This window comes from Spirabiliibacterium mucosae (genome assembly GCF_014884965.1).
Lineage (GTDB): Bacteria > Pseudomonadota > Gammaproteobacteria > Enterobacterales > Pasteurellaceae > Spirabiliibacterium > Spirabiliibacterium mucosae.
Window position 1 is genome coordinate 1 of the sequence record NZ_JABTBO010000011.1, and the last position, 54,618, is coordinate 54,618.

At 52.8% G+C, this 54,618-nt stretch carries 60 protein-coding genes and 3 pseudogenes (1 of these 63 only partly in view); 21 read left to right on the top strand and 42 right to left on the bottom strand.

All coding sequences use genetic code 11. The features are described from left to right. On the top strand, positions 1 to 295 hold a 295-nt coding region (locus tag HPC37_RS05455), incomplete at its 5' end, for a DUF308 domain-containing protein (RefSeq protein ID WP_208122172.1). 33 nt (positions 296 to 328) lie between these two features. Here the strand turns inward: HPC37_RS05455 and plsY are convergent. Further along, on the bottom strand, positions 329 to 937 hold the full coding sequence (gene plsY / locus HPC37_RS05460; protein WP_208122173.1) for a glycerol-3-phosphate 1-O-acyltransferase PlsY: 609 nt from the start codon (positions 935 to 937) through the stop codon (positions 329 to 331). A 96-nt stretch (positions 938 to 1,033) separates the two neighbouring features. On the opposite strand from plsY, the gene folB reads away from it, so the two are divergent. Continuing rightward, the gene (gene folB, locus HPC37_RS05465; protein ID WP_208122174.1) at positions 1,034 to 1,390 is read left to right on the top strand and encodes a dihydroneopterin aldolase; all 357 of its coding nucleotides are present in this window, start codon (positions 1,034 to 1,036) and stop codon (positions 1,388 to 1,390) included. On the opposite strand, the gene HPC37_RS05470 is transcribed toward folB, so the two are convergent. Next, complete coding sequence (locus tag HPC37_RS05470) at positions 1,385 to 2,095, bottom strand: HAD-IA family hydrolase (protein WP_208122175.1); 711 nt, start codon at positions 2,093 to 2,095, stop codon at positions 1,385 to 1,387. The two genes, folB and HPC37_RS05470, sit on opposite strands and share 6 nt — an antisense overlap. A 121-nt stretch (positions 2,096 to 2,216) precedes the next feature. Here HPC37_RS05470 and HPC37_RS05475 point away from each other — a divergent pair, with 121 nt between their 5' ends. Next, positions 2,217 to 3,050, top strand: a complete 834-nt coding sequence (locus HPC37_RS05475; RefSeq protein ID WP_208122176.1) for a class I SAM-dependent methyltransferase — start codon at positions 2,217 to 2,219, stop codon at positions 3,048 to 3,050. Positions 3,051 to 3,106: 56 nt separating this feature from the next. Here the strand turns inward: HPC37_RS05475 and aspA are convergent, their stop codons facing one another. After that, a complete protein-coding gene (aspA, locus tag HPC37_RS05480; protein ID WP_208122177.1) occupies positions 3,107 to 4,525 on the bottom strand; it encodes an aspartate ammonia-lyase in 1,419 nt (472 codons plus the stop codon). Between the two features lie 173 nt (positions 4,526 to 4,698). Here aspA and HPC37_RS05485 point away from each other — a divergent pair, with 173 nt between their 5' ends. From HPC37_RS05485 to HPC37_RS05500, 4 genes are all read left to right on the top strand, one after another. Next, on the top strand, positions 4,699 to 5,178 hold the full coding sequence (locus HPC37_RS05485; RefSeq protein WP_208122178.1) for an FxsA family protein: 480 nt from the start codon (positions 4,699 to 4,701) through the stop codon (positions 5,176 to 5,178). 104 nt (positions 5,179 to 5,282) lie between these two features. Continuing rightward, a complete protein-coding gene (locus HPC37_RS05490; protein ID WP_208122179.1) occupies positions 5,283 to 5,573 on the top strand; it encodes a co-chaperone GroES in 291 nt (96 codons plus the stop codon). Positions 5,574 to 5,603: 30 nt separating this feature from the next. Continuing rightward, positions 5,604 to 7,247: a chaperonin GroEL gene (gene groL, locus HPC37_RS05495; protein WP_208122180.1), complete on the top strand. Its 1,644-nt coding sequence runs from the start codon at positions 5,604 to 5,606 to the stop codon at positions 7,245 to 7,247. A 71-nt stretch (positions 7,248 to 7,318) separates the two neighbouring features. Next, positions 7,319 to 7,906, top strand: a complete 588-nt coding sequence (locus HPC37_RS05500) for an FMN-dependent NADH-azoreductase (protein WP_208122181.1) — start codon at positions 7,319 to 7,321, stop codon at positions 7,904 to 7,906. A gap of 87 nt (positions 7,907 to 7,993) precedes the next feature. Here the strand turns inward: HPC37_RS05500 and HPC37_RS05505 are convergent. From HPC37_RS05505 to mprA, 3 genes and pseudogenes are all read right to left on the bottom strand, one after another. Further along, positions 7,994 to 9,502: pseudogene (locus tag HPC37_RS05505) on the bottom strand (DHA2 family efflux MFS transporter permease subunit); the annotation flags it as partial. Between the two features lie 8 nt (positions 9,503 to 9,510). Next, a pseudogene (locus tag HPC37_RS05510) lies at positions 9,511 to 10,703 on the bottom strand (EmrA/EmrK family multidrug efflux transporter periplasmic adaptor subunit). 25 nt (positions 10,704 to 10,728) lie between these two features. Next, a complete protein-coding gene (gene mprA, locus HPC37_RS05515; protein WP_208122183.1) occupies positions 10,729 to 11,223 on the bottom strand; it encodes a transcriptional repressor MprA in 495 nt (164 codons plus the stop codon). Between the two features lie 276 nt (positions 11,224 to 11,499). On the opposite strand from mprA, the gene HPC37_RS05520 reads away from it, so the two are divergent. From HPC37_RS05520 to dctM, 3 genes are read left to right on the top strand one after another with little or no spacing between them, the layout of a single operon-like run. Next, on the top strand, positions 11,500 to 12,504 hold the full coding sequence (locus tag HPC37_RS05520) for a TRAP transporter substrate-binding protein (RefSeq protein WP_208122184.1): 1,005 nt from the start codon (positions 11,500 to 11,502) through the stop codon (positions 12,502 to 12,504). A gap of 57 nt (positions 12,505 to 12,561) precedes the next feature. Further along, positions 12,562 to 13,185 carry a TRAP transporter small permease gene (locus tag HPC37_RS05525; RefSeq protein WP_208122185.1) on the top strand — a complete coding sequence of 208 codons (624 nt, stop codon included), beginning with the start codon at positions 12,562 to 12,564 and terminating at the stop codon, positions 13,183 to 13,185. Positions 13,186 to 13,232: 47 nt separating this feature from the next. Further along, the gene (gene dctM / locus HPC37_RS05530; protein WP_208122186.1) at positions 13,233 to 14,477 is read left to right on the top strand and encodes a C4-dicarboxylate TRAP transporter large permease protein DctM; all 1,245 of its coding nucleotides are present in this window, start codon (positions 13,233 to 13,235) and stop codon (positions 14,475 to 14,477) included. Positions 14,478 to 14,503: 26 nt separating this feature from the next. Here dctM and HPC37_RS05535 read toward each other — a convergent pair whose 3' ends face one another. Further along, the gene (locus HPC37_RS05535; RefSeq protein ID WP_208122187.1) at positions 14,504 to 14,839 is read right to left on the bottom strand and encodes a winged helix-turn-helix transcriptional regulator; all 336 of its coding nucleotides are present in this window, start codon (positions 14,837 to 14,839) and stop codon (positions 14,504 to 14,506) included. 138 nt (positions 14,840 to 14,977) lie between these two features. Here HPC37_RS05535 and HPC37_RS05540 point away from each other — a divergent pair, with 138 nt between their 5' ends. Next, entirely contained in the window at positions 14,978 to 15,613 is a 636-nt protein-coding gene (locus tag HPC37_RS05540; RefSeq protein WP_235961458.1) for an NAD(P)-dependent oxidoreductase, read from the top strand. A gap of 28 nt (positions 15,614 to 15,641) precedes the next feature. Here HPC37_RS05540 and HPC37_RS05545 read toward each other — a convergent pair whose 3' ends face one another. The 4 genes from HPC37_RS05545 to rsmC are packed head-to-tail and all read right to left on the bottom strand — an operon-like array spanning position 15,642 to position 19,213. Continuing rightward, entirely contained in the window at positions 15,642 to 16,925 is a 1,284-nt protein-coding gene (locus HPC37_RS05545; RefSeq protein WP_208122188.1) for a hypothetical protein, read from the bottom strand. After that, positions 16,922 to 17,509, bottom strand: coding sequence for a dCTP deaminase (gene dcd, locus HPC37_RS05550; RefSeq protein WP_208122189.1), 588 nt, complete (start codon positions 17,507 to 17,509; stop codon positions 16,922 to 16,924). The genes HPC37_RS05545 and dcd overlap by 4 nt, the downstream gene beginning before the upstream one ends. 9 nt (positions 17,510 to 17,518) lie before the next feature. Further along, a complete protein-coding gene (gene udk, locus HPC37_RS05555) occupies positions 17,519 to 18,169 on the bottom strand; it encodes a uridine kinase (RefSeq protein WP_208122190.1) in 651 nt (216 codons plus the stop codon). 45 nt (positions 18,170 to 18,214) lie between these two features. Next, positions 18,215 to 19,213 carry a 16S rRNA (guanine(1207)-N(2))-methyltransferase RsmC gene (rsmC, locus tag HPC37_RS05560; RefSeq protein WP_208122191.1) on the bottom strand — a complete coding sequence of 333 codons (999 nt, stop codon included), beginning with the start codon at positions 19,211 to 19,213 and terminating at the stop codon, positions 18,215 to 18,217. A gap of 76 nt (positions 19,214 to 19,289) precedes the next feature. Here rsmC and HPC37_RS05565 point away from each other — a divergent pair, with 76 nt between their 5' ends. Beyond that, positions 19,290 to 19,715: a DNA polymerase III subunit psi gene (locus HPC37_RS05565; RefSeq protein WP_208122192.1), complete on the top strand. Its 426-nt coding sequence runs from the start codon at positions 19,290 to 19,292 to the stop codon at positions 19,713 to 19,715. Further along, positions 19,705 to 20,145, top strand: coding sequence for a ribosomal protein S18-alanine N-acetyltransferase (rimI, locus tag HPC37_RS05570; protein WP_208122193.1), 441 nt, complete (start codon positions 19,705 to 19,707; stop codon positions 20,143 to 20,145). Before HPC37_RS05565 ends, rimI begins: the two co-directional genes overlap by 11 nt. A 30-nt stretch (positions 20,146 to 20,175) precedes the next feature. Here rimI and HPC37_RS05575 read toward each other — a convergent pair whose 3' ends face one another. Both HPC37_RS05575 and HPC37_RS05580 read right to left on the bottom strand, forming a co-directional pair. Then, positions 20,176 to 20,514 (bottom strand): zinc ribbon domain-containing protein YjdM, encoded by a 339-nt coding sequence (locus HPC37_RS05575; RefSeq protein ID WP_208122194.1) that lies wholly within the window; start codon positions 20,512 to 20,514, stop codon positions 20,176 to 20,178. Positions 20,515 to 20,522: 8 nt separating this feature from the next. Further along, on the bottom strand, positions 20,523 to 20,834 hold the full coding sequence (locus tag HPC37_RS05580; RefSeq protein WP_208122195.1) for a GrxA family glutaredoxin: 312 nt from the start codon (positions 20,832 to 20,834) through the stop codon (positions 20,523 to 20,525). Positions 20,835 to 20,962: 128 nt separating this feature from the next. Here HPC37_RS05580 and HPC37_RS05585 point away from each other — a divergent pair, with 128 nt between their 5' ends. Both HPC37_RS05585 and ycfP read left to right on the top strand, forming a co-directional pair. Continuing rightward, positions 20,963 to 21,865, top strand: a complete 903-nt coding sequence (locus HPC37_RS05585) for an ATP-grasp domain-containing protein (protein ID WP_208122196.1) — start codon at positions 20,963 to 20,965, stop codon at positions 21,863 to 21,865. Between the two features lie 74 nt (positions 21,866 to 21,939). Continuing rightward, entirely contained in the window at positions 21,940 to 22,485 is a 546-nt protein-coding gene (ycfP, locus tag HPC37_RS05590; protein WP_208122197.1) for an alpha/beta hydrolase YcfP, read from the top strand. A 27-nt stretch (positions 22,486 to 22,512) separates the two neighbouring features. Here ycfP and gloA2 read toward each other — a convergent pair whose 3' ends face one another. From gloA2 to nfo, 3 genes are all read right to left on the bottom strand, one after another. Continuing rightward, positions 22,513 to 22,902, bottom strand: a complete 390-nt coding sequence (gene gloA2, locus HPC37_RS05595; RefSeq protein ID WP_208122198.1) for an SMU1112c/YaeR family gloxylase I-like metalloprotein — start codon at positions 22,900 to 22,902, stop codon at positions 22,513 to 22,515. Further along, a complete protein-coding gene (locus tag HPC37_RS05600; protein WP_208122199.1) occupies positions 22,902 to 23,393 on the bottom strand; it encodes an NlpC/P60 family protein in 492 nt (163 codons plus the stop codon). The genes gloA2 and HPC37_RS05600 overlap by 1 nt, the downstream gene beginning before the upstream one ends. A gap of 84 nt (positions 23,394 to 23,477) precedes the next feature. Further along, positions 23,478 to 24,320: a deoxyribonuclease IV gene (nfo, locus tag HPC37_RS05605; RefSeq protein ID WP_208122200.1), complete on the bottom strand. Its 843-nt coding sequence runs from the start codon at positions 24,318 to 24,320 to the stop codon at positions 23,478 to 23,480. 75 nt (positions 24,321 to 24,395) lie between these two features. Between nfo and HPC37_RS05610 the strand changes: the two genes are divergently transcribed. Next, positions 24,396 to 24,944, top strand: coding sequence for a TorD/DmsD family molecular chaperone (locus HPC37_RS05610; RefSeq protein WP_208122201.1), 549 nt, complete (start codon positions 24,396 to 24,398; stop codon positions 24,942 to 24,944). On the opposite strand, the gene yccS is transcribed toward HPC37_RS05610, so the two are convergent. From yccS to HPC37_RS05630, 4 genes are read right to left on the bottom strand one after another with little or no spacing between them, the layout of a single operon-like run. Next, complete coding sequence (gene yccS, locus HPC37_RS05615; protein ID WP_208122202.1) at positions 24,941 to 27,097, bottom strand: YccS family putative transporter; 2,157 nt, start codon at positions 27,095 to 27,097, stop codon at positions 24,941 to 24,943. The two genes, HPC37_RS05610 and yccS, sit on opposite strands and share 4 nt — an antisense overlap. 12 nt (positions 27,098 to 27,109) lie before the next feature. Next, the gene (locus HPC37_RS05620) at positions 27,110 to 27,559 is read right to left on the bottom strand and encodes a YccF domain-containing protein (protein ID WP_208122203.1); all 450 of its coding nucleotides are present in this window, start codon (positions 27,557 to 27,559) and stop codon (positions 27,110 to 27,112) included. Between the two features lie 10 nt (positions 27,560 to 27,569). After that, the gene (locus HPC37_RS05625) at positions 27,570 to 28,031 is read right to left on the bottom strand and encodes a methylglyoxal synthase (RefSeq protein ID WP_208122204.1); all 462 of its coding nucleotides are present in this window, start codon (positions 28,029 to 28,031) and stop codon (positions 27,570 to 27,572) included. Between the two features lie 56 nt (positions 28,032 to 28,087). Continuing rightward, positions 28,088 to 28,747 carry a curli polymerization inhibitor CsgI-related protein gene (locus HPC37_RS05630; RefSeq protein ID WP_208122205.1) on the bottom strand — a complete coding sequence of 220 codons (660 nt, stop codon included), beginning with the start codon at positions 28,745 to 28,747 and terminating at the stop codon, positions 28,088 to 28,090. A 224-nt stretch (positions 28,748 to 28,971) separates the two neighbouring features. On the opposite strand from HPC37_RS05630, the gene HPC37_RS11185 reads away from it, so the two are divergent. Then, positions 28,972 to 29,145, top strand: coding sequence for an acylphosphatase (locus HPC37_RS11185; RefSeq protein ID WP_345790012.1), 174 nt, complete (start codon positions 28,972 to 28,974; stop codon positions 29,143 to 29,145). Here HPC37_RS11185 and HPC37_RS05640 read toward each other — a convergent pair. From HPC37_RS05640 to rluD, 8 genes are all read right to left on the bottom strand, one after another. Further along, positions 29,132 to 29,998, bottom strand: a complete 867-nt coding sequence (locus HPC37_RS05640; RefSeq protein WP_208122206.1) for a metal ABC transporter permease — start codon at positions 29,996 to 29,998, stop codon at positions 29,132 to 29,134. The two genes, HPC37_RS11185 and HPC37_RS05640, sit on opposite strands and share 14 nt — an antisense overlap. Then, entirely contained in the window at positions 29,991 to 30,842 is an 852-nt protein-coding gene (locus HPC37_RS05645) for a metal ABC transporter permease (protein ID WP_208122207.1), read from the bottom strand. Before HPC37_RS05645 ends, HPC37_RS05640 begins: the two co-directional genes overlap by 8 nt. Before the next feature lie 2 nt (positions 30,843 to 30,844). Next, the gene (locus HPC37_RS05650; RefSeq protein ID WP_208122208.1) at positions 30,845 to 31,729 is read right to left on the bottom strand and encodes an ATP-binding cassette domain-containing protein; all 885 of its coding nucleotides are present in this window, start codon (positions 31,727 to 31,729) and stop codon (positions 30,845 to 30,847) included. Then, positions 31,730 to 32,614, bottom strand: coding sequence for a metal ABC transporter substrate-binding protein (locus HPC37_RS05655; protein WP_208122209.1), 885 nt, complete (start codon positions 32,612 to 32,614; stop codon positions 31,730 to 31,732). 85 nt (positions 32,615 to 32,699) lie between these two features. Next, positions 32,700 to 33,011 carry a TusE/DsrC/DsvC family sulfur relay protein gene (locus HPC37_RS05660; RefSeq protein WP_427915958.1) on the bottom strand — a complete coding sequence of 104 codons (312 nt, stop codon included), beginning with the start codon at positions 33,009 to 33,011 and terminating at the stop codon, positions 32,700 to 32,702. An 83-nt stretch (positions 33,012 to 33,094) separates the two neighbouring features. Further along, complete coding sequence (locus tag HPC37_RS05665) at positions 33,095 to 33,754, bottom strand: Bax inhibitor-1 family protein (RefSeq protein WP_208122211.1); 660 nt, start codon at positions 33,752 to 33,754, stop codon at positions 33,095 to 33,097. Between the two features lie 62 nt (positions 33,755 to 33,816). After that, positions 33,817 to 34,545, bottom strand: coding sequence for a peptidoglycan editing factor PgeF (gene pgeF, locus HPC37_RS05670; RefSeq protein ID WP_208122212.1), 729 nt, complete (start codon positions 34,543 to 34,545; stop codon positions 33,817 to 33,819). A gap of 1 nt (position 34,546) precedes the next feature. Further along, positions 34,547 to 35,524, bottom strand: coding sequence for a 23S rRNA pseudouridine(1911/1915/1917) synthase RluD (rluD, locus tag HPC37_RS05675; protein ID WP_208122213.1), 978 nt, complete (start codon positions 35,522 to 35,524; stop codon positions 34,547 to 34,549). Positions 35,525 to 35,688: 164 nt separating this feature from the next. Here rluD and HPC37_RS05680 point away from each other — a divergent pair, with 164 nt between their 5' ends. Continuing rightward, the gene (locus HPC37_RS05680; protein WP_208122214.1) at positions 35,689 to 36,501 is read left to right on the top strand and encodes an outer membrane protein assembly factor BamD; all 813 of its coding nucleotides are present in this window, start codon (positions 35,689 to 35,691) and stop codon (positions 36,499 to 36,501) included. 84 nt (positions 36,502 to 36,585) lie between these two features. On the opposite strand, the gene secF is transcribed toward HPC37_RS05680, so the two are convergent. From secF to murQ, 13 genes are all read right to left on the bottom strand, one after another. Then, entirely contained in the window at positions 36,586 to 37,554 is a 969-nt protein-coding gene (gene secF, locus HPC37_RS05685; RefSeq protein ID WP_208122215.1) for a protein translocase subunit SecF, read from the bottom strand. A 9-nt stretch (positions 37,555 to 37,563) separates the two neighbouring features. Then, positions 37,564 to 39,411, bottom strand: coding sequence for a protein translocase subunit SecD (gene secD / locus HPC37_RS05690; protein ID WP_208122216.1), 1,848 nt, complete (start codon positions 39,409 to 39,411; stop codon positions 37,564 to 37,566). 24 nt (positions 39,412 to 39,435) lie between these two features. Further along, positions 39,436 to 39,735, bottom strand: a complete 300-nt coding sequence (gene yajC / locus HPC37_RS05695; RefSeq protein ID WP_208120255.1) for a preprotein translocase subunit YajC — start codon at positions 39,733 to 39,735, stop codon at positions 39,436 to 39,438. 127 nt (positions 39,736 to 39,862) lie between these two features. Then, a complete protein-coding gene (tgt, locus tag HPC37_RS05700) occupies positions 39,863 to 41,008 on the bottom strand; it encodes a tRNA guanosine(34) transglycosylase Tgt (protein WP_208122217.1) in 1,146 nt (381 codons plus the stop codon). A 42-nt stretch (positions 41,009 to 41,050) separates the two neighbouring features. Beyond that, entirely contained in the window at positions 41,051 to 42,133 is a 1,083-nt protein-coding gene (queA, locus tag HPC37_RS05705; RefSeq protein ID WP_208122218.1) for a tRNA preQ1(34) S-adenosylmethionine ribosyltransferase-isomerase QueA, read from the bottom strand. Positions 42,134 to 42,191: 58 nt separating this feature from the next. After that, the gene (gene recC / locus HPC37_RS05710) at positions 42,192 to 45,452 is read right to left on the bottom strand and encodes an exodeoxyribonuclease V subunit gamma (protein WP_208122219.1); all 3,261 of its coding nucleotides are present in this window, start codon (positions 45,450 to 45,452) and stop codon (positions 42,192 to 42,194) included. A 54-nt stretch (positions 45,453 to 45,506) separates the two neighbouring features. Beyond that, positions 45,507 to 45,809, bottom strand: coding sequence for a DUF5374 domain-containing protein (locus HPC37_RS05715; protein ID WP_208122220.1), 303 nt, complete (start codon positions 45,807 to 45,809; stop codon positions 45,507 to 45,509). After that, positions 45,790 to 45,972, bottom strand: a complete 183-nt coding sequence (locus tag HPC37_RS05720; RefSeq protein ID WP_208122221.1) for a DUF2572 family protein — start codon at positions 45,970 to 45,972, stop codon at positions 45,790 to 45,792. The genes HPC37_RS05715 and HPC37_RS05720 overlap by 20 nt, the downstream gene beginning before the upstream one ends. Beyond that, positions 45,911 to 46,441, bottom strand: a complete 531-nt coding sequence (locus HPC37_RS05725) for a DUF2572 family protein (RefSeq protein WP_208122222.1) — start codon at positions 46,439 to 46,441, stop codon at positions 45,911 to 45,913. Before HPC37_RS05725 ends, HPC37_RS05720 begins: the two co-directional genes overlap by 62 nt. Then, entirely contained in the window at positions 46,438 to 47,166 is a 729-nt protein-coding gene (locus HPC37_RS05730) for a prepilin-type N-terminal cleavage/methylation domain-containing protein (RefSeq protein WP_208122223.1), read from the bottom strand. The genes HPC37_RS05725 and HPC37_RS05730 overlap by 4 nt, the downstream gene beginning before the upstream one ends. Next, positions 47,156 to 47,674 carry a type II secretion system protein gene (locus HPC37_RS05735; protein ID WP_208122224.1) on the bottom strand — a complete coding sequence of 173 codons (519 nt, stop codon included), beginning with the start codon at positions 47,672 to 47,674 and terminating at the stop codon, positions 47,156 to 47,158. Before HPC37_RS05735 ends, HPC37_RS05730 begins: the two co-directional genes overlap by 11 nt. 120 nt (positions 47,675 to 47,794) lie before the next feature. Then, positions 47,795 to 49,222: a PTS N-acetylmuramic acid transporter subunit IIBC gene (murP, locus tag HPC37_RS05740; protein ID WP_208122225.1), complete on the bottom strand. Its 1,428-nt coding sequence runs from the start codon at positions 49,220 to 49,222 to the stop codon at positions 47,795 to 47,797. A 10-nt stretch (positions 49,223 to 49,232) separates the two neighbouring features. Continuing rightward, complete coding sequence (murQ, locus tag HPC37_RS05745) at positions 49,233 to 50,144, bottom strand: N-acetylmuramic acid 6-phosphate etherase (RefSeq protein ID WP_208122226.1); 912 nt, start codon at positions 50,142 to 50,144, stop codon at positions 49,233 to 49,235. 182 nt (positions 50,145 to 50,326) lie between these two features. Between murQ and HPC37_RS05750 the strand changes: the two genes are divergently transcribed. Continuing rightward, positions 50,327 to 51,676, top strand: a complete 1,350-nt coding sequence (locus tag HPC37_RS05750) for a GntP family permease (RefSeq protein WP_208122227.1) — start codon at positions 50,327 to 50,329, stop codon at positions 51,674 to 51,676. A gap of 25 nt (positions 51,677 to 51,701) precedes the next feature. On the opposite strand, the gene rsmI is transcribed toward HPC37_RS05750, so the two are convergent. Then, positions 51,702 to 52,550, bottom strand: coding sequence for a 16S rRNA (cytidine(1402)-2'-O)-methyltransferase (gene rsmI, locus HPC37_RS05755; RefSeq protein WP_208122228.1), 849 nt, complete (start codon positions 52,548 to 52,550; stop codon positions 51,702 to 51,704). Positions 52,551 to 52,628: 78 nt separating this feature from the next. Between rsmI and HPC37_RS05760 the strand changes: the two are divergent. Further along, positions 52,629 to 54,379, top strand: a pseudogene (locus HPC37_RS05760) (penicillin-binding protein activator). Next, positions 54,379 to 54,618, top strand: partial view of a YraN family protein gene (locus HPC37_RS05765; protein ID WP_208122229.1) — the 5' portion only. Its footprint extends 126 nt past the window's final position; 240 of the gene's 366 nt are visible here — the first part of the coding sequence; its start codon is at positions 54,379 to 54,381; its stop codon lies off the right edge, out of view. The pseudogene HPC37_RS05760 and the gene HPC37_RS05765 overlap by 1 nt, the downstream one beginning before the upstream one ends.

A 54,618-nucleotide genomic window follows, 5' to 3' on the forward strand; every position in this document is an offset into this window, starting at 1 on the left:
CTTGGTGATGCTCAACAACCCGCTGGAGAGCCTGGTGTCGCTCACGGTGATGATTTCCATCTTGCTGTTACTGCTCGGTGTGGCGAAACTGCTGGCCTCTTGGCGGCTGCGCCAAACGCCGTTTTTCGGCTTTGTGATGTTCTCCGGATTGCTGTCGCTTTTGATTTCGCTGGTGATTTTCGCCAACCTCGCCACCGCAGCGGCCACCTTGCTCGGCTTGCTGCTGGCGATTGAGCTTATCTCCAACGGCATTTCACTGCTCACCTATGCGGTGATTATCAAAAAAATGCAGTAATAAAAAAGTGCGGTTTGACCGCACTTTGCATTTTCAATTGTCGTTTTTCTTCTTGAGTTTCGCCCACATTTTATCTTCCTGCCCGCGCCAAAGGCGTTGGATATTGCCGTGGTGGCGATAAATCAGCAAGCAGCACACCAAGGCAACAGGGAAGGTGAACTCGGGCTTGAAAAAATAGACATAAAACGGCACGGCTAAAGCCGTGATGATGGCACTGAGGGATGAATAGCCGCTGAGCAAGAACACCACCAGCCAAGTGCCAAGCATAGAGCCGGCCACCGCCCAGCCGATCGGGGCAATCGCGCCAAAAGCAGTCGCCACGCCCTTGCCGCCGCGAAAATGGTAATAGAGCGGGAAAATGTGCCCCAAACACGCACCGAGCGCCACCATGCCCAGCTCAAATTGGCTAAGGCCGAGATAATACCCCGCCCACACCGGCAGCATGCCTTTGAGCATATCAAACACCAGCACAATCAGCGCAGGCCCTTTGCCACCGATGCGCAGCACATTGGTCGCGCCAGGGTTGTGCGATCCCGCGTCACGCGGGTCGGGTAACTTGAGCAAGCGGCAGACGATGATCGCACTCGAGATGGAGCCAATCAGGTAGGCAAAAAGCATATAGGCGAGAGCAAATAGGCTCATGATGTTCGTTCCCCATTAAAGAATTAGGTGCATTATACCTAATTTTAGTGGCATAATCTTAAAAAATGTTGATTAACGCAAAAATTGAGAAGAAAGATGAACGATCGTGTTGTGATTGAAGGCTTGCAGGTGCTCGCAACCATTGGGGTTTATGACTGGGAGCAAACGATTAAACAAAAGCTCATCATTGATGTCGAGATGGCGTGGGATTGCCAGCGCGCGGCGCAAAGTGACGATGTGGCCTTTTGCCTAAATTATGCGCAGGTGAGCGAATTGATTACGGATTACATCCAAACGCGCGCCTTTAAGTTGATTGAGCGCTTGGCCTATGAGTTGTGTGATAGGCTGCAAGCGGAGTTTGCCATCCCTGCCCTGCGCATCAAAGTGAGCAAGCCCAGCGCGGTGGCTAATGCCCGCAATGTGGCCGTGATTGTCACCCGCGGGCAGTTATAATAACTCCAGCAGCTCGTCGAGGCTGTCAATGGTCAGCGTGGGCAACACGCGGGCGTCTTGGGCATGAAACACATCTTGCGCCGGTACGCGCAACCACGCCGCTTGGCAGCCTGCATTAATCGCGCCGGCCACATCGGTGGTGAGGCTATCACCAACGTGCAAAATCTCCTCACAGCGCACATTAAAATGCGCCGCCGTGCGTGCAAACAACTCACCATGGGGCTTGGCGCGCCCGTGCTGGCCGCCGCGTAAATATAAACTAAAGTGCGGTAAGTTGATTTGATGCGGCACCAAATTGCCGTTGCTAATGGCCGCCAGCGGGAAGCGCTTAGCCAGGCGGTTTAAGGTTTTCACCACCTGCTCACTGGCGCTCACTTTATGCCGCCAAAGGACAAACTCCGCCATGCAATCCAGCACAATTTGCTGCTCACGCACGCCGCTGATGCCGTGGTGATTGAGCAGCGCGCGCATCGCCACAATCCGCCAGCGCACCACGTCTTCACACAGCTGTGCATTGCGCCGGCCAACGAGCTGCTTCCAGCTCACCCAATAGGCCGCGTCCAGCTCGGCGATCTCGCTTTTTTCCGCCAGCATGGTCAAAAAGGCCTGCTCGGCGGCGGCGATCACCGGCCCATTGTCATAAAGGGTGTCGTCAAGGTCAAAACTGAGCACCTTCACAGGTGACAAAGTGCGGTAAAATTGCATAGCTCCCCCTTGTGGCATTTTGATTAGCCTACCATAACTTGCGCGGCCAATAAAAGCCTCTTATTTGATATTGATTCTCAATTATCATAAGCGTAGGATAGCCTTATCAAAAGGAGGCATTATGACCACGCAATATCCATTTCTTACTAATCCTATTTCCGAAACTTTGCTGATTCCACTGTATATGCGTGCTCAGCAGACCTTAGTGCCCGATCCATTAATTCAAGATGAAAGTGCGGTCAAGCTGGTGCAAGCCATTGATTACGACTTCAGTAAGTTTGACGGCAAACCGAAAAGTGCGGTTGGCACCGCGCTGCGTGCGGCGTTTTTTGATGAAAAATGCCGTGAGTTCATCACGCAACACACCCACCCAATTATCGTCAACGTTGGCTGTGGGCTAGACGATCGCCGTGGGCGAATCGGGCCGCTGGCGCAAAATGCGCTTTTTTATGAGCTCGATGTGCCTGATGTGATTGCCGTGCGCGAGCAGCTGCTGCCTTGTGCGGAAAATCAGCACGTGATTGCCAGCTCGATGTTTGACACCCAGTGGATTGAAGAGCTTGCCAGCGCACACCCAAACGGGCATTTTTTGTTTGTGATTGAAGGAGTGCTGATGTATTTTGACGAGCAGCACCACCGTCAATTTTTCAGCCAAATTGCCGATCGCATCGAGCACGGTGAGTTTTTATTCGACATGAGCAGCGCATTTATGGCGCGCAACACACAAAAGCACGATGTGGTCAGCCAAATGCAGGCCAACTTCAAATTCGGCAGCGACGACGATCACATCGCCGAGCGTTGGCACCCGCGCTTGATGCATTTGCACACCACGCTCTTTCACCAGCTTAAAGGCTACCATCGCATGGGCTGGCTGGTGGCACTGATGATGCGCTTTGTGCCGAGATTCAAACGCGTGATGCTCTTGCTGCACTACAAACTTAAAAGTGCGGTGTAGCCCCAAAACAAAAGTGCGGTCAAACCTGACCGCACTTTGCTTATTTAGCTTTGGTGTTATTCCACATCTTTGGCTTTGTAGGTCGGGTTCATTAAGTTTTCTGGTGAGAGAATATCATCGAGTTGCTCTTCACTTAACAAGCCTTTTTCCAGCACCACCTCACGCACGCTGCGGCCCGTTTGGGCGCAGATTTTGCCGATCACATCACCATTGTGGTGGCCGATGAACGGGTTGAGGTAGGTGATGATGCCAATGGAGTTGAGCACGTAGTTTTCGCACACTTCTTTGTTGACGGTGATGCCGTCGACGCATTTGTCACGCAAGTTGACGCACGCATTGGCAAGCAAGGAGATGGTTTCAAACATCGCCTGGCCAATCACCGGCTCCATCACGTTGAGTTGCAGCTGCCCTGCTTCGGCCGCGAAAGTGACGGTCAAATCATTACCAAAGACTTTGAAGCACACTTGGTTGACCACCTCTGGCACCACAGGGTTAACTTTGGCTGGCATAATGGAGGAACCTGCTTGCAGCTCTGGCAAGTTGATTTCGTTCAAGCCTGCGCGCGGGCCGGAGGAGAGCAAACGCAAGTCGTTGCACACTTTAGACATTTTCACTGCGGTGCGTTTGAGCGCGCCGTGCATCATGACATATGCGCCGCAGTCGGAGGTGGCCTCAATCAAGTTTTTCGATGAAGTGCAAGGCAGGCCTGTCACTTCCGCCAAATAACGGGTGGCCAGCGCTGGATAGCCTTTTGGTGTGTTCACACCGGTGCCGATGGCGGTGGCGCCAAGGTTGACTTCAAGCAGCAATTGCGCGGTGCGCTCAAGGTTGGCGATTTCTTCTTCCAATAACACGGCAAAGGCTTCAAACTCTTGCCCCACGCTCATTGGCACGGCATCTTGCAATTGGGTGCGGCCCATTTTCATCACGTTGGCAAATTCTTTTGCTTTGTGCTCAAAGCCCTCTTGCAAATAGCGGATTTTTTCCACCAGCTCCATCAATGAGGTGTACACCGCAATGCGAAAGCCCGTTGGGTAGGCGTCATTGGTGGATTGGCTGGCGTTGACGTGATCCATCGGGTCGAGGTATTGGTACTCCCCTTTTTGATGGCCGAGAATTTCCAGCGCTAGGTTGGCGACCACTTCGTTGGTGTTCATGTTCACTGACGTGCCCGCGCCGCCTTGGTAAACGTCAGACGGGAATTGATCAAGGCATTTGCCCTCTTCAAGCACTTGGTCACAGGCTTTGACAATCGCCTCACCAACGGCTTTTGGGATCACTTTCAGCTCCATGTTGGCTTTGGCGGCGGCTTTTTTCACCATCACCATGCCACGCACAAAGGCAGGAATGTCGGAAATTTTCGCGCTGGAAATATTGAAATTTTCCACCGCACGCAAGGTGTGGATGCCCCAATAGACATCGGCTGGCACATCACGTTCACCTAATAAATCTTTTTCTTTTCTAAACGCTGTCATAACATCTCCTTTCGTTGGTTTGTACCTCGTTGTGGTTACCATTTTACGCAAAATCGCGCCGAGATCATTCGACATTAATTTATTTTATGCATTACTTTTTGTAATGAATCTTAGCCTTGAAAACCGCACTTTTGCCCCCATTTAATTGGCATTAGGCCACAAAGGAGCAAAGCATGCCCATTTTGATTTTTTTCGCGATTATCGCGCTTTATGTCTATCTTGAACTGACCTTGTTGGTGAGCATCGGCAGCGCCATTGGCGTGCTCCCGTTGCTGCTGTTGTTGCTGCTCTCCTCGCTGGTGGGGCTGTTTTTAATCCGTATGCGCGGCTGGTATACCATGATGAAACTCCAGCAACAACTGCGCGCAGGCGAAATCCCCTCTCGCAGTTTGTTCCAAGGCGCGATTTGGATCACCGCCGGCGTGCTGTTTTTCATCCCGGGCTTTTTAAGCGACATTTTTGCTATTCTTTTGCTCTTGCCCACCACCAGCCTATTGCTTGAGCGCTGGCTGATTAAGCGCGTGAAAGGCTTTGCCTTTGTGCAGCGGTTTGGCCACTTTAAGCGCCAAGGGCAAAGCAATAACGCCGCTGACGACACGGTATTTGAGGCGGAATACGCCAAAAAGGCCGATGACGACCGCACTTTGAAATAATTTTTATTTTCCCCCTTGAAAGACGCTCGCGCTGCCCATATAAAAGTGAGTATCAAAATTGGCGCGCGGGCGCCTTGTGTTTTTAACCTCAGAAGGAGTTTTAAATGAATATTCGTCCATTACATGATCGCGTGATTATCAAACGTGAAGAAGTTGAAACTAAATCCGCTGGCGGCATTGTGCTGACAGGCTCTGCGGCGACAAAATCGACTCGCGGCAAAGTGCTGGCAGTGGGCAAAGGCCGCATTTTAGAAAACGGCCAAGTTCAACCGCTCGATGTAAAAGTTGGCGACACTGTGATTTTTAATGAAGGCTATAGCGTGAAAGCAGAAAAAATCGACGGCGAAGAGGTGTTGATTTTGTCTGAAAACGACGTTTTGGCAATCGTAGAATAATAAAACTCAACGAAAAAAGGATTACTGATTATGGCAGCAAAAGACGTAAAATTCGGCAACGACGCACGCATTAAAATGTTAGATGGCGTGAATGTATTGGCTAACGCCGTGAAAGTCACTTTAGGCCCGAAAGGCCGCAACGTGGTGCTAGACAAATCATTTGGCGCACCAACCATCACCAAAGATGGTGTGTCTGTGGCGCGTGAAATTGAATTGGAAGATAAATTTGAAAACATGGGCGCCCAAATGGTGAAAGAAGTGGCCTCCAAAGCCAACGACGCTGCAGGCGACGGCACCACCACCGCGACTGTGCTGGCACAAGCGATTGTGACTGAAGGCTTGAAAGCGGTGGCCGCAGGCATGAACCCAATGGATCTCAAACGCGGCATCGACAAAGCTGTGAGCGCAGGGGTGGAAGAGCTGAAAAAACTCTCTGTGCCGTGTGCTGATTCTAAAGCGATCGAACAAGTGGGCACTATCTCTGCCAACTCGGATAACACCGTGGGCAAATTGATTGCCCAAGCAATGGACAAAGTTGGCAAAGAAGGCGTGATTACCGTGGAAGACGGCAGCGGCTTAGAAGATGAACTGAGCGTGGTAGAAGGGATGCAATTTGACCGTGGCTACCTCTCGCCTTATTTCATCAACAAACCCGAAACCGGCAGCATGGAGCTCGACAACCCATACATTTTGTTGGTAGATAAAAAAATCTCCAACATCCGTGAATTACTCCCTGTGTTAGAAGCCGTTGCTAAAGCAGGCAAACCGCTCTTTATCGTAGCCGAAGACGTGGAAGGTGAAGCGCTGGCAACTTTGGTGGTCAACACCATGCGTGGCATCGTGAAAGTCGCTGCGGTGAAAGCACCAGGCTTTGGTGACCGCCGCAAAGCGATGTTGCAAGATATCGCCATCCTCACCGCAGGTACTGTGATTTCTGAAGAAATCGGCATGGAATTGGACAAAGCCACATTGGCAGAGCTTGGCCAAGCCAAACGCGTTGTGATCACCAAAGACAACACCACCATCATTGATGGCATTGGTGAGCAAGATCAAATCAGCGCACGCGTGGCGCAAATTCGCCAACAAATCGAGGAATCCACCTCCGATTACGACCGTGAAAAACTGCAAGAGCGTGTTGCAAAACTCGCCGGCGGTGTGGCCGTCATTAAAGTGGGTGCCGCAACCGAAGTGGAAATGAAAGAGAAAAAAGCCCGCGTTGAAGACGCCCTGCACGCTACCCGCGCTGCGGTGGAAGAAGGCGTAGTAGCCGGCGGTGGTGTGGCGTTGATTCGCGTGGCCAGCGAACTGGCTGATCTCACCGGCGACAACGAAGAGCAAAACGTGGGCATTAAACTCGCGCTGCGCGCGATGGAAGCGCCACTGCGTCAAATCGTGACCAACGCGGGTGAAGAAGCCTCAGTGGTGGCTCGCAACGTGAAAGACGGCAAAGGCAACTACGGCTACAACGCCGCGACAGAAGAATACGGCGACATGGTGGAAATGGGTATCCTGGACCCAACCAAAGTGACCCGTTCAGCGTTGCAATTTGCTGCCTCTATCGCAGGCTTGATGATCACCACCGAATGCATGGTGACCGAGCTGCCTAAAGCCGACGCGCCTGACATGGGTGCTGCGGGCATGGGTGGCATGGGCGGCATGGGTGGCATGATGTAACCCATCCCCACGTTTCAGACCGCACTTTGATTAAAGTGCGGTTTTTTTTCAACTCAAAATTGAGGATGATTATGAACAATATATTGGTGTTGAAAACCTCCGTCAACGGCGAGAAGAGTTTTTCAAACAAGGTGGTGGACGCCATTGTGGCGAAAGCCAAAGCCACCTCGCCTGATGTGACGATCACCGAACGTGACTTAAACCAGCACGGCGTGCCCGTGCTCACTGCAGAAACGGCGGCCGCCATTCGCGCAGGTTTAAGTGAAAGTGCGGTGCAGCAACAGGCCATCGCCTTGGCCGACACGCTCATCAGCGAGCTGAAAAACGCTGATCACATCATCATTGGCCTGCCGCGATACAACTTCACCGCGCCGGCGAGCTTTAAGGCGTATGTGGATTACATCGCCCGCCCGCGCGTGACCTTTCGCTACGGCGTCAACGGCCCTGAAGGCCTGCTGCCCGATGTGGGCGTGACCGTGGTGATTGCCAGCGGCGGCAGCTACGCCGGCCAGCCTTATGACTTTATGACGGGCTGGGTGAAACAAGTACTCGGCTTTGTCGGGCTCGTTAATGTCAATGTGATTCACGTTGAAAACACCGCCATGGCGGGCGAACAAGCCCTAGCCCAAGCCTATGAAGCTGTTGATAAGCTGTTTTAACCGCACGTTTGAAAACAAAACCGCACTTTGACTAAAGTGCGGTTTTTTATATTTATGCTGCTTCACCTTCGGCGGGCCGGCGTGGCCAAACGGCGGCTTGGCCAGCCAAATGACGATAAACAGCGACAAGAAAATGAGTGCCGAGAGCCAGAACACTTCATTCGCGCCGAGAATAAACCCTTGGCCAGTGATGAGGCGTGCGAGGTACATGCCAATTTGCGTGTCGTTCATGCCCAAATGGTGCATCTGCTCATAAAATAGTTGAGAGTTGATGTTATACGGCGAGATAAACTCCGTGAGCTGGGCGTGGTGGAGCGCCTCGCGGCGATACCACAAAAAGGTGGTCAGCGAGGTGCCAACCGAACCTGCTAGGGTGCGCAAAAAGTTGAATAAACTCGACGCCGAGGCCATTTTCTCTGGCGGAATTTCAGACAGCGTGATGGTGGTCAGTGGCATGAAAAAGCACGCCACCGCCAAGCCTTGCACAAATTGCGGCAACGCCACGTCCATAAAGGTCATGTTCGGCTCAAAAGTCACCGCGCGCCAGTAGAAGGTGGCGGCGTAAACAAAAAAGCTCAAGGTGACCAACAGCCGCATATCGATTTTCGCGCCGTATTTACCAATAATCGGCGAGAGCAAAATCGGCAAAATGCCCACAGGCGCGGCCGCCAGCCCCGCCCAGGTGGCGGTGTAGCCAAACACATTTTGCAACAGCAATGGAATAAGCACCACCGAGCCGATATACACCAAAAAGGCCAAACTGGTGCTCAAGCAGCCAATGGTGAAATTGCGCGATTTAAACAGCGAAATGTCGACCACCGGGTTGTCGTCGGTCAGCTCCCAAATGATAAGTGCGGTCAAGCCAATGGCGGAGATAATGCTCAGCACCACGATTTCAGTGGAATTGAACCAATCTTGTTCGCGGCCTTGGTCGAGCATCAGCTGCAAGCAGCCCACGCCCAAAATCAGCAACACCAGCCCGACGGCATCCACCGGTTGCTGCACAATCTCGCTTTCGCGCTTGCCAATGGTTTTCCACGACATCGCCACCACCGCCAGCCCAATCGGCACGTTGATGAAGAAGATCCAGCCCCAATGGAGGTTGTCACTGATCCAGCCACCCAAAATTGGGCCGAAAATCGGCGCCACCACCACCGTCATGGACCAAAACGCCAGCGCCATGCCGCGCCGTTCTGGCGGGTAGTTATTGAGTAGCAGACTTTGCGACAGCGGAATAATTGGCCCGGCCGCCAGCCCTTGCATAATGCGGCAAAAAATCAGCATGCCCAAACTGTGCGAAATGCCACACAGCCACGAGAACAGCACAAAAAGTGCGGTCGCGATCAAAAATAACCGCACTTCACCAATGCGTTTGGCCAGCCAGCCGGTGATCGGGATCGCCACCGCATTGGCCACCCCAAAGGAGGTGATAACCCAAGTGCCTTGGCTAATCGAGGCACCGAGATCGCCGGCAATGGTCGGGATAGCCACATTCGCGATGGTGGAATCCAGCACCTGCATAAATGTCGCCAAGGCCAGCGCCAAGGTGAGGATGACCAACGCGCCGCCTTTCAGCGGTGGATATGTCTTTTGCATGGCGCGTCCTATTGCTGTGCGTTGTCACGAATGATGCGTTGAATTAACGCGTCCGCCTCTTGCTGATTGTAATTAAGCGTGTCGGTGGCAAAGAGCGGTTCGCCTGAACTCACGGCGGCTAAATTGTCCCCTTCGCGCTCGGCGGTGTGCACCTCCACTTTGGCGGAAAGGCCAATGCGCAGTGGGTGTTTTTCAAGCTGCTCAGGCTCCAGCGCGATGCGCACAGGCACCCGTTGCACCACTTTGATCCAATTCCCCGTTGCATTTTGCGCTGGCAGCAGAGAGAACGCGCTGCCTGTGCCTGGCTCAATGCCCACCACGCGGCCGTCAAACTCAATGTCGCCATACATATCAAAATAGAGCTTCACGCTTTGACCTACGCGCATCTCTTTTAGCTGCGTTTCTTTAAAGTTGGCGTCCACCCACACCTCTTTGGTTGGGATGATCGCCATCAGCGGCGTGCCAACAGCTGCCATAGCGCCCACTTGTGCGCTGCGGCGTGCCACATGGCCACTGACCGGGGCAACCACTTGGGTGCGTTGCAAATCGAGCCACGCTTTGCGCAGTGCCACAGCGGCTTGCTGCACACTCGGTTGCGATGGCAAATCGCTCTCACCCAACAACGCTTTGGTCGCCGCGAGTTGATCTTGCGCGGCTTTCAGCCCAGCGCGAGCAGCGGTGGCGTTGTCTTTAGCGTGTTGCAAAGCCTCTTTGGCGATGGCGCCACTTTTGCCTAACGCCACGCGGCGGTCAAGGTCGGCTTGTGCTTGGTTGTAGGCAATTTGCTTGGCCTCAACCATCGATTTAAGTTGTGAAACTTGAAACCGCAACTGCCCGATTTGGCGCACGGCACTGGCTAAATTGGCCTTAGCTTGTTCAAAAGCCAGCTTGGCGTTGGTGTCGTCCAAGGTGAGCAACACATCACCTGCGGCAACATAATCGGTGTTTTCATAATTGATGCTGGCGATGTTGCCTGGCACTTGGGCGGAGACCATTACTTGGTTGCCGTTCACGTAAGCATCTTCCGTTTCTTCATAACCTTTGAGGAAGAAAACCAATAAGCAAAGCTGGCAATGGCAATCACAATCAGCACCAGCACAAAAATGCTCAGGGCTTTTTTGCGTTTGCGGCTTTTGCTGGTTTTGGTTTTGCCTGGCTGGGCGTTTGGCTCTTGCTCAGGCACAGTTGGAGTGTTTGACATAGGTTTACCTTTTATTATTGTTGTTTTATGCAACGCCAACGTTATTGGCTAATTTATGCAAAATGGCATAAAGCTGCTCAATTTCTTGTGGGCTTAAGCCTTCAAACGCGGCGTTGATATTCTCCCACTGCTTTGGCAGGCGGGCGTTGATGAACTCATGCCCCTCTTCGGTGAGCTTGAGTAAAAAGCAGCGGCGATCGGTTGGGCTCATCACCCGCTCAATCCAGCCACGCTCGACTAAATCATCGGAAATGCGCGTGGCGTTGGTGCGCGATGAGCCTAAAATTTCGCTCAGTTTTGACGGCTGAATGGTGTAATCCGGCTGGGTGAACAGCACGGCCAGCGCCATAAACAAAGTATCATTAAGCCCCCACTGTTTGAGCAATTTGTTGCGATGCTCCAAATAGCCATTGACGGTGTGCATCATCAAGCGGATGGTGAGGACTTTTTCAATCGGCATATCCGTTTCTGATTGAGCACACTGTTTTATTGAATTCTCAATATCGGAAAAATTAATCATCGGTGTATCTCCTTCAATCAATACGCACTTAATTATAAACGCGATAATAATAACTAAAGTTACTATAAAAGTAAATAATCTTTCAGAGATTCCGTTTGAGCGCCCGCACATGCTGGCGAAAAATGCTGCAAATACCTCAAAAGCGTGAAATAGTTGTTAAATTTTTGCGAACAAGATCAACTTTTCACAAAAAGGTAATTTACTAAAATTTATCCGTTGCTATTGTATAGATGCAATGAAAGCAACTCGTAATCAAATCAACTAAAGGATCGCCTTATGAAATTGAAGAAAAATCTACTTAGCGTACTCGTTTCGGCAACCGCACTTGGTGCTGTATTCTCCTCAAACGCCTTTGCCGCAGAACCTATTGTGATTAAATTCTCTCACGTGGTGGCAGATGAAACCCCGAAAGGCCAAGGCGCATTACTGTTTAAAAAAATGGCTGAAGAAAAATTCCCAGGCCAGGTTAAAGTTGAAGTCTATTCCAACTCCTCACTCTACGGTGACGGCAAAGAGATGGAAGCATTATTGCTAAACAACGTGCAAATGCTCGCGCCATCACTGGCGAAATTTGACAAATATACGCCAAAAATCCAATTGTTCGATTTGCCGTTCTTGTTTGACGACATTGAAGCAGTGCAACGCTTTGAAAAAAGCGACGCGGGCAAAAGCTTGCTTGAAAGCATGAAAGACAAAGGCATCACCGGCCTTGGCTACTGGAACAATGACCTTAAACAACTCTCTGCCAACAAAAAATTGGTGGTGCCAAAAGATGCGCGTGGTTTGAAATTCCGTGTACAAAACTCTGAAGTGCTTGATGCGCAGTTCAAACAACTCCACGCGGTGCCACGCAAAATGGCCTTTGGTGAAATGTATCAAGGCTTGCAAACCGGTGTGGTGAACGGGGCGGAAAACCCATACTCCAACATCTATTCGCAAAAAATCAACGAGGTGCAAAAATACATCACCGAGTCCAACCACGGCTTGCTCTCTTACATGGTTATCGTGAACACCAAATTCTGGGACGGCTTGCCTGATGATGTGCGCAAAGGCTTGAGTGAAATCATGGAAACCGTCAGCGACAGCGTGAATAAAAAATCCCATGAGTTTAACCTCGCGGATAAAAAACGCATCCAAGAAGCGGGCACCACTGAAATCATCACCCTCACACCTGAGCAACGCAAAGAGTGGCGTGACGCGATGCGCCCAGTTTGGAAAAAATTTGAAGGCGCGATCGGTGCTGATTTAATCCAAGCAGCGGAAGCATCAAACAATAAATAATCCAACTATAAAAGTGCGGTTCGACCGCACTTTGTCCTACCTTGAGAAGGCATAGTTATGCAGTGGTTTAATTACTTTTGGGGAAAATTAGAAGAATTTATGATCGCAACTTCACTGGCGGCCATGACGCTGGTGACGTTCAGCTATGTAATGTTCAACAATCTCTACACGCCGTTTTATGATCTCGCTGACGCATTCCCCTCGCTGGAAGGCATTTTTTTGCCGATTGGTGATTTTTGCATCACCGTGGCACAAGAGATGACCTGGAGCGTGGCACTGACCAAATTGCTCTTTGCGATGTTGATCTTTTTTGGCGCCTCTTATGGTGTGCGCACCGCCGGCCACATCGGCGTGGATGCCATCGTGAAAAAATTCTCAACACCGGTGCAGCGCGTGGTGAGCATCATCGCCTGTGCGGCCTGTTTGATTTATGCAGGGCTCATCACCTACGCCAGCTATGAATGGGTCAAAGCGCTATTGATTGCCAACGTCGGCGCCGACGATTTGCATGATTTCGGCATTCAACTATGGCACATCGGGCTTATCATTCCAATCGGTTATGGCATGATTTTTGCACGCTTTTTAGAAATTTTTGTTCGCATCTTGCAAGGTAAACAAAACGACCTTGGCCTCGCCGATGAGGCAAAAGACGCCGTGAAATTGCAAGAAGAGCATCATTAAGGAGCGGTTATGACGATTTTATTTTATTCGCCTGTTTATTTATTTTAATGCTCATTGGCGTGCCGATTGCCGTCGCGCTCGGGCTTTCAGGCTCATTAACCATTATTTTCTTCAGTCAAGACACCTTAAGCTCGGTGGCCATCAAACTGTTTGAAACCTCTGAGCACTACACCTTGCTGGCCATCCCGTTCTTCTTGCTTGCAGGTGCGTTTATGACCACCGGCGGCGTGGCGCGGCGTTTGATTGACTTTGCTAACGCCACCGTGGGGCATATTCGCGGCGGCTTGGCGATCGCCTCAGTGCTCTCGTGTATGCTCTTCGCGGCCTTGTCAGGCTCCAGCCCAGCCACCGTGGCCGCAGTCGGCTCGATTGCGATTGCCGGCATGGTGCGCTCTGGCTACCCGAAAGAGTTCGGCACTGGGATTGTGTGTAACGCCGGTACACTGGGGATCTTGATCCCGCCATCGGTGGTGATGGTGGTGTATGCCGCTGCAACGGAAACCTCCGTTGGCCGCTTGTTTATGGCCGGCGTAGTGCCAGGCTTGTTGCTCGGTGGCGCATTGATGATCGGCATTTATCTGGTCGCACGCATCAAAAAATTGCCAGCGCTGCCACGCGCCAGTGTGCGTGAGTGGTTCTCCTCCGCGCGCAAAGCGCTGTGGGGCTTGATTTTGATGGTGATTATCTTAGGCGGGATTTACAGCGGTGCCTTCACCCCAACGGAAGCAGCGGCGGTGGCAGCGGTGTACTCGTTCTTTGTCGCGGTGTTTGTGTATAAAGACATCAAACTGCGCGAGTGCCCGAAAGTGTTGCTGGAAGCCGGCAAGCTGAGCATTATGCTGATGTTTATCATCGCCAACGCCATGCTCTTTGCCCACGTGCTCACCACCGAGCAAATCCCGCAGCAATTGACCAACCTTGTGGTGGAAATGGACTTGCAAGCGTGGCAATTCCTGATTGTGGTCAACATCATTTTGCTGATGGCGGGCGCGTTCATGGAGCCGTCTGCCATCATCTTGATTTTGGTGCCAATCCTCTTCCCAATCGCCACCCAATTGGGCATCGACCCAATCCACTTGGGTGTGATCATGGTGGTGAACATGGAAATTGGTATGATCACCCCACCGGTGGGCTTGAACCTGTTTGTCTCTTCTGCCATCACAGGCTTGACCTTGCCACAGGTGATCAAAGCTGCCATGCCGTGGCTGCTGCTGATGCTGACCTTCTTGATCGCGATAACCTACATCCCAGCCATCTCACTGGCCTTGCCAAACTGGATTGGCGCGATGTAGCCCTGCCCAGACACAAAAACCGCACTTTAAAGTGCGGTTTTTTTCTGCCCATATTGGCGCTTGTACTGCTCTCCCCACTGAGCCAGCTGCGCAAGAATTGGCGCCAATGTTAACCCTAATGACGTGAGCTCATATTCCACTCTCGGCGGCACTTCTGGGTAAACTGTGCGGCTAACCAAGCCATGCTCTTCCATCAGCCTTAAATTCGCGGTCAATACTTTTTGCGTGATGTTGCCAACCGATCGCTTGAGCTCACTTGAGCGTAATTTGCCATTCATCAAATCGCGCAAAATGAGCACTTGCCATTTGTTACCAATAAACAAAAGTGCGGTTTCAACCGGGCAATCTGGTAAATTTTTCATAAAAAATTCTCGATAACATACTGATTATTAAATAAAGATACAAAAGGTCACTATATGACTTTAAAGTGCGTACTTCTTTTTAATTTTGTATTCACCTATGATAATCATCACCTGATTCACAAACAAGAGGAAATCATCATGAAAATTGCAATTTTAGCCGCTAACGGCAAAGCAGGCCGAGCTATCTTACAAGAAGCAGTCAACCGTGGGCATGACGTTTGCGCATTCTCCCGCCAGCCAATCACGCTTGAGAATATTACGTTTGCACACCAACAACGTGATATTTTTGATCTCACGACTGACGACTTCAAACCCTTCGATGTCGTGATAGACGCCTTCGGCGTATTCCAAAGTGAGCTCCTCGATGGCCACACAACCCATTTGGTGCATCTTGCTCAACAATTATCAGGGTTGGAGACGCAACTGGCTGTAGTGGGTGGTGCGGGGAGTTTGTATTTGGATGAGCAACATCAAACACAACTTAAAGACAGCCCAACATTCCCAGCCGAGTTTGCGCCACTGGCAACAGCACAAGGGGCAGGCTTGACCCGATTGCGCACATTCAGTGCTGTCAATTGGCTCTACTTAAGCCCTGCTGCTGATTTTCAAGCCGATGGTGAGCGCACTGGGCAGTATCAGCTTGCCGGTGAACGATTCACCGTTAATGACAAGCAACAAAGCACTATCAGTTATGCTGACTATGCTATTGCCATGCTCGATTTGGTTGAGCAAAAGCGCTATGTCCGTCAACGTTTAAGCGTGCTCGCGCCATAATGGAAAACCGCACTTTAACGTGCGGTTTTTATTGCTGTTGTTTTTCAAGCCAAGCTTTGGCTTTGTTTTTTAGCTCTTGGCCAAGCCCTTTGTCTAACCGCACTTTGTATTGCAGCGCGCCACATGGGCCGAAAAGTGACAGCGGCAAGGCGAGGTTTTCAAACTCTGCGCGGCGTGCGTTGAGTTTAAGCTCAAACACACATTGGTGGGTGTCTAAATTCACTTTGCCCGCGCCGTTGAGGGCGAAAATGGCGTTGCTCCCTTGCATTTTGCGGAAATAGAGCTCATCGCCACGCCAATCTAGGCTGACATCCAGCTGCTCAAGCGGCAGCTGTTTTTCACTGAGTTTGTCGGCGTTGTAGTACTTCACGGGCACATATTGGCCGAGAATATCAAGCAAGTTCAAGCTATTGGCGCTGGCATCACGGATTTGCAGCTGCATCTGCCCTTGCAGTGGGGTGCGCGCTTGGCGCTCAATGCGCCCTTCAAGCTGCGCGCGGCCTTGCACAATCACTGGGCGGTCGAAAAAGGTAAACCACGGCGCGAGATCCAAATTCTCCCCCGAGAGTTCACTGACCACGCGCTCACCCTCGCTGTGCTCACGCAGCAGCAATTTGCCTGCGTGTTGATAAAGCGCCACTTCAAGGCGTGTTGCGCCTGCTTGGCGGGCGGGCACGTTGACCACCGCTTTGTCGATCGGCATTTGGTTGAGCGCACCTTGGCGCATGAACAGTTGCAGCGCTTTGTCTTGAAACGCCACACTCAGCTCACGCGCCTCTAGCGCAAAAGATTTAAGGGTTTCGCGATAACTCGCGCGGCTTAGGCGGAACACGCCTTGGTGGATTTTCACACCATTGTTAAAGCGCTGCAGCCAGCCACTGAGCGCGATGGGGTTTTCGCCGTAGTAGCCTTGCAGTTGCACCTTGCCAAAAGCGTAGTTTTTGGGGTCAATTTCATCAATGTGTAATCGGATTTGCTCGGCTTGCACATCGCCGTGCTGCCACCATTGGCCGTGGGTGACCAGCACCTCGCTGATGGTGTCTTGCAGTGTGAAAAGCCGCCACCAGTCAATGCGCAGCGCCACAAGGCCGGCGCGAAGTTGGTGCTCGTCAAGCTGATAGCGCACATTGGCGATGCGCAGTTCAGGCGCTGGCCACACGCCAAAACTCAGCTCACCAAAGGTGAAATTGGGCACTTGGCTTAGGCGCGCGGCCAAGTTGGCTTTGGCTTGTTGCAGCTGGCTAAAGCCCAAATAGCCAAGCCCTGCCAGCGCCAGCACGCCAAGCGCGCCATAAAGCTTGCCACGGCTCACGCTTTGTCCTCATCAATGCGGCTGGCCACCGCACTTTGCTGATTTTTGTATTTTGCATTCGGGCGATGATTATACGGCCGCGCCGCCGCGCCGCTGAGAATTTCAAAACTCAAGGCGCCAATCACCATTTTCGGGCGCAGCGCCAGCGGCAGCTTGCCCGAGTTGTAGAACTCGAGCACAATTTTGCCCTCCCAGCCTGGGTCAATGCGATGGGCGGTGACGTGCACCATCAAGCCAAGGCGGGCAAGCGACGAGCGGCCATCAAGCCAGCCGATCACATTCGCTGGCAATCTTACCGATTCATAAGTAGTCGCCAGCGCCAGCACACCTGGGTGGAGGAAAAAGGCCTCATCATCTTGCAAGATAATTTCATCGCTCATCACGCTTTCCAGCTGGCGAGAAACCGCCTCTTTTGGGCCACTGAGGTCAATATAAGGCGCGCTGTAATCCCGAAACACGCGAAACGAATGCCCCAAGCGCACGTCCACCGTAGCGCCGTTGATTTTGTCATTGCCTGGGCGCGGTTCGAGCCCAATGGTGCCGTTGTCTAAATAGGCCTCAATGTCCGTGTCGCATAATCTCATCGCCCACTCCTATTTCAAAATTTGCAAAATTTGCGCTTTGAGCATATTGATTGCAATGCGGTTTTTGCCGCCGCGGGGCACAATCACATCCGCAAACTGCTTTGACGGCTGGATAAATTGCAAAAACATCGGGCGCACCGTTTTGCGGTATTGCGACACCACCGATTCCATCGAGCGGCCACGCTCTTGCATATCGCGCTGCAAACGGCGGATAAAGCAAATATCCAGCGGCGCATCGACAAAAATAGACGTGCTGATTTCATTACGAATACGCTCATCGGTGAGCAGCAAAATGCCCTCGAGAATAATGATCCGCTTTGGTTTGAAGGTGTGGGTTTTGTCGGTGCGGGTGTGCTCAACGTAGTCGTATTCTGGCACCTCAATCGCGTATCCTGCTTTAAGCTGTTGCAAATGGTGCACCAATAAGTCGTGATCCATCGAGCTTGGGTGGTCGTAGTTGGTTTGAATCCGCTGCTCAAAGGTCAAATGGCTTTGGTCTTTGTAGTAGGAATCTTCACTGATAATGCCAATTTGGTCGTCGCCGCCAAACTCTTCACACAGCTCTTTGTGAATGGTAGAGGCGATCAAGCTTTTGCCCGAGGCCGAGGCGCCCGCAATGGCGATAATAACAGGTTTGTGAGGCATGGTTGAATCGGTCATAATGGTTTCCTGCGTACGTTTTGCAAATTATAGCAAGTTTCACCCTTAGGCAAAAGCGCGATAAACTTTGAACTTGCTGCTTTGCGCCAGCACCTCTACGCGCCCAAAGGCACGCGCAAGCATATCGGGGTAAGGCAAAAAGGCATTGGCTACCAGGCGCAGCTCGCCGCCTGAATATAAATGCGCTTTGCTTTGCGCAATCAGCCGCTCGCTGGCGGCATAGGCGGTGTCTATCCCATCATGAAACGGCGGGTTGGAGATGATGAGATTAAATTTGCCCTCAATCTGCGAGAACACATCACTGGCCACCACCTCGCCATGCAGGCCGTTCTCCGCCAAGGTGCGCTGGCTGGAGGCAATTGCCATGGCGTGAATGTCGCTTTGCAGTAGCTCAATGGCGGGGTTTTTCTGCTTGATATATGCGCCAATCACGCCCGCTCCGCAGCCCACGTCCAACACGCGCCCTTTGACCGCACTTTGCAATGTGGAAAGTAAAAGTGCGGTGCCCGCGTCCAATTCCCCCGCGCTGAACACCCCGGGCAGGGCGCAGACGCGCAAGCCTTCAAGGCTGGCGGGCGCATAACAGCGCCAGTGCTCCTCGGCTGAAAACTCCGGCACTCGCTCAAGGGTGAAATGATAAAGCCCGCAGCGGCGTGCGGAGTCAATTTTTTGAATCGATCCAAACGGTGCCAGCAGGCTTTCCACCGAGCGCACACCAGCGCGATTTTCCCCGACAATCAGTGCGCGTTGGCCCACAGGTGCCAGGCTGAGCAATTGCAGCAGCTCAAAGCGCACTTCTTGCTTGTTTTTGCCCCAATAATAGATCAATAAATCCGCCTGCCAGTCGCTCGGCTGGCCGAACTGGGCATTATCCAAAGTGCGGTTTTGTGCGAGGTAATCAAAATAAAAACTGCTGAGCGACACCGCACTTTGAGCGCTGAGCTGCGCCGGCAGGCTGTCGCGCACAACGCCGGCAAAATGGAGCGAACGGCCTGCGAGTAAATCTCGCTGGCGGGTGAGCACTTGGCTTTCAACACTTAACACTACAAATCCTATTCTTTATACGCTAAAATGGCGCCATTATAGCGCATTCTCGCAAAACTTACATTCAAGGGGCACTATGTCACGCCAGCAGCAACTTTTGGCTCAAATGGGCATCACCACCTGGCAAATCCGCCGCCCGCAGGTGTTTCAAGGGGCGAGTTTGCTGCAACTCGGCGCGCAGGTGAAATTGCTGATTATCCAGCCTCACGCCCAGCTGCCCCACCCGCTGTTTGGTGACATTTTACGCGCGCTGAACATTCGCGCTGAGCACTGCCACGTGGCCAGCCCCGAGCAACTGCCGCGCATTGCCTGTCAGCACCCGATTTCCCTCTGGTTTGTCGGCACGCCTGCCGTTGCGCCGAAATTCAACGCTCAATGCGTCACTAGCCAACTGAGCCTGCCTGATTGGGCACAGCTGAAAGCCAGCGCGCAGGCCAAGCGTGCGCTGTGGCACGATTTGCAAGCCAGCCCACTGCTTAAAGCGCAAGCCGATGACCATTAGCCCCGTTACGCAGGCGGATTTCACCGCACTTTATGCCATTGAATGCGCCGCCCACGCCGTGCCGTGGTCATATGGCACACTGTGCAATAACCAAGGCGAGCGTTATTGCAATTTAAAAATCACCCACCAAGGCCACATTGCCGGCTTTGCTATCTGCCAAGTGGTGCTCGATGAAGCAACTCTGTTTAACCTCGCCATCGCGCCAGAGTATCAACGCCAAGGCTTAGGCAAAGCGTTGTTAAGCGCGCTGATGGAGAGCCTGCGCGCGCAAGGCGTGGCCACACTTTGGCTTGAGGTGCGCCAGTCCAACCAGCGCGCCCAGCGCCTTTACGACACGCTTGGGTTTAATGAAGTTAGCCTGCGCAAAAACTACTACCCAACCCCCGACGGCGGGCGTGAACACGCCGTGATCATGGCCGCCTATTTATAAAAAACCGCACTTTTAAAAAGTGCGGTCAGCTTAGTTGGCTTTTTTCAAAAATTCTGATTTCAACATCATGCTCACGCCGTCGATTTTGCAATCCACGTTGTGATCGCCGTCTACCAGGCGGATGTTTTTCGCTTTGCTGCCCTTTTTCAGCACCATCGACGAGCCTTTGACTTTGAGATCTTTGACCAAAATCACGCTGTCGCCGTCGCTGAGCACATTGCCGTTGGCGTCTTTCACAATCAAGGCATCGTCATCGATTGGCGCCTCATCGGGATGCCATTCAAAGCCGCAGCTTGGGCAAACGAGGTGCACACCGTCGCTGTAAACGTATTCGCCCTGACATTGTGGGCAGTTAGGTAAAGTTTCCATATCACTCCTTAAAAAAAACGCACTGCCAACGCAGTGCGTTTCAACACCAAAGTGCGGTTACGCCACCACACCAAATTTTCTTTCACAAAGGCTTCAAAGTCAGTGCAGCCGCCGATTGGTTGCTCGTCGACAAAAATTTGTGGCACGGTTTCAACCGGTTTGCCAACGGATTTGGACAAATCTGCTTTGCTGATGCCTTCCGCAATGATGTCGATATAACGATAGCTGAAATCTTCTTGGCTTTTTTCCAATTTTTCAGCCAATTCTTTTGCGCGCACGCAATATGGGCAGCCTGGGCGACCAAAAATAACAACAAACATACTAGCTCCTTAAAAAGTGATTTAAACCGCTTTATTTTAACTGAAATTGGCTTAAAATCGAAAAGTTTTTTCCCATCGCCGTAATTGGTGTAACATATCAGCCAAACTAAACCGATGTAACAAAAAAGATGAAATTATTAATGCTCTGCCGCGAGCCGCGTCTTTACAGCTGCCAGCGCCTGCTTGAGGCGGCAGAAAGTGGCGGCCATCAATTAGACATTTTAGACCCCAACCGCTTTGCGTTGAAAATCGAAGGCGAGCAGGTTCATTTTTATTATCAAGCCAAATACAAATCCCCCGCTTTGCCCTTGGGCGACTATGACGCGGTGATCCCACGCTTTGGCGCCAGCAGCACCAAAATGGGCTGCGCTGTGCTCCACCATTTTCAAGCCAAAGGCGTGCCCTGCCTTAACAGTGCGCAGGCGTTTTTAAACGCGCGCGACAAATGGCACAGCTTGTTGCTGCTGCAACAGCACAACATCCCCGTGCCCAACAGCTTGCTCGCGGGTCTTGAATTTGAAGGCAAATTGGCGCTGGATTTCATCCAAAGCCCAACGATTTTGAAAACCCTCTCCGGCGCGCAAGGCATTGGCGTGATGCTGGCAGAGAAAAAGCAAAGTGCGGTCAGCATTTTAGAAACTCTCAACGGCGCCAATATCCCAACGCTGTTGCAAGATTTTATCAGCGAGGCGCAAAGTGCGGATTTGCGCTGTTTTGTGATCGACAATCGCATTGTCGCCAGCATGCAGCGCAGCGGGCAAGAGGGCGAATTTCGCGCCAATGCCCACCGCGGCGGGCAAGCCTGCGAGGTGGCGCTCACAGCTCAAGAGCGCGAGATTGCCCTGCGCGCGGCCAGTGTGCTCGGCCTTGATGTGGCGGGGGTGGATTTGATTCGCTCTGCCAACGGCCCATTGGTGCTAGAAGTCAACGCCAGCCCTGGGCTTGAAACCATCGAGCGGGTAAGCAAAATCGACATTGCATTGCAAATGATCATCGCACTGGAAAAACGCGTGGCACAAAAAGGCGATTAAGCCCACACTTTTGACTTGCGCACATTGCAGCGCGGGTGAAAATTGAGTAAGGTTAAAACAAAAAGGATAGCATTATGATTATTTATCTTCACGGATTTGACTCTAGCAGCCCAGGCAATCATGAAAAAATCATGCAATTGAAATTCATTGACCCCGATGTGCGCTTTGTCAATTACAGCACACTCCACCCGCGCCACGATATGCAATTTTTGCTCAACGAGGTGCATAAATTAGTGACCGAAAGCCAAGACGAATCCCCACTGATTTGCGGCGTGGGCCTTGGCGGCTACTGGGCGGAGCGCATTGGCTTTTTGTGCAACATCAAACAAGCGCTGTTCAACCCCAACCTCTACCCGCAAGAAAATATGCAAGGCAAAATCGACCGCCCTGAAGAGTACGAAGACATCAAAACCAAATGCGTGAGCCAATTTCGCGAGAAAAACCGCCACAACTGCATCGTCTTCCTCTCCACTCACGACGGCGTGCTCGACTCCAACCGCACATTTGAAGCGCTCTCGCCCTACTACCCTATCGTGTGGGACGAACACGAAACCCACAAATTCGCCAAAATCTCGCAACACCTTCAACGCATCGCGAAGTTCAAAAAAGGCGAAGACTAAAACACAAAGTGCGGTTAAACCGCACTTTTATTTTTGATAAAGCTCTAACGGTAGGTTGTCGGGGTCTTTGAAAAAGGTGTAGGCGCGCGCGGTGATTGGGTCGATGCGGATGGGTTCGCAGGCAATGCCGTGCTCGCTAAGATAATTGACCGCACTTTCGATGTCATCAACGCCAAAGGCGAGGTGGCGCAAGCCGCAAGCTTCGGGTTGTGTTGGCCGCGCGGGTGGTGCTGGGAAGGAGAATAGCTCAATTTGCACGCCGTCGGCCAAGGCCAGATCAAGCTTGTAGCTGTCGCGCTCGGCGCGGTAGGTTTCATGAATAATGCGCGCACCTAAAACATCGGTGTAAAACACTTTAGATTTGGCGTAGTTAGAGGCGATGATGGCAATATGGTGAACGCTGAGCTGCAACGCCATTAATTCACCACGCGGCGCGCTTGAGAATAGTGCCGTGCCCAGTAGCCACTTTCAATCGAGCTGGTGGTCACACCTTGGCTGGTGCTGGCGTGAATGAAATCGCCGTTGCCGATGTATATGCCGACATGGCGGTTGCGGCGGAAGAAGATGAGATCGCCAGGTTGCAAATCCGCCTTGTTGATGCGCTTGCCAACATAGCGCTGCTCGGAGGTGGTGCGCGGCAGGGCGACGCCAAACACGTTGGCAAAGGCGCGCGAGACAAACGCCGAGCAGTCAATGCCGCGCTTGGTGTTGCCGCCTAGGCGGTAACGCACACCGGCCCATTTGCGATAAAAATTTTGCAGCTGCAAAAACTCCATAAAATCGCCTTTGGCAGACATGTTCGCGGGGGTGTTGGTGCGGTATTGCACACTTTGCGTGCCTTGTTGCACACTGGTGCACGCGCTTGCGAGCATGATCGTGAAGGCAATCGTCAGCCATTTTTGCCACATGGTTGGAGTCTCTTTCAGTTGGGGGTTGCAAATTTTTGCTATTGTATACTATTTCACCCGCCCCTGCCAGCCTCAACCGCACTTTTATTGCGCCAAGCTGCGCAGCCAGGCAATTTCCGCCGCCCAATTGTCAGGCTCAATGGTTTCTAAAATCAACGGCATATCATCAAAGTGCGGTTGGTTCATAATGTAGTCAAACACCGCGGTGCCCAACAGCCCTTGTTGCAGGCAGTGATGGCGGTCAACGCGGCTGCCCAATGCTGTTTTGCTGCCGTTGAGGTGCATCCCGCGCAGGTATTTAAACCCGACAATGCGGTCAAATTCAGCAAACACTTGCGCGCAGCCCTCCGGCGTTGAAATATCATAGCCACTGGCGAATAAATGGCAGGTGTCTAAACACACGCCCACGCGGGATTTGTCTTCAACCCCGGCGATGATCTCGGCTAAATGCTCGAACTGGCAGCCCACATTTGAGCCTTGGCCTGCGGTGTTTTCAATCACCGCCACCACATCATCCACACGCGCATGTGCCCAGTTGATGGACGCCGCCACCGTGGCAAGACAGGCCTGCTCGCTGATTTGGCGCAAGTGGCTGCCAGGGTGAAAGTTGAGCAGCGTTAGACCCAGTTGCTGGCAGCGTTGCATTTCATCCAAAAACGCCTGGCGAGATTTTTCCAGCGCAGCGCGCTCGGGGTGGCCTAAATTAATCAAATAACTGTCGTGGGGCAGCACGTGGCGTGGGCTGATGTTGGCCTCGGCCAAGCGCACTTTGAACGCGTTAATGCTTTGCTCACTCAACGGCTTGGCGACCCACTGGCGCTGATTTTTGGTAAACAGCGCAAAGGCATTGGCACCAATGGCCTGCGCGTTGCTCACCGCGTTTTCTACCCCGCCTGCTGCGCTGACATGCGCGCCGATGTATTTCATAAGCGTCCTTAACTGTGTGGCTAAAGATGTGATACTATCAAAAATCATCACCTCAACCAAGATAAGGACCCGTTAATGAACGATTTTTCCATGCTCACTCGCCTTTTTGGCAATCTGTTTTATCGCGCCCCGCAAGATGAGGTGCTCACCGGCGTATTTGACTGGCTCAAACAAGGCCAGCTGACCGCACTTTGGGCACTGGGCGTTGATGCACAAAGCCAACAAGCACTAAACCGCCTTGAGCAACTTGACCGCGCGCAAATGCAACGTGATTTTGAACGCCTTTTTGCGCAAGATGGCGCCGTTTCGGTGAAGATCAGTGATTATAACGACACACTCGCTGACTTTATGCAATTTCGCGCTGAGCGTGGCCTACCCGCGCTTGCCGAGCCTGACCACGTGGCGCATTTGCTGCTGAGCAGCTCGTGGATTGAAGATAATCTCGACAGCCTCAGCGCCCAGCAGCAGCTTTTTGCAGACTTTTTGCTACCGACTATGAAGGCCTTTTTAGGCCAAGTGGAGGCGCACGATCAAAGTGCTTATCAAGCTCTCGCACAACTGTGCCGTGAAGCCTTGAGCGCAATGGCTGATGAGTTGGAAGAAGAGGCGCAAAGTGCGGTTTAAACCGCACTTTCGAGTTTGGCTTGGCAGGCAATGCTGCGTTTGAGCGGCACGATGAGGTTTGAAATCATCAACAACTGCTGGCTGATGACTTTGTCTTGCTGCACGGCTTTGTGGGTTTCTTCACTCTCGAGCGTGTGTGCCAAGCGCGCTTGAATGCCCTCTACTTTGGCTTGCAACTCGCTTTCGTCAAGGGTTTGAATCTGCTCGAGCAGGTCAATCAGCTGGCGTGAAGCGGGGTAAAGATCAAGCAGGAAATATTTGTCATCGCCACGTTGGCTCATGGTAAAGCGCAGCGCCCCGAGAGAAGAAATATAACCCAGCATGCCATAATTTTCTTTCAAAATTTGAAAGCCATTTTGCAAATAGAGCTTGTATTTTTGCGGTTCGCTGTTCATATCCGCAATCACAGTGCTCAGCTCTGCCGCACTTTTGTTCGCCGCCAGGCGCACGCTGCGGTAATTAACGTGATTTTGCTCACCAAAGAGCAATTGCGTCATCACATAGAGCAAATAACGCGCGTTGTTTTTGATACTTAGGCCAATCAAGCGGCCAATTTTCATGTATTTCCAATCCGGCCACAGATACGAGACCGCGACGCCTGCGATAATCGCGCCCACGACGGTGTCGATCATGCGCGGCCACATGGCGGCATAAATATCAAAGCCTGAGATGTCAAAGCTGATCAACACCTGAATGGTGATAAAGCAGGTGGAAAAGCTGTAGTTATTGTTTTTAAAGAAGAAAAACAGCGTGCTGCTGGCCACCAATAGCCCCAATTTGGCGGCTAACGTGGCGGTGAAAAACGGGATCAGCGAGCCGATCAACACGCCTGCGAGCGTGCCGATAATCCGCTCGCGCAGGCGCTTTTTGGTGGCGGAATAGTTCGGCTGGCAGACAAACACCGCCGTGAGCAAAATCCAATAGCCACGTTCGAGATCGATATTCACCACAATCAAGCTACAAGCCAGCACCACGATCGACAGCCGCACGGCGTGGCGGAAAAGTTGCGATTCAAAGGTGAGGTTGTTTTTCAGCGCCACCCACATTTCACGCAGGCTGCGGATTTTGTCCATGTTGATCACATGGCTGTAGCTGTCTTGGATTTGGTCGTCGTTTTTGCCCAAAAAGAGAATTTGCCATTGAATGGAGCTGAGGTTGTCCATCACGGTGGCGAGGTTGTTGCGCTGGGCGTTGTGCGGGTTTTGCTGCTCAAATAATGCAAACGATTGTTTCAAGCCCGCAGCCGCGCGCGCCAACCGCACTTTAGGCGTATATTGGGTTTGGCGCAAAATCGCGTGGGCAATGTTGCGGCACGCATCGGCTTGCAGCTCGATCATGCGTTGAATGCGGAATAACAATGCGTTGTTTTGCAAGTCGCTGACCAATTTGGCGTAATCAAAATGCGACGAGCTGGCACGCTCTAAAATATCTTGCGCGGCGTAATAGTAGCGAATCAACTTGGCCGTTTTGCTTTGGGTATGCTGCCGCCCAAGGCGAACAAACAGCGATTGCTGGCACACGCTGAACGCCACAATCACCTTGCCGTTGAGCCGTGCGAGTTCAAGCTGCAAGGTTTCAATGTCGTCAGGATTATCGGGGTCGAAAAAATTCGCCTTGCCGTCGAGGTAATCCGCCAGCGCCAAAAAGGCATCCGCCAAGCTTTCATCAACTTTGTAGCGCGGAAAGAAGAGATACACCACGATGGTCACTAGGCTGTAAAGCAAAGTGCCGGTGATGATCATAAACGGGTTGAGATACCACGGCGTTTCAGGCAAATAAGTCAGCGCGGTGTAGAGCGCCACCGCCAGCGTGCCGAAGGCAATGGTGCTGTAGCGTTGGCCAAAGGCGCCCATCATCACCAGCATAAAAGTAAACGGGGTTATCATCATCGAATAAAGCAACGGATCGCTCAGCGCATACTGCGCGCCAAAAGTGCACAGCGTGAAGGCGATGAGCGTGATAATGATGTTTTGCAGCTTGCCGGTAAGGTTGTGGTCTAAATCCACCAAGGCGGCGGCGATGATGCCGAGCACAAACGGCATGGCACCGGTTGAAATATCAAACCAATAGATAAAAATCGAGGCGAGATTCAACGCGATGAAAACAGGAATCACCGAGATGATTTTGTTATTCAGCCAGCCGAGCTTTCTCACACCGCCCCCTGCTTACTTGCGTGCGCTGAATTGATCGCGCGCTTGTTGCAGTTTGATGTTTTCAGCCACGTCGCTGTCGACCACGCGCATGCCCACTGGGAAGAGCGCAATGCTCGCCAATTTGAAATGCGCAATCCCGCTTGGGATGCCGATGATAGTCAAACATTGGGCGATGCCAGTGAAGATATGCATTAAACACAGCCACCAGCCGAATACGATAAACCACACAATGTTGAGCACCCCGCCGATGCCGTTACCAATGGTGCTGGTCGGCTCGAGGTATTTGACATGCACAATTTGGTGGCCAAACGGCACCAGCGCCATTTTGGTGATTTCCCAACAGCTGCGGGTGTATGGGATGGTGATCACCAAGCAGACGCTCAACACGGTGGCAAACAGCCAGCCGATCACGGTGCCAAAGCCAAAAAAGACAAAATTGAAAATATTAAGCAATAGATTCATAGCACACTCCTTATGCTTGGGTACGCGCGGCGATGTAGCCGGCGTAATCTGGGATATCAATGGCCAACGCTTGGCTAAAGTGCGGTGACGAAATCAAAAAATCCGCCGTGGCCGCGTTGGTCGCAACTGGGATATTCCACACGGTGGAAATGCGCAGCAGCGCCTTCACGTCTGGGTCATGGGGCACAGCGTTGAGCGGATCCCAAAAAAAGATCAGCAAATCAATCTCGCCTTCGGCGATTTTAGCCCCCAGTTGCTGGTCGCCACCCATCGGGCCACTTAAAAGTGCGGTCACCTCAAGGCCGGTTTTTTCTGTGATCAGCCGCCCGGTTGTGCCTGTGCCCCACAAATTGTGCTGCGCCAGCGCGCGCTGATGCGTCAAGCACCATTGCACTAACAAACTTTTGCAGTGGTCGTGCGCCACCAGTGCGATATTTTTGCGAGCCTGTAAGGTTCGTTGAATACGATTCATCTCCACCCCCATAAAAAAAGCGAGCACAGGCTCACTTTTTTACGCTAACAGTTAAATTAGTGTTTTTTAGCCCAGTTCAAGAAGCGTTTTTGGGTTTCTTTGTCCGCTTGTTGGAACCAGTATTGCAATTGCTGCTCGGCGACGTTTTCGCCTTGCACAGTCACTTTGCCTTTTTGCGCTTTGCCCACGCCAGACATGCCCGCCATCACAGGCATATTCGCGGTTGCAAAGCCCGCAACGGCGGCTTTTTTGCCGCTGGAGTTATAATTGCTTAAGTTTTCTTGCAAATTGCGCCCTGGGAACAAGCCTTCTTGGTCAAGCAGCTCTTGCTCGCTGGCAATCGCTTGGCCTGATTGGCTGACCACGCTCACTTTCGGGTTGCGGTCAAAGCGGTTGGCGGCATCGTCTGTGCCGAGGGTTTCGGCTTTGATCACCACGTTTTCTTGGCCGGTTTTGAATTTAACCACAATCGGGGAGGATTCATACAAACGGCGGTCTGAGCCCACGCGCACGATCTCTTCCACTTTCACCACCGCTTGGTGCACGGCGTTGTCGGAGGCGTTGACGCTTTTATCTTTTTGGAAAAGCCCTTTGCTGATTTTTTGCCCATCAAAGGCCAGCAAGGTGACGTTAGATGACGTAGAAATGTCTGCTGCAACCGCACTTGCACCTGTTGCAAGGGCAACCACTGCTAACGCTAATCGGGTTAATTTCATAATGTTTCCTCAATGATTAACAAATTAAACGCCTTGAACAAAATCCAAGCCGATAAACCTTTGACTATCCTATGCTAAATCATTATAAAATTAAATAGAAATCAGCAAAAATTAGGAGAAAATATGATATTAACCACACAATTTACCGTTTTTGGGCGGGTGCAAGGGGTGGGTTTCGTTATTTCACCTGGCAAAAGGCCTCTCAATTAGGCCTGACTGGCACGGTGCGCAACCTCCACGATGGCAGCGTGTTGATTATCGCCCGCGGTGAAAAGGCGCAAATCGACGCGCTCAAAACTTGGCTTGAGGACGGCGGGCCACGCTCAGCACGGGTTGAAAACGTACTTGCGCAGCCCTTTGATGGTGAGTTTGCCTACAACGAATTTAAGATAACTTAGCCTGCGCGCGCAAGGCGCGTTGTTGCGCGTGGGTTTTGAGCGCGCGAATGCAAAGTGCGGTCACAAATAGCAGTGATTGCACCAGCACGATGGTCGGGCCAGTGGCCGCATCAAGATGGTAGCTGAGCAAAGTGCCGATAAACGTTGAAAACACCGACACGCCAATGGCAATCAGCAGCATGTGATCAAAACGCTTGGTCAAGCAAAATGCAGTGATGCCCGGAGCAATCAGCAGTGCCACCACCAAAATCACCCCCACCACTTGCATCGCGGCAATGATGGTCAGCGCCAGCAACGTGAGCAGCGCATAATGGAGCAATTTCACCGGCAAGCCGACAATTTTGGCCTGCACAGGGTCAAAGCAATAGAGCAGGAAATCTTTGCGCTTGCTTAAAATCACCGCGCTGGTGAAGAGTGAAATCACCAAAATCAAGATGAACTCTTGCTTCGGCACGCCGAGCAGGTTGCCAAACAAAATGTGCAGCAAGTGTTGGTCGGTTTCTACTTTTACGAACAAAATCAAGCCAAAAGCAAACATGCCTGAAAACACAATGCCCATTACGGTGTCTTCTTTCAGCCGTGAGTTGTGCTTGAGATACCCCGTGAACACGGCGCACAATATGCCTGAGACAAACGCACCGAGTGCCAACGGCACGCCGAGCACAAACGCCAGCACAATGCCTGGCAGCACTGCGTGCGAGATGGCATCACCCATCAGCGACCAGCCCTTGAGCACCAAATAGCACGACAGCAGCGCGCAAACAAAGGCGACCAAAAGTGCGGTTACGAGCGCTTGTTGCATAAACGGAAAAGACAGCGGTTCATAAAACCAGTTGAAAATGGCCTCAAGCATTGGCTTTCCCCTTTACTCTGCGCTGTGTCACCAGCCCATATTTGGGTGAGAACAAAAACGCCAACAAAAATAGGCAAGTTTGCAAAAACACAATCAAGCCGCCAGTGGCACCGTTGAAAAAGTAACTAGCATAGGCGCCGACCGCACTTGTACTCACGCCGAGCGCCACGGCAATGGCAATCAGCCGCGGGAAGCGGTCCGTCAACAAATAGGCCGTCGCGCCCGGGGTGATCACCATCGCGATCACCAAAATCGCACCCACAGTTTGCAATGCCGCCACCACGCAGGCACTGAGCAGCGTGAAAAACAGCACTTTTAACCGAATCGGCGAAATGCCCACCGACACCGCGTGGCTTTCATCAAAAAACACCAGCAGCAAATCTTTCCAAAACAGCAGCAAAAACAGTAAGCTCACCGCGATGATGATGCCGACTTGGATGATGTCGTTGTCATCAATCCCCAAAATATTGCCCAGTACGATGGATTGCACGTTCACCGAGGTGGGGTTGAGGGATACGATAAACAGCCCGAGTGCGAAAAAGGTCGAGAAGATAAAACCGATGATGGCGTCTTCACGCAATTTGGTGATGGCTTTCACCCACAAAATCGCCAGCGCCGCCAGCAATCCTGAGATAAACGCGCCGATAGCATAGGGCAACGCGAGCGCATAGGCAATCGCCACCCCTGGCACCACCGCGTGGGAGAGCGCATCACCGATGAGCGACCAGCCTTTGAGCATTAAATAGCACGATAAAAACGCGCACACGCCGCCCACCAGGCTGCTGACCACAATGGCTTTGGTCATGTATTCGTAGTGAAACGGCTCAAGGAGGAGATCCAACATGGTTATTTGCCTTTTGACCGCACTTTGGGTGATTTAGGTGGCAGCTCTTGGCCATCTTCGCCGTAGAACACCAGCGCGTGCTCGTCGTCGGTTAACACCGTCAAGGCGCGTTTGTCTTCATCGTCATGCAAATCAGGACCAGCCAGCGTCAAGTGACGCAGCACGCCACCGAAGGCGCGCTCAAGATTGCGCTGGGTAAACGTACTTTCTGTGTCGCCTTTGGCAATCAACGTGCGGTTGATCATCACCACTTGATCGCAAAAGTGCGGTACGCTCCCCAAGTTGTGGGTGGAAACCAAAATCAAATGCCCTTCCGCGCGCAGTGCGCCAAGCAGGTCAATAATGGCGTTTTCGGTTTTCACATCCACGCCCGTAAACGGCTCATCGAGCAAGATAATACGGCTTTCTTGCGCTAATGCGCGGGCGAGGAACACGCGCTTTTTCTGCCCGCCGGAGAGCTCGCCGATTTGGCGGTCTTTGAGGTGGCTGATATCCACCCGCGCCATGGCTTGCTCCACTTTGGCTTTGTCGTTGGCTGATGGCCGGCGCAAAAAGCCCATGTAGCCGTAGCGGCCCATCATCACCACGTCATAAACAGAGACAGGGAATTGCCAGTCCACCTCTTCGGTTTGCGGCACATACGAAACGAGATTTTGCTTCAACGCCGTTTTCACCGGCATATCACACAAACGCACCGAGCCGGTCAACGGTTTGACCAGCCCCATAATGCTTTTAAACAGTGTTGACTTACCGCTGCCGTTGACACCCACCAAGGCGCAGGTGGTGCCTGCGCCGAGGGTGAATGACACATCATAAAGTGCGGTATGCCCATTGTTGTAGCGCACTGCGAGGTTGTCTACAACAATGCTTGGCGTAACTTGCCCCATTTATTTTTCAAATCCTTTCACAATCGTTGACACGGTGGTGTTCAACAAGTCTAAGTAGGTTGGCACTGGGCCGTCTTTGGTGGAAAGTGAATCCACATACAACACGCCGCCGTATTTCGCGCCACTTTCTTTCGCCACTTGTTTGGCTGGCTTGTCAGACACGGTGCTTTCGCTGAACACAACGGGGATGTGTTTGGCGCGCACTTGTTCAATCAAATGACGCACTTGTTGCGGTGTGCCCTCTTCGTCGGCGTTGATTGGCCACAGATAAAGCTCATTGAAGCCGTAATCTTTTGCCAAGTAGCTAAAGGCGCCTTCGCTGGTGACTAAATAGCGTTTATCCGCAGGCACTTTTTCGAGTTTTTCACGCAGGGGCGCGTCCATCGCTTTGACTTTTTCGGCGTAGGCTTGCGCATTTTTGTGATAAGTTTCCGCGTTCGCTGGGTCATATTTGCTCAGCGCTTTTTCAATGTTGTCGATATACACCAGCGCGTTTTTGGTTGACATCCACGCGTGCGGATTTGGTTTGCCAGTGTACGGGCCTTCGTAAATTGACATCGGCTCAATACCTTCTGTCACCACCACTGATGGCACGTTTTTCACATTGGATAAAAAGCGTTCAAACCAGCGCTCAAGGTTCATGCCATTATACAACACCAAATCTGCCGATTGCGCTTTGACAATGTCTTTTGGCGTTGGTTGATAGTCGTGGATTTCCGCCCCCGGTTTGGTGATGGATTCCACCGTGGCTTTGTCACCTGCCACGTTTTGCGCAATATCTTGGATAATGGTGAACGTGGTGAGCACTTTCAGTTCCTTGGCGTGCACAGAAAGTGCGGTCAAGGTTAAGGCAGACGCCAACAAGATGGCTTTTTTCAGTTGCATAATAGCTCCTTTTTTGTGTGGTTATTGGTCATGGGCGCTATCATAACCAAATTTTCACAAAATTGCAAATGATAATTATTCTTATTTATAAGCATTTCGCTGGCTTCGGCAAGCCTGCCAATTTGCTTGCCTGCTTGGCAGGCCCCTGCGGGAAAAGGCGCTGCAAATAACGGCTGTTGCCCTTTTCTGGGCCAAATTTCTCCGCCATTGCTTTCACCAGCATACGAATGGCAGGCGAGGTGCCAAATTCGGCATAAAACCCACGCACAAAGTGAATCACCTCCCAGTGCGCCTCATTGAGCACAATGCCCTCGCGCTCGGCAATCACTTGCGCCACCGCTTCGCTCCAGTCGTCTCGATTGAGTAGGTAGCCCTCTTTGTCTGTTTGTAGTTCCATATTGACCGCACTTTTCATGTGATAAAAGTATGCCCCTAATCAGGGGCATCATCAATCGGGTTTCAGCAATAACTGCTATTGCTTTAATCTCTCGCTGCTGAGAGCAAGTTCAACAAGCTGATGAACAAGTTATACAACGACACATAAATGCTGATGGTCGCGCGGATGTAGTTGGTTTCACCACCGTGGATGATGTTGCTGGTTTCATACAAAATCGCCCCGGTTGAGAACAACACAAACATCGCGCTCAGCGCCAAGTGTAACCCTTGGAAGTTGAAGAACAGGCTGGCAATCACGCCCACCACCAGTACGATAAAGAGCGCAAACAGCATGCCGCTTAAAAACGACATATCTTTTTTGGTGGTCAACACATAAGCTGAACAGGCAAAGAACACCGCCGCTGTGCCGGCAAAGGCAAGCACCACCACATCACCCAAGCCGTTGCCGACATAGACGTTTAAAATCGGGCCTAAGGTGTAGCCGAGGAAGCCGGTGAAGGCAAAGGTGGAGAGAATCCCCCACGCGCTGTTAGCCAAGCGGTGAGTTAAAAACAATAAGCCATAAAAACCCACCAGCATCACAATCAGGCCAGGGTAAGGCAAGTTCATGCTCATGGAAATGTACGCGGTGAACGCAGAGAAGGCGACGCTCAACGCCAAGAGGAAATAAGTGTTGCGTAAAACTTTGTTGCTCGCCAACACAGAATCATGGGTGCGAACATCGGTTACGATACGTGGTTGCATTCAATTTCTCCTTTCGTCAATCACGTTTTAAAGGTAGCGACAATGGTGAAAAATGTCAATCATTATCGCAAGTTAAAATAGATAAAGCTCGCCATTCGCCCTGTTGGATTGGCGCGGCGATAGGAAAAAAAGCGCGCATCATTGACAGTACAAAATTCGCCGCCGCGGATCTCGCGCAAACCGCACTTTTGCAGCCGCTGGCGCGCGAGCTGATAAATATCGGCGAAAAACTTGCCTTGCTCGTTTTCGTCATTGACAAACGCGCTGGCCGCTTGGGCGTCGGCTTTGATAAACGCCTCGCGCACCTCTTCGCCAACCTGAAAGGCCGATTTGCCAATCGCTGGGCCAAGGTAGGCCACGATTTCCTCTGCAGGGCTGGCAAATTGCGCCACGGTGTTTTCTAACACGCCGTTGCACAGCCCGCGCCAGCCTGCGTGAGCGGCGGCCACCTCTCGCCCACTTTTGGCCGCAAACAGCACCGGCAGGCAATCAGCGGTGAGCACTGCACAAACCACGCCCGATTCATTGGTGTACGCCGCATCGGCATTGGGCGTGCCCTCGCATGGCAAGCGGGCCACCTCGGTGGTGTGGGTTTGGTTTAAAAACTGCGGCATCTGCGGCAAGTTGGCCAGTTGAACCAGCAAAGTGCGGTTTTGCTCGACCGCACTTTGATCATCACCCACATGGCCGGCCAAATTAAAGCCGTCAAAAGGCGCTTGGCTGACGCCACCTAGGCGGGTGGTGATGCCGGCGTGAACGCCTGAAATCGTAAAATCGACGTTTAACAGCATATTAATACTCCAAGTCTTCTTTGTGTAACTCGTAGTCAGCTTTGAGTGCTTCCACCAACTGCACAAAATCCTCTGGCAGCGGCGCAAACCACTCCATCGCCTCACCTGTGATCGGGTGCTCAAGGCGCAGCATCACCGCGTGCAGCGCTTGGCGCTTGAAATTGCGCAGCACGGCCAAAAAGTCCTCGCTGGCGTTTTTCGGCGGGCGCGGGCGGCCTCCGTAAACAGGGTCACCGAGCAGTGGGTGAGCAATGTGTGCCATGTGTACGCGGATTTGGTGCGTGCGCCCCGTTTCTAAACGCAGGCGCAGGCGGGTGTAATTACGAAAGCGCGCCATAATACGGTAATGCGTCACCGCCGGCTTACCCATCGGGTGCACCGCCATTTGTGTGCGCTTGGTGGCGTGGCGCGCCATTGGCTCGTCCACCGTGCCGCCTTTGGTCATGATGCCAAAAGCAATCGCCTCATATTCCCGCGTGATTTTGCGCTTTTGCAGCGCGCTGACTAAGCGCGTTTGTGCAGGGATGGTTTTCGCCACCACCATCAACCCGGTGGTGTCTTTATCCAAGCGGTGAATAATCCCCGCTCGCGGCACTTGCGCAATCGGCGGGTAGTGATACAACAGCGCGTTAAGCACCGTGCCATCAGGATTGCCCGCACCCGGGTGAACCACCAAGCCTGCAGGCTTGTTGATCACAATCAAATCGTCGTCTTCATAGACAATATCCAGCGAGATATTTTGCGGCACAAAACGGTTTTCATCTTCCACCTGCACGCGCACCACAATGCGCTCGTCGCCCATCATTTTTTCCCGCGGCTTGTTCACCACCACGCCGTTGACGCTCACCAAATCCTGCTCAATCCAGGTTTTAATGCGTGAGCGGGAATAATCTGGCAGCTTTTCGGCCAGCACTTGGTCAAGGCGCAGCCCCAGCTGCTGTGGGTCAAGCTCAACGGTGAGTTCTAATTCTTTTGTCATAATTTTGTGATTTCACTTAATTCTAATTTGCTTATTTGCCAATGATCGTTACAATACTAAATCATACAATGTGTTGTCCAATATTGTAGCGGAAGTTTGCCTGTGTAGTAACCTTTTGCCGACAAAACGCACGTTTAATTTCATTAAGATAGTAGGATCGATTTATGCATAAATTAAACTCCATTGCGCTCGCGCTTGTGACCGCACTTGCCATTACCGGCTGCTCAAGCAGCGACAAAAAAGTGGAAGAAGGCAGCGTTGAGCAACTCTATGCCAAAGCCAACACCTATTTGCAAGACGAAAACTACACGCAAGCCATCCGCTATTTCGACGCGGTGGACAGCCGCTACCCGTTTGGGGCCTATTCTGAACAAGCGCAATTGAGCCTGATTTATGCCAACTACAAAGCCAGTGAATACACCATCGCGCTGGCCGATGCCGAGCGCTTTTTGCGTATGCACTCCACCAGCCAGCATTTGGACTTTGTGCTCTATGTCGCGGGCTTGATTAACTCTGAGCTTGGCCGCCACTTTATGCTCGACACCTTCGGCGCCGACCAAGCCTTGCGTGACCCGCTGCCAATGACCAACGCGATGAACAACTTCAACACGCTGGTGCAAAACTTCCCGAACAGCCGCTACGCCGCGGACGCCAAAGCGCGCATTTTGTATTTGCATAATGCTCTTGCCCGCCATGAGCTGCACGTTGCTGAGTTTTATTTCAAACGCGACGCCCATGTGGCGGTGGTCAACCGTGTGCTCGGCCTGGTCGATCACTACCCTGACACCCAAGCGATGTATCAAGCGCTGCCGTTGCTGGAAAAATCCTACCAGGCCATGAACCTGCCAGCGCCCGCCAAACAAATTGAAACCTTGATTGCGCAAAACAAAGACAAAACCTTCCCGAAAATCCCTGTGCCTGAACGCGACGTGGATTTGCAAGTACCCAACGTGCTCGCCCCTGCCGCGCAGCAATAAAATGCAAAGTGCGGTCAGGGAAACCGCACTTTGAGCGACAAAAAAACCGCACTTTTAAAAGTGCGGTTTTTGTTTGCCTGATTATTATGGCATTAAGGGTTCGCTGTCAGCGCCCTCTTTTTCAATTTTCGGTGGCAACATGTGCTCGCGGCTTAGGCCAATGTCAAACGCCAAGGCGATGGCGATATAGATAGAGGAATAGGTCCCAAAGCCGATACCGATCAACAATGCCAGCGAGAAGTTGTGAATGCTCGGGCCGCCGAAGATAAACAGCGCCAGCACCACAATCAAGGTGGTAAAGGAGGTCATCAAGGTGCGCGATAAGGTTTGCGTTAACGAGATATTGATGATCTCTTCGGTTTCCGTGCGGCGAATTTTACGGAAGTTCTCCCGCACGCGGTCAAACACTACGATCGAGTCGTTGAGTGAGTAACCGATTACCGACAAAATCGCGGCCACGAAAGTCAAGTCCACCTCGATTTGCAGCATCGCAAACACCCCGAGGGTGACAATCACATCGTGCGCCAGCGCCAAAATCGCCCCTGTGGCCAAGCGCCATTCAAAGCGGAAGCTAACATAGGCCAGCAGCATAATCAACGTGGCCAAGGTGGCGTAAATGGCGGCGTCGGTAAGCTCTTTACCCACGTTCGGGCCGACATATTCAACACTGTGTACGGTGATTTGGCCGTCGAGATCTTTGAGCACGTCGATGACTTTGGTGCCAATTTTGGTGTCGCCTTCGGCGGTGGATAGGCGAATCATCACATCGCGCGTGCCACCTGAGGCCTGCACAATGGCGCTGCCAAAGCCGTTTTCAGCCAAGGTTGACCGCACTTTAGGCAAATCCGCTGGCTGCGAGAAGGAGGTTTCAATCACCGTACCGCCAGTGAAATCCAGCCCCCAGTTGAAGCCTTTGGACACGATAAAAAATAACGAGACCGCCACCACCAGCACAGAAAAGACATAGCCGATAAGACGGAATTTCATAAATGGGATTAGCCGACGGGCCAGTTTCACACTGCCTTCGGTTTCGTTGCGTTTTGCTCTCACCATGGCCGGCTCCTAAATTGACAACTTGTTGATGCGTTTGCCGCCGTAGAGGAAGTTCACGATCGCGCGTGTTCCTGTAATGGCAGTAAACATGGAAATCGCCACACCCAACGAGAGCGTGATAGCAAAGCCTTTCACCGGCCCAGTGCCCACCGCATACAGGATAAGTGCGGTCAAGATGGTGGTTAAGTTGGCATCAAAAATGCTTGAAAACGCGCCTTTGTAACCCTCATCAATGGCTTGTTGCACGGTGCGGCCATTGCGGATTTCTTCTTTGATCCTCTCAAAGATCAGCACGTTGGCGTCCACCGACATCCCAACGGCGAGCACGATCCCCGCAATCCCTGGCATGGTCAATGTCGCCCCAGGCAACAGTGACATCACCCCGATGAGCAACACAATGTTGAGCACTAGCGCCACATCGGCAATCAAGCCGAATTTGCGGTAAACCACCACCATAAACAGCACCACGATCGCCAAGCCCCAAATGCTGGCATCCATCCCTTGGGCGATGTTTTGTTTACCCAGTGACGGGCCGATGGTGCGCTCTTCCACAATTTGGATTGGCGCAATCAAGGCCCCTGCGCGCAGCAGCACGGAGAGGTTGAGTGCCTCCGCTGGGCTGTCGATGCCCGAGATGCGGAAATGGTTGCCTAAGCGGTCTTGAATGGTGGCGATGTTGATCACTTCATCGTGTTTTTCCAAAATCGGATGGCCTTTGTCGTCCACTTTGCCGCTGTCTTTATATTCGCTGTAAAGGGTCGCCATTGGCTTGCCGATGGCATCGCGCGTGGCGGCCGCCATCATGTTGCCGCCTTCACTGTCGAGTGAAATATTCACCTCTGGGCGGCCGGTGTTGCCGTCGCTGCCTGAGGTGGCACCAGTGATGTGTTCACCGCCTAAAATCACGCGGCGATACAGCACCACAGGGTTGCCGTTGCGGTCGAGTTTGACCTCAGAATCCGACGGCACCAAGCCTTTGGCCGCCGCGGTTAAATCCGCCCCTTGATTGACCATGCGGAACTCAAGCGTGGCGGTCGCGCCCAAAATTTCTTTTGCGCGCGCAGTGTCTTGCACCCCAGGCAATTCAATGACGATGCGCTCTGCCCCTTGGCGCTGCACCACAGGTTCAGCTACACCGAGCTCTTCCACCCGTTTGCGCAAAATCGTCAAGTTCTGCTCAATGGCGTGCTCACGCACCTTCGCCAGCTCCGCCTCGGACATGCCGACCGTCAACACGTTGGCGTCTTGGCGGATTTCCAAGGTTGGGTCAATTTTGTTGACAATGCGCTTGGCCTCTCCGATTTGGTTTTCGTCCGCCAGCGTGATCACCGTGGCATAGCCCTCGCCTGAGCGAATGTTGCTGTACCGCACTTTGGCTTTGCGCAAGTCGGTACGCAGGTTGTCTTCACGCTGGGTTTCAATTTTCTCGAGCGCCGAGCTCATGTCCACTTGCATTAAAAAGCGCACGCCGCCACGCAAATCCAGCCCCAATTTCATCGGGCTGCCACCAATGTCGGTGAGCCATTTCGGGGTTGCCGGCGCCAAGTTGAGCGCCACAGAATAGCCGTCGCCCAAGCCTTCAGCGAGTTTGTCTTTGGCTAATAATTGCTCATCGGTGCTGGAAAATTTTGCCAACACGGAGCCTTCTTTCAAGGCAACGGATTTGGCGACAAGGTTGTTTTGCGCGAGGATGGACTCCACGTCTTTGTAGGTTTGTTCGGTGGCTTGGTGCCCGCGGGTGCCAGAAACTTGCACCGCAGGATCTTCACCATAAAGATTTGGAAGGGCATATAAAATGCCAATGGCGACCAAAATGATCACCATTAGGTTCTTCCATAAAGGAAAGCGATTTAACACAATGTTGCTCCAGTGTGTATTGAATTAGAGGGATTTCATAGATCCTTTTGGTAACACGGCCACCACGAAATCTTTTTTGATGGTCACTTCAGTGCTGTCGTTGAGGGCAATCACGATGTAGTCGTTTTCTGCAGACACTTTAGTCACTTTGCCAAGCAGGCCGCCTGAGGTTAACACTTCTTCCCCTTTTGCAAGAGAATTCATCAAGTTGCGATGTTCTTTGTTACGTTTCGCTTGTGGGCGATAGATCATAAAATAGAAAATCAAGGCAAAGATAACCAAGATAAAAATCATCTGAATGCCGCCGCCTGCTTGTTGGTCCATAAATTAATCCTTCTTGTCTGTAAGTGAATAAAATTGCGCTATAAAAATAGCATAAAATCGCAATAAAGTGAAAAAATCTTGCGGAAAATTCACAAAGTGCGGTCAAACCGCACTTTTCGCTTAAAAATTAAGCATCTATCGGTGTCAATGGCGGCACGGGCTTGCCGATGCGCGCATAAAATGCCTGCACAAAATCCTCGAGCTCGCCACGCTCAATCGCCCCACGCAATTGCGCCATCAACCGTTGATAATAGCGCAAATTGTGAATGGTATTAAGCCGCGCGCCCAAAATCTCACCGCACTTGTCCAAATGGTGGAGGTAAGATTTGGTGTAGTTTTTGCAGGTGTAGCAATCACACTCGGGGTCTAATGGACTGGTGTCGTCGCGGTATTTGGCGTTGCGGATTTTCACCACGCCGTCGCTGACAAACAAATGGCCGTTGCGCGCGTTGCGGGTTGGCATCACGCAGTCAAACATATCAATCCCGCGGCGCACGCCTTCGACTAAATCCTCTGGCTTGCCCACGCCCATCAAATAGCGCGGCTTGTCGGCTGGGATTTGCGGGCAGATGTATTCCAAAATGCGGTGCATATCAGGCTTTGGCTCACCCACGGCCAAGCCGCCGACGGCGTAGCCGTCAAAGCCGATATCCAGCAGCCCTTCAAGGGATTTTTTGCGCAGTGGCTCATAAATGCTGCCTTGAATAATGCCAAACAGCGCATTTTTATTCCCCAATTGGTCAAAACGCTCGCGGCAGCGTTTGGCCCAGCGTAAAGAGAGCTCCATCGAGGTTTTGGCATAATCAAAATCGGCTGGATACGGCGTACATTCGTCAAAAATCATAACGATGTCTGAGCCGAGATCGTATTGAATTTCCATTGATTTTTCAGGCGATAAAAAGATTTTGTCACCGTTGATCGGGTGGCGAAAATGCACGCCGTCTTCTTTAATGTTGCGGATATCCGCCAAGCTGAACACTTGAAAGCCGCCTGAATCGGTTAAAATGGGCCCGTGCCACTGCATGAAATCATGCAAATCGCCGTGCTTGCGCATAATCTCTTGGCCTGGGCGCAACCACAAATGGAAGGTATTGCCCAACAGAATTTGCGCGCCCGTGTCGGCCACCTCTTCTGGTGTCATGCCTTTCACGGTGCCGTAGGTGCCCACGGGCATAAACGCTGGGGTTTCCACCGTGTATTCCCCATGAGGGCGGGAGAAGGTTAAACGGCCGCGGCGTGCGCGCCCGTCGGTTTTATCTAAGGTATATTTCATAATGACTCCAACGAATAAACAGTTCGAAAGATTATGTGAGGGTTAATCTAACCCGTGCACATCAGGGTTTTTGGTGATAAACATCGCATCACCGTAACTAAAAAAGCGATAGCGCTCTGCCACCGCACTTTGATAGGCCGCCATGGTGTGGCGAAAGCCCGCAAAGGCACTGACCAACATCACCAGCGTGGATTGCGGCAGGTGGAAGTTGGTGATCAGCGCATCGGTGACATAAAACGGCTTGCCAGGGTAGAGAAAAATCGACGTGTCGGAGAAAAACGGTTCAAGCAACTGCGTAGAACCAGCTGCTTTAGCCGCCTGCGCCGCACTTTCAATCGAGCGCACCGAGGTGGTGCCCACCGCAATCACGCGCTTGCCCGCCGCTTTGGTGGCCAAAATGGCGTCAACCGCACTTTGCGTCACCTCGACATATTCCGCGTGCATATGGTGGTCTTCAATGTTGTCAACCCGCACCGGCTGAAAGGTGCCCGCGCCGACGTGCAAGGTGACAAACACCATCTTCACGCCTTTTTCACGCAGTTTATCGAGCAACGGCTTGTCAAAATGCAACCCCGCGGTTGGTGCAGCCACCGCGCCAGGCACTTTGTTGTAAACGGTTTGATAACGCTCTTGGTCAAGCGCCTCATCAGGGCGGTCGATATACGGCGGCAGCGGGATGTGGCCGGCGCGTTGCAACACGTCAAGTAGCGGCTCGTCGCACTCAAGCTCAAACAGCGCATCCTCGCGCCCTGTCATGCGCAGCGCAATGCCCGCGCCTTCGCCGAGCTTGTCTTCACCAACAACCAGCACGCTGCCCGCTTTGGGGGATTTCGACGCGCGCACATGGGCCAAACATTGGGTTGGCGAGAGCAGCCGCTCGAGCAAAATCTCAATTTTGCCGCCGCTTTCTTTGCGGCCATAAAGCCGCGCAGGAATCACGCGCGTGTTGTTGAACACCAGCAGATCGCCTGGGTTGATTTTATCCAACACGTCGGCAAAATGGCGGTGCTCAATCGCGCCGGTTATGCCGTCTAAACACATCAGCCGGCTGCTGGTGCGCTCAGGCTTGGGGTAGCGCGCAATCAGCTCGTCGGGCAATGAAAAATCAAAATCAGAAACTCGCATCTTTTCACCTTGTTAAAATAAGCCGTACAGTTTAATCCCGCCGCCGGTGTTAGGCAAGCTAAACCGCACTTTCGCTCAAACTTTCCCGCATCAGCGCAAACCATGCTTGCTCCGTGGTGTCAAGTGCGGTTTTGTCTTCATCGCTGAAGGTTTGCTGCGCCAGCACGCGCGCCCAATACGGATTGCCCGCCAGCGCATCAAAAGCCGCTGTGATGCGCTCCACCGGCGTTGGTGGCGTTTTAGACGAATTTTTATTGCGATTGATCAACCATTGCTCCACCAGCACCTCATTCGGCAGCGGCAACACGGTGTGCTGAGCTTGCTTGAACGCGGTGAGATAACGCGTTAACGCCGCCAATGCCTGCGTGCTCTCCACTGGCGCAAAGTGCAAGCATTCCACTTTCTCGCCTTTGTCTGGATCAAAAGCATAGAACAGCGAGGCTGCGCTGAGCGCGTTTTGCGCGCACAAAATCAAATGCTGCAACCACACGTTGAGGCAATCTTTGCTGCGCAATTTGCCCGCGCGCCAGTGGACGAATTGCCCGTCAAAAAGCGGGCCGAGCGTGCCTTCAAGCACCACATCCCCAAGTGTCAGGCTAAACGGGCGCATTTGTGGCGTTTGCGCAAGATAAGGCGCAATGGCCTGGGATAGCGGCAGCAATTTTTGGCGCTGGGCGGCACTTTCAAGCTCGGCAAACTGCGCACGCGGCAGCCGCCCTTGCAAGCGGCTTTGCTCCACGCGCGCATCCCACTGCTCGGCGGGCGTGTCGAGCAGCCCTCTGCGCAGGCCAAATTGCGTTAACGGATCGAGGGTGAAATTTTCGCAATCGCGCAGCAATTCAGCCCCTTTCGGCCAATACACACCCAATTGACGGCGGAAGAAATACTCCAACGGGCTGGCAACAAACTCCGCCAAGCGCGTGAGCTCTAGGCGCTCGCGGCCCTCACCCTCCGTTGTGAGGGGCTGAAGAAACGGCGTGACCGCACTTTGTGGTTTAATCTGCCACTCCCGCGCAAACGTGCGGTTTTCGCCGTGAAAATTGCGCGGACTGAACGCCGTCATCGGCTGCTCACGCACAAGCGCACTGCCTGGCGGCTCGGCATAGTGGCGGATGTAATCCATCAACTGGCTGACCAGCACCGAAGGCTGACGGGGCGCGTGTTTATCCAGCGTACGCCCAACATAGCTGATGTAGAGTTTTTGCTCAGCGGAAAGCAGCGCTTCTAAAAAGAGGTAGCGGTCGTCATCACGGCGCACACGGTCACCGGCGCGCGCGGCATATTGCATCAAATCAAAACTGCTCGGTGTGCTCGTGCGTGGGTAATCCCCCTCGTTCATGCCCAGCAGCGCCACCACTTTAAACGGAATTGCGCGCATCGGCAGCAAAGTGCAAAAATTGAGTTTGCCGGTTAAAAAGTTAAACGCCAAGTCTTGCTCGTCGAGTTTGCCTTGCAAAAATTGCGCCATCACCTTGGCACTCACGCGCTGCTCACTGGCTGGCAGCGCGCTGAATATCGCCTCAAGCTGATTAAATAGCCACTGCAACGTTGGCTGAGTTTGGCTGTTCTCGGCAAAAAAGTCCAAAATTAGCGATCGCAGCTGATCGTGCCAGTCATGCAGCCGCAAAACCGCACTTAAGCGTGACTGCCACGCGCCCAACGCCTCTAAAAATTCTGCCAATTTGCCACTTAATTGCGCGCTGAGCCCATAGCTTAAGCCAAACGGCATAATCGCCTGCCATGGGCCGTCTTCCTCACGCATGGTTGCGCCCAGCAGTATGCGTTTGAGCCCGGCTTGCCACGCGTTCCAGTTGTGCTCACCGCTGGCATCGTTTTCGCTTAAGCCGTAGCGGATATCGCAATTAACCACCCACTGGCGCAAGGTGGCCAGCTCGGATTCGCTAATCCCAAAGCGCTCGCGCAATGCCGCCACATCCAGCAAAGTGAGCACCGCCTCGGCGCTAAACTCACTGTCGGGCAGGCCGAGTAAAGTAAAGAGTGTGGCGATGATTTGGTCACTATTGCGCAAAGTGCGGTCGGCGATGGCATAAGGAATGTAGCGCGCATCGCTGCTGTCGTAGTGGGCGAACACGGCGTGAATGTAGGGCACATAGCGCTCCACATCGGGCAGCATCACCACAATATCTTTCGGGGTGAGGGTGGGGTCTTGCTCAAAATAGCGCAGCAATTGCTGTTGCAGCACTTCCATCTCGCGCATAGGGCTGTGGCAGGCGTTGATGATAATGCTCTCGTCAACGCTCAAGTGCGGTTGGGCATCAAGCTGTAAAATCGCGTTTTGCACCTGGCCGAGCAGCTGCGTGCCGTTGTGTTCAATATAGCCCAGATCCTCACTGTGCGGGTGCTCGCTAAGCAGATTGAAAAAATCGCGCCCCATTTTGCCCCAGCTGGCCAACAGTGGGTGGCCAACCTCCGCCACTTCCGCCAACGCCGCGGCATTGGGATTGACTTTGCCGCGCAGTTGCATGCGTTTGAAATGCGCCTCATCGATGATATCCCCCCAAAAATGCTCGCACGGGTTGGTGTAAAACACGTGCACCTCGGCGTGCTCGCCAATGGCTTGCAGCATTTGCCAAAAGCTCTCTGGCAGCGCGGCAATGCCGAACACAAACAGCCGCGCGGGGAGGTATTTCACCCGCCCTTGCGCAAGGGCTTGCAAATAGTGCTGGTGGAGCTCGGCGCGGTGCCAGGCGTGGCTTTCGCTTTGCGCTTGAATGCGCTCGACCAGCGCGCGCCACAGCACGCCTTGGGCGCGCACCGCACTTTGGATTTCATCCAACAATGCTGGGCTTGTGATGCCTTGCTCGTGCAACCGCTCGCGCAGCTGCGCGCTAACAGCGTCATCCTCCCCGCGCTGCCAGAGGGCAATCCAATCCATGCGATAAACCAAATATTGGTCAAACAAGCTCGCCAACATGTTGCACAGCCCAAAGCGCTTTTCGCCGTTGTCGTCCTCGCCGAGATAGGCGTTGAGTTGGCTCAGTTCAGGCTGATGGCGCTGATCATTGAGCACGTCCATCAAATGCCACACCATGGCATCACGGGTGAAGGCGTTGTGCTCGGGCACGTCATCGAGCGCGCGGTGGTATTGATTCCAAATAAAACTGGCCGGCAGCGGGAAGCTGATATTCGCGCTGATGCCCTGCGCGCGGGCAATGCTGAGCTTGAGCCACTGCGCCATGCCTTGGCTTTGCACCAAAATGCGTTCACTGTCAAACACATCGCCACACGGCGTTTGCAGCAAATTCAGCAGTTTGTCTTTGTGGAAGTTGAGATCGTTGGAAAAATAGAGATGTAACACGTGCCCTCCTATGCTAAGTGCTATTGTGAGGGAGTGTGCGTTGCGATGCAACTGTTATTGCGCGCCGAGTGTCACCTCGCCAAGTGGGTAGGCCACGGTGACGGTGGCCCCTTGACAGCGAACCTCAAACGCCACGCCGTTTAAGCGCAGATTGTGCTCGCAGCCGAGCTTCAAGCGCAGCCGCACTGTTTGATTATGCGCAATCAGCAACGCTTGCTGGCGCTGGAAGATGACCGCACTTTGCCTGTTTTGCCCCTGCTGCCAGTGGCTTAAGCTTATCACCAAAGTGGTGAACATCACCAATGCCAGCAACACGCCTATCAGGCTGCCGCCGGCTTTAAAGCGCGCTGAAATCATGCCAACTCCCCGACTCAATTTGCCAAAATCCGTGTTTATTAATTTGTGCCAGTGCCGCGTCAACATCGCGCACGACATCCACGTCAACGGTGATTGCCCCATCAGCAATCACCACGCCGCGCACCTGCCCGCGCCCTGCAATCACGCTGTTTTTTTTCTGCAAACACCACGCCTTCAATCGCCTCATCAAGCTGCCAGCGCGAGCCGGCTTTCAGCCACCAAATGCCGCGTGTTTGCAGGCGTTGGAAATGAAAACGCGTGGCCAGCTCCACCCAATAGCGCGCGGGCACGAGCTCAACCAAGTTGGTGAGCACGCCGTCAGTGAGCATCTCTGCACTTAAGTAGGGCAAAAAGCGGCACACTTGGCGGTGGGTGATGCGCCCATAGGCGTTGTGTTGGCTGCGCGCAAGGGCAAAGTGCGGTTTGCGCGCCTCACGGGCACTGGCGCACTCACGCGCATCGCGCTTGGCTTGGCGCTTGAGCTGGTAGTCCAGTTCAAAATAGCCCTGCTGCTGGGCAAGATGGGCGCGACGCTGGCCAAGCTGCAGCGCTTGGAATAACAACACCGCACTTAATAATGCGCCGATGACGGCAATCATGCCTAGCGCCACTGTGCCTTTGCGTACGTTCATTTCAGTTGGTTCTCAATTGGGATGACGACCGCACTTTGGTAGGTAATGTGCCGCCAGCGTTTGGCCTTGTAGCGCCCTGCAATCTCAACGCGCAGCGCACGGTTGGGCACCAGCCAGGCAAAGTTCAGCCGCGTGATTTGGTAGGTGGCGCTGTCCATCAAATCGCCCCAGCCTTTGGTGTTGCAGCCTGCGCGGGAAAGATATTCCTGACATTGCGCCGACGTGCAGTTCTGCTGAGTGCCACGCTTGTACATAATGCGCGTTTCCACCATTTTGCTGTTTAAGCGGTAGCCCAACAGCTCGGTTTGAATCTCCAACGTGCGGTTGCGCCCGCCTTGGGTGCAAAGTTTGTCATGGCGCGTGCCAATGCAGCCACTTTGGTCTAAGTCATACCAAAATAAAAAGCAGCTATTATCTGGCGCCCGATTCGCTTGTGTAATCACGCCTGAACGCGTGGCATCGCCACTGATGAAATCGGCGTTGGAAACACTCACCTGCTCAAAGGCGGCATAGCCACTGCGGGCGATGTCTTTGGCCATCAAGTTCAGCACGCGGTGAATTTCACTTTGCAGCTGCAGGCGTTTGTTGGCCAGCTGCTGGGCATTAAGCGTGCGGGTGAAAAAACTGACTAGTAGCAGCATCAGCGCGCTGCTGATCGCCACGCTGACCATCACTTCAATCAAGCTAAAGCCACGGCGGGCGCGCAGGTGTCGCTTAGTTATCATAGACACAAGCACTCAAGGATTGATTGTCTTTAATGCGCAGGCTGCCGACATTAAAAAGCGAAAAAATCGACCGCACTTTGCCAGCTTGCAGCACAAAACAGGCTGACGAAAAAGTGTCGCGAATGCCATTAATGCGGGAGATCTCGCGTGGATAGTATTTTTTGCTGACAATGCGCGTTTGCTCAAATTGGGGGTAATAAAATTGCGCCTGGGTGTGCGCGGGGCAATGCTGCGGAGCAAAGCAGTCACACAGCGTGTCATCTTTAATTTGCAGGCTCACACACCACTGGGATTTGTCGGCCTTGCGCTGAATCAGTAAAAACCAAATTTCATTGCTGTTTTGCGCTTTGATTTGGCCGTAACGCAAAAATTGAAATAGCCCTTGCTGCTCGAGCGCAAGTTGATAGTGCGCGCTCAAGCGCTGTGCACTGGGCGTGGCGAGTGCGGCGATGATGCCAATGAGGCTGACCACCAGCAGCATTTCAATCAGTGTGAATCCTTTTGCCATGGCTGCTCCTTTTTTGCGCCCATGGTAGCAAGCCCAAAGCGCGCCGCAAGCAGCAACGTGCGGTTTTACGACCGCGATCGAAAAAGGGGCTAAAAAGCCCCTGTGTGTTACTCGGTTAAATTAGCTTAAATCCACGTCTTTAGCGAACAGATACGTGGTGATAAAGCCTGTGATGTAAGCGGTCACGGTGCCGGCAAGGTAGATGGCAATCGCGGTGAACACGCCGTCGTTGGAGGTCAACAGTGGGATCGCCAACAAGCCAGACGGGCCAAACACGCTATTGAGCCCCATCGGCAAGCCGAAATAAGCAATCAAGCCAATCACAAAGCCCCCTGCCGCGCCGCCGATACAGGCGGTGATAAACGGTTTCACACGCGGCAAGGTGACACCATAAATCAGCGGCTCACCAATGCCCAAAAAGCCTGGGATGATCGCCCCTTTGATTTGGTTGCGCAGTTGTGCTTGTTTGTCGGCCATGACATAAAGGGCAATCGCTGCCCCAACTTGGCCAGCGCCCGCCATCGCCAAAATTGGGAACAGCGCGTTGAAGCCTTGCGTTTCCACCAGCGCGAAATAAACCGGCACAAATCCTTGGTGAATGCCGAGCATCACCGAAATCAAGAACAAGCCTGCCAGCACGGCGCTGCCGATTGGGTTGCCATTGAGGTGGGTGAAGAGATAAGACATGCCGTTAAACAGCACCACGCCGATCGGCATAATCACCAAAAAGGTGAAAACGCCCATGATCACCAGCGTAATCGTGGAGGTCAGCAGCATATCAAGATTTTCAGGGATAAACTTGCGCACCCACTGCTCGACTTTGGCGCCCAAAATGACGGCAATCAGCACCCCGATGATGTTCCCGCGCGGGTCAATCGCCATGCCGAAAAAGTCACTCATGCCAGAATAGATGCCTTTGGTCGCCTCGGGGTTGTAGCCGAGAATGAACAAGCTGGCAATAATCGCGCCGTTCACGCCTGTGCCACCGAAGGCCTTGGCGGCGTTGTAGCCGATCATAATGCTTAAAAAGCTAAACAACCCTTTGCTGAAAATCTTCAAATAAGCAATGGTGGACACCAGCGTGGCATTTGGGTTATCCACGCCCGCCACGAACGATTGCTGTAATACGGTAGCAATCCCAAGCAGCAAGCCCGCGCCGATAAAGCCTGGAATCAACGGGGTGAAGATGGTGGCAAATTTAGTCAAAAATTGGTGCACGCGAGTCGTGTGCTTTTGCTTGATGTGCTGTTTGTTCTCTTTGGCAATTTGGGATAAATCAGCACGCTTGCCGTTGCCCTCTAACATCGCTTGGCACAGTGCCGCGGCCTTGCCCGCTTTGCCAGGGCCGAGGATGACTTGCACTTGATCTTGCAAATCCACCACACCCATCACGCCGTCGAGCTTGCGCAAAGCGGCGTTGTCGACCAAACTTGGGTCATGAAGTTTCACCCGCAGGCGTGTCATGCAGTTGCCTGCGCTGATGATATTACCTGCGCCACCGAGGTGGGCAACAATTTGCTCAACCATTGCTTGTGTAATTTCTGCCATAATGCGCTCCTTATCGCTTGAAATGCTGTGCAAGTGCTTTTCGAATAAAGCCATTGTGCGCTTGCAGTAGTTGATTGGCCGCGTGAGCATCAAGTGCGGTCAAAATCATCAAAATCGCGGTTTTGCAGTGCCGATTGCTCGCCTCAAGCGCCGCTTTCGCCTCGGCCTCATCGCAGCCGGTGGCCTGCATCACCATGTTAACCTGACGGGCGAGCAGCTTTTTATTGCTCGGCTGCACGTCCACCATCAAGTTGCCAAACACCTTGCCCGAGAGGATCATCGCCCCTGTTGAGAGCATATTCAACACCAGTTTTTGCGCCGTGCCCGCCTTCATGCGTGACGAACCACTGACCACCTCGGGCCCCACCACGGGTGCAATGGCAATTTCAGCCATGCTCAATAATGGTGAAGTGCGGTTGCAGGCAATGCCCACCGTCACGCAGCCGAGCTCTTTGGCGTATTGAATGCCACCGAGCACATACGGCGTGCGCCCGCTGGCGGCAATGCCCACCACCACATCACGCGCGCTCAAGTTAATGGCCACCAAATCGGCCTCACCGGCCTCGGCGTTGTCTTCAGCGTTTTCAACCGCGTGGAAAACCGCACTTTGCCCGCCAGCAATCAGCCCTTGCACTTGTTGTGGGTCTGTGCCAAACGTCGGTGGGCATTCACTGGCATCCAAAATGCCCAGCCGGCCGGAGGTGCCCGCGCCAAGATAAATCAGCCGCCCGCCTTGGGCAAAGGCATCGACAATCGCATCCACCGCACTGGCCACCGCAGGCAGCGTTTTGGCCACAGCGTCTGCGACCAGTTTGTCTTGTTCATTGATGATCGTCACCACCTCAAGGCTGCTTAAGGTGTCAATCTCGCTTGAGGCACTCAAGCGCCCTTCGGTGGTTAATTGCTGAATATTTTCGCCCATAACGTCTCCTTTTTCTCTACTTTGGCAGATCGCACAAAAATTGCCAGCACCAAAATGCGATTTTGTGAGCTAGGTTACGTTTAAATTATTTGATCTTATTCGCATTTTTATACATTGGTGCTACTCAACGCGGGCAAAAGCGATTATGTTAATGGGGTGTAAAATCCAAAAAAGGAGGCAGTATGAGTGGTTTAGGCTTGGTTATCTTGTTAGGGCTCGCGATTGTGTTTATCGTGGTCTCCACCGCAAAATTTAAGCTCCACCCGTTTGTGGCGCTTTTGATCGCCGCCTACGGCATTGCGCTGGGCTCAGGGATCACATTAGATGACACGGTGAAAACCATCACCTCAGGCTTTGGCGGCATTTTGGCCTACATCGGAATTGTGATTGTGCTTGGCACCATCATCGGCACCATTTTGGAAAAAACCGGTGCGGCGATTGCGATGGCGGATTTTATCTTGCGCAAAGTCGGCCGCCAGCGCCCTGCGTTGGCCATGACCATCATCGGCTATATTGTCTCCATTCCTGTGTTTTGTGATTCGGGCTTTGTGATTCTCTCGGCGCTGAAAAAATCCCTCGCCAAGCAAACGGGCAAATCCGCCGTCACCCTCACTGTGGCGCTCGCCACGGGGCTTTATGCCACCCACACCTTGGTGCCACCAACCCCGGGCCCAATTGCCGCGGCGGGCAACTTGCACGTGGAAAATTTAGGCTTGGTGATTTTATTTGGCCTCGGGATTTCTATTTTCACCGCACTTGCGGGTTTTGCCTACGCCCAATGGATTGGTAAACGGGTGAAATCAGGCGAAGACGAGGCGATGAATCTGCGTGAGCATGAAGACGTGCGTACTAAATACGGCACACTGCCATCGACCCTCAACGCCTTTTTGCCGATCATTGTGCCGATTGCCTTAATCGCGCTGGCCTCGGTGGTGAAACTGCTGTTCGGCAAAGAGCAAAGCTTAGCACTCAGTGCCATTTACTTTCTCGGCCAGCCGGTGACCGCACTTTTGATCGGCTTGTTCTTCGCATTCCGCCTGCTGCCACGCTGGAATGAAGAAACCCTCAACGGCTGGATTGGCAAAGGCGTGAAAGACGCAGGTTCCATTCTCATCATCACCGCCGCCGGTGGCGCGCTGGGCAGCGTGCTCAAAGCCAGTGGCATTGGGGATTATTTAGGCAGCGCGTTGCAATCGATGAGCTTGGGCATTTTGGTGCCATTTGTGATTGCCGCCGCACTCAAAACCGCGCAAGGCTCCAGCACCACCGCGCTGGTGGTCACCTCCACCATCATCTACCCGCTGCTGCAACCGCTGGGGCTCGACAGCACCATTGGTTCAATTTTGACCATCATGGCCATCGGCGCGGGCGCGATGACTGTTTCCCACGCCAACGACAGCTTCTTCTGGGTCGTGGCTGAGTTTAGTGAAATGGACGTCGCCACCGCCTACAAATCCCACACCATGGCCACCTTGGTGCAAGGCCTTGTCACCATCACGATTGTGGCATTGCTCTCGCTGGTGTTATTGTAAAACACAAAGTGCGGTTGACCGCACTTTACTCCTTCAAATGCGCGATGCCATAGTGGTAGAGCGCATTTTTTTTCACGTCGAAAAGCTCGGCGGTGATGGCGGCGGCTTTTTTCAGTGGCATTTCTTGGCTTAGCAAGGTGAGGGCTTTGATGGCGGGTGCGGGCAGTTCGTCGCTTTCAACCGCACTTTTGCCTTCTACGATCACGACCATTTCGCCTTTGCTGCGGTTGGCGTCTTCACTCACCCAGTGGCACAGGGCACTTAAGGTGTCGCCGTGGATGGTTTCCCAGGTTTTGGTCAGCTCGCGGGCGAGCACGGCGTAGCGCTCATCACCGAACACGGCACGCATATCAGCGAGGGTGTCTTCAATGCGGTGGGTGGATTCGTAAAAAATCAAGGTGCGCGGTTCATCGGCCAAGGCGCGGAGTTTGTCGCTGCGCCCTTTCGGCTTGGCGGGCAAAAAGCCTTCAAAACAAAAGCGATCGCTTGCAATGCCCGCGGCGCAAAGTGCGGTAATCAGCGCGCTGGGGCCAGGAATTGGCACAATGCGGATGCCCGCTTGGCGGCAAAAACGCACGAGATGAAACCCTGGGTCACTAATCAGCGGCGTGCCGGCGTCTGAAATCAGCGCGATGTGCTCGCCGCGCTCAAGGCGGGCGAGGAGCTGCGCCATTTTGTCACGTTCGTTGTGATCGTGGAGGGCAAACAGCGGCTTTTTGATGCCGAAATGGGTCAACAGCCCAGCGCTGTGGCGGGTGTCTTCAGCGGCGATGAGGTCAACCGCACTTAAGGTTTCTAGCGCGCGGGCGCTGATGTCTTGCAAATTCCCAATCGGGGTTGCCACAATATATAAAATTCCAGGTTCTGTCGCCATATTTTACGCTCTTTGATTGATTTTCACGCGTGAGATAAGTAAGATCAAGCAAGCTATTCTAACCAATTTGGAGCTACTATGCCGACTACTTTTTCTCATCGCAATAAAATTAAACATTTTGTTGCCACCACTGCAATGGCGTTATTACTCAGCGCCTGTGGCACCTCACTGTTTAATAACCCGTCTGCTATTTTGTTACAAGATGCCAATGGCAACTCAGAATTTTATCTCAACCGCGCTGAACAAGCGCAAGATGTGGTGGAAAAACAAAACTTCCAATTGCTCGCCGCCCGTGTGTTATTAGGCGAAAATAAAGTGCGCCAAGCGGAAGTGTTGCTCAGCGAAATCAACGATAAAGACTTAAGCGAAGAGCAGTTGTTGGATAAAAACCTCGTCAGCGCGCACATTGCCGCAATCAAAAAGAAAACACCAAAGCCACCCAAATGCTCAAGGCCATCCCGCTGGAGGGCTTGAGCGCCTCACAAAAAGCGCGCTACTGGCAAATTCAAGCGCGGATTGAAAGCAATCAAAATCACACCATTGAAGCGGCACGCGCGTTGATTAATGCCGATAATCTCATCACCGACAACGAGCGCAAACAACAAAATATCAACCAACTTTGGCGCTTGTTGCGCTCAGCCAATCCAGGCAAACTCAACGCTACCCAACCGCAAGCGGGCGAAACGGCACTAGCAGGCTGGTTGGCGCTGATCAACACCTACAACGGCACTATTTCTCAACCTGAAAATATGAAAAGTGCGGTTGAAAACTGGCGCGCGCAATACCCCAATCACAGCGCGGCCTATATGCTGCCCTCTGAGTTGCAAAATGCATTGAATTATCAACACGTTGCCCTCAACCATGTAGCGGTGATGCTGCCATTAAGCGGCAACGGTCAGCCATTTGGCGACATTATTTTAAAAGGCTTTAACGATGCCAAAGGTGCGGAAAGTGCGGTCAGCGTCACCACTTACGACACCGCCTCTGGCACGCCGGTAGCGGATTTGCTGGAGCAGGCCAAAATGAGCGGCGCAGAAGCGGTGGTCGGCCCACTGTTGAAGCCGAATGTAGACGGCATGCTCAACGCCAATACCGCGGGCTTGCAAGTGCTTGCGCTCAACAGCACCTCGAATAACCGCCCTGCGGCCAATATTTGTTACTACGGCCTCTCCCCTGAGGCCGAAGCGCGCTCAGCGGCGGATAAAATGTGGGCTGACAACGTCCGCGCGCCGCTTTTGGTGGTGCCGCAAAATGACTTTGGCCAACGCACCGCCGCCGCGTACAACCTGCGCTGGCAGCAACTCTCGGGGCTGGATGCACAAACTCAGTTTTACAACACCTCGGCTGATATTTTATCCGCCTTGCAAAGCGGCTTGGCCAACAGCGGTAACAACGGGCAAAGTGCGGTTTACATCGTGGCAGATAGCCAAGAATTGCTGGATATCAAAAACGCGATTAATAACGCCGGCTTTGGCGCCAACTTGCCACTTTATGCCAGCTCACGCAGCAACAGCCCGAACAACGGCGCGGATTACCGCTTGACCATGGACGGCTTGAAATTCAGCGAAATCCCGTTTTTGAGTGACGCCCACTCCAGCCAATATGCGCAGGCCAACAGCCTCACCGGCGGCGACTACACCATGATGCGCCTTTACGCCATGGGCGCCGATGCGTGGCTTTTGATCAACAAATTCAACGAGCTGCGCCAAGTCCCGGGCTTTAGCATCAACGGCTTGACAGGCAAACTCAGCGCGGGCAACGGTTGCAACATTGACCGCGACATGAGCTGGATGGAATACCGCGGCGGGCAAATCCGCGCGTTAAACTAATGCCGAATCAACGCGCAATCGGCGCGGCCTACGAGCAGCTGGCGCGCCGATTCCTTGAGCAACAAGGCATGCGATTTCTGGAGGCGAACCGCACTTTCAAAGGCGGCGAGCTGGATTTGATTATGCAAGACGGCCACACCTTTGTGTTTGTGGAAGTGCGGTTGCGCAAAAGCAACCACTTTGGCAGCGCGCTGGAGAGTGTTTCCGCCACCAAACAAAAACGCTGGGTGCACGCCGCA

Bases quoted from the DNA above. Each gene is read 5' to 3' on its own strand.
- plsY (WP_208122173.1), bottom strand. From the start codon at position 937: ATGAGCCTATTTGCTCTCGCCTATATGCTTTTTGCCTACCTGATTGGC.
- folB (WP_208122174.1), top strand. From the start codon at position 1,034: ATGAACGATCGTGTTGTGATTGAAGGCTTGCAGGTGCTCGCAACCATT.
- HPC37_RS05470 (WP_208122175.1), bottom strand. From the start codon at position 2,095: ATGCAATTTTACCGCACTTTGTCACCTGTGAAGGTGCTCAGTTTTGAC.
- HPC37_RS05475 (WP_208122176.1), top strand. From the start codon at position 2,217: ATGACCACGCAATATCCATTTCTTACTAATCCTATTTCCGAAACTTTG.
- aspA (WP_208122177.1), bottom strand. From the start codon at position 4,525: ATGACAGCGTTTAGAAAAGAAAAAGATTTATTAGGTGAACGTGATGTG.
- HPC37_RS05485 (WP_208122178.1), top strand. From the start codon at position 4,699: ATGCCCATTTTGATTTTTTTCGCGATTATCGCGCTTTATGTCTATCTT.
- HPC37_RS05490 (WP_208122179.1), top strand. From the start codon at position 5,283: ATGAATATTCGTCCATTACATGATCGCGTGATTATCAAACGTGAAGAA.
- groL (WP_208122180.1), top strand. From the start codon at position 5,604: ATGGCAGCAAAAGACGTAAAATTCGGCAACGACGCACGCATTAAAATG.
- HPC37_RS05500 (WP_208122181.1), top strand. From the start codon at position 7,319: ATGAACAATATATTGGTGTTGAAAACCTCCGTCAACGGCGAGAAGAGT.
- mprA (WP_208122183.1), bottom strand. From the start codon at position 11,223: ATGATTAATTTTTCCGATATTGAGAATTCAATAAAACAGTGTGCTCAA.
- HPC37_RS05520 (WP_208122184.1), top strand. From the start codon at position 11,500: ATGAAATTGAAGAAAAATCTACTTAGCGTACTCGTTTCGGCAACCGCA.
- HPC37_RS05525 (WP_208122185.1), top strand. From the start codon at position 12,562: ATGCAGTGGTTTAATTACTTTTGGGGAAAATTAGAAGAATTTATGATC.
- dctM (WP_208122186.1), top strand. From the start codon at position 13,233: ATGCTCATTGGCGTGCCGATTGCCGTCGCGCTCGGGCTTTCAGGCTCA.
- HPC37_RS05535 (WP_208122187.1), bottom strand. From the start codon at position 14,839: ATGAAAAATTTACCAGATTGCCCGGTTGAAACCGCACTTTTGTTTATT.
- HPC37_RS05540 (WP_235961458.1), top strand. From the start codon at position 14,978: ATGAAAATTGCAATTTTAGCCGCTAACGGCAAAGCAGGCCGAGCTATC.
- dcd (WP_208122189.1), bottom strand. From the start codon at position 17,509: ATGAGATTATGCGACACGGACATTGAGGCCTATTTAGACAACGGCACC.
- udk (WP_208122190.1), bottom strand. From the start codon at position 18,169: ATGACCGATTCAACCATGCCTCACAAACCTGTTATTATCGCCATTGCG.
- HPC37_RS05565 (WP_208122192.1), top strand. From the start codon at position 19,290: ATGTCACGCCAGCAGCAACTTTTGGCTCAAATGGGCATCACCACCTGG.
- rimI (WP_208122193.1), top strand. From the start codon at position 19,705: ATGACCATTAGCCCCGTTACGCAGGCGGATTTCACCGCACTTTATGCC.
- HPC37_RS05575 (WP_208122194.1), bottom strand. From the start codon at position 20,514: ATGGAAACTTTACCTAACTGCCCACAATGTCAGGGCGAATACGTTTAC.
- HPC37_RS05580 (WP_208122195.1), bottom strand. From the start codon at position 20,834: ATGTTTGTTGTTATTTTTGGTCGCCCAGGCTGCCCATATTGCGTGCGC.
- HPC37_RS05585 (WP_208122196.1), top strand. From the start codon at position 20,963: ATGAAATTATTAATGCTCTGCCGCGAGCCGCGTCTTTACAGCTGCCAG.
- ycfP (WP_208122197.1), top strand. From the start codon at position 21,940: ATGATTATTTATCTTCACGGATTTGACTCTAGCAGCCCAGGCAATCAT.
- gloA2 (WP_208122198.1), bottom strand. From the start codon at position 22,902: ATGGCGTTGCAGCTCAGCGTTCACCATATTGCCATCATCGCCTCTAAC.
- HPC37_RS05600 (WP_208122199.1), bottom strand. From the start codon at position 23,393: ATGTGGCAAAAATGGCTGACGATTGCCTTCACGATCATGCTCGCAAGC.
- nfo (WP_208122200.1), bottom strand. From the start codon at position 24,320: ATGAAATACATCGGCGCGCATGTCAGCGCAGCAGGCGGGGTAGAAAAC.
- HPC37_RS05610 (WP_208122201.1), top strand. From the start codon at position 24,396: ATGAACGATTTTTCCATGCTCACTCGCCTTTTTGGCAATCTGTTTTAT.
- HPC37_RS05620 (WP_208122203.1), bottom strand. From the start codon at position 27,559: ATGAATCTATTGCTTAATATTTTCAATTTTGTCTTTTTTGGCTTTGGC.
- HPC37_RS05625 (WP_208122204.1), bottom strand. From the start codon at position 28,031: ATGAATCGTATTCAACGAACCTTACAGGCTCGCAAAAATATCGCACTG.
- HPC37_RS05630 (WP_208122205.1), bottom strand. From the start codon at position 28,747: ATGAAATTAACCCGATTAGCGTTAGCAGTGGTTGCCCTTGCAACAGGT.
- HPC37_RS05640 (WP_208122206.1), bottom strand. From the start codon at position 29,998: ATGCTTGAGGCCATTTTCAACTGGTTTTATGAACCGCTGTCTTTTCCG.
- HPC37_RS05645 (WP_208122207.1), bottom strand. From the start codon at position 30,842: ATGTTGGATCTCCTCCTTGAGCCGTTTCACTACGAATACATGACCAAA.
- HPC37_RS05650 (WP_208122208.1), bottom strand. From the start codon at position 31,729: ATGGGGCAAGTTACGCCAAGCATTGTTGTAGACAACCTCGCAGTGCGC.
- HPC37_RS05655 (WP_208122209.1), bottom strand. From the start codon at position 32,614: ATGCAACTGAAAAAAGCCATCTTGTTGGCGTCTGCCTTAACCTTGACC.
- HPC37_RS05660 (WP_427915958.1), bottom strand. From the start codon at position 33,011: ATGGAACTACAAACAGACAAAGAGGGCTACCTACTCAATCGAGACGAC.
- HPC37_RS05665 (WP_208122211.1), bottom strand. From the start codon at position 33,754: ATGCAACCACGTATCGTAACCGATGTTCGCACCCATGATTCTGTGTTG.
- pgeF (WP_208122212.1), bottom strand. From the start codon at position 34,545: ATGCTGTTAAACGTCGATTTTACGATTTCAGGCGTTCACGCCGGCATC.
- rluD (WP_208122213.1), bottom strand. From the start codon at position 35,524: ATGACAAAAGAATTAGAACTCACCGTTGAGCTTGACCCACAGCAGCTG.
- HPC37_RS05680 (WP_208122214.1), top strand. From the start codon at position 35,689: ATGCATAAATTAAACTCCATTGCGCTCGCGCTTGTGACCGCACTTGCC.
- secF (WP_208122215.1), bottom strand. From the start codon at position 37,554: ATGGTGAGAGCAAAACGCAACGAAACCGAAGGCAGTGTGAAACTGGCC.
- yajC (WP_208120255.1), bottom strand. From the start codon at position 39,735: ATGGACCAACAAGCAGGCGGCGGCATTCAGATGATTTTTATCTTGGTT.
- tgt (WP_208122217.1), bottom strand. From the start codon at position 41,008: ATGAAATATACCTTAGATAAAACCGACGGGCGCGCACGCCGCGGCCGT.
- queA (WP_208122218.1), bottom strand. From the start codon at position 42,133: ATGCGAGTTTCTGATTTTGATTTTTCATTGCCCGACGAGCTGATTGCG.
- HPC37_RS05715 (WP_208122220.1), bottom strand. From the start codon at position 45,809: ATGATTTCAGCGCGCTTTAAAGCCGGCGGCAGCCTGATAGGCGTGTTG.
- HPC37_RS05725 (WP_208122222.1), bottom strand. From the start codon at position 46,441: ATGAACGTACGCAAAGGCACAGTGGCGCTAGGCATGATTGCCGTCATC.
- HPC37_RS05730 (WP_208122223.1), bottom strand. From the start codon at position 47,166: ATGATAACTAAGCGACACCTGCGCGCCCGCCGTGGCTTTAGCTTGATT.
- HPC37_RS05735 (WP_208122224.1), bottom strand. From the start codon at position 47,674: ATGGCAAAAGGATTCACACTGATTGAAATGCTGCTGGTGGTCAGCCTC.
- murP (WP_208122225.1), bottom strand. From the start codon at position 49,222: ATGGCAGAAATTACACAAGCAATGGTTGAGCAAATTGTTGCCCACCTC.
- murQ (WP_208122226.1), bottom strand. From the start codon at position 50,144: ATGGGCGAAAATATTCAGCAATTAACCACCGAAGGGCGCTTGAGTGCC.
- HPC37_RS05750 (WP_208122227.1), top strand. From the start codon at position 50,327: ATGAGTGGTTTAGGCTTGGTTATCTTGTTAGGGCTCGCGATTGTGTTT.
- rsmI (WP_208122228.1), bottom strand. From the start codon at position 52,550: ATGGCGACAGAACCTGGAATTTTATATATTGTGGCAACCCCGATTGGG.